Annotated in this window: 46 protein-coding genes; 29 read left to right on the plus strand and 17 right to left on the minus strand. The window is 67.8% G+C overall.

Translation table 11 applies throughout. The features are described 5' to 3' along the window. The first annotated feature begins 115 nt into the window (after window positions 1-115). The 10 genes from ML01_RS21225 (at window position 116) to ML01_RS21270 (ending at window position 8,437) form a co-directional block, all read left to right on the plus strand. Complete coding sequence (locus ML01_RS21225; RefSeq protein WP_082674511.1) at window positions 116-493, plus strand: urease subunit beta; 378 nt, start codon at window positions 116-118, stop codon at window positions 491-493. After that, a complete protein-coding gene (gene ureC, locus ML01_RS21230) occupies window positions 490-2,208 on the plus strand; it encodes an urease subunit alpha (RefSeq protein ID WP_058557396.1) in 1,719 nt (572 codons plus the stop codon). Before ML01_RS21225 ends, ureC begins: the two co-directional genes overlap by 4 nt. Before the next feature lie 325 nt (window positions 2,209-2,533). Then, window positions 2,534-3,928 (plus strand): AAA family ATPase, encoded by a 1,395-nt coding sequence (locus ML01_RS27750; RefSeq protein ID WP_162268074.1) that lies wholly within the window; start codon window positions 2,534-2,536, stop codon window positions 3,926-3,928. Beyond that, entirely contained in the window at window positions 3,928-4,557 is a 630-nt protein-coding gene (locus tag ML01_RS21240) for a retron system putative HNH endonuclease (protein ID WP_058557398.1), read from the plus strand. Before ML01_RS27750 ends, ML01_RS21240 begins: the two co-directional genes overlap by 1 nt. Further along, complete coding sequence (locus ML01_RS21245) at window positions 4,557-5,000, plus strand: nucleotidyltransferase domain-containing protein (RefSeq protein WP_371258231.1); 444 nt, start codon at window positions 4,557-4,559, stop codon at window positions 4,998-5,000. Before ML01_RS21240 ends, ML01_RS21245 begins: the two co-directional genes overlap by 1 nt. Then, a complete protein-coding gene (ureE, locus tag ML01_RS21250) occupies window positions 4,997-5,500 on the plus strand; it encodes an urease accessory protein UreE (protein WP_058557400.1) in 504 nt (167 codons plus the stop codon). Before ML01_RS21245 ends, ureE begins: the two co-directional genes overlap by 4 nt. Continuing rightward, window positions 5,433-6,182, plus strand: a complete 750-nt coding sequence (locus ML01_RS21255) for an urease accessory protein UreF (RefSeq protein ID WP_082674513.1) — start codon at window positions 5,433-5,435, stop codon at window positions 6,180-6,182. Before ureE ends, ML01_RS21255 begins: the two co-directional genes overlap by 68 nt. A gap of 50 nt (window positions 6,183-6,232) precedes the next feature. After that, on the plus strand, window positions 6,233-6,862 hold the full coding sequence (ureG, locus tag ML01_RS21260) for an urease accessory protein UreG (protein WP_058557432.1): 630 nt from the start codon (window positions 6,233-6,235) through the stop codon (window positions 6,860-6,862). Then, window positions 6,859-7,197: a membrane protein insertion efficiency factor YidD gene (gene yidD, locus ML01_RS21265; RefSeq protein ID WP_082674514.1), complete on the plus strand. Its 339-nt coding sequence runs from the start codon at window positions 6,859-6,861 to the stop codon at window positions 7,195-7,197. The genes ureG and yidD overlap by 4 nt, the downstream gene beginning before the upstream one ends. A gap of 52 nt (window positions 7,198-7,249) precedes the next feature. Further along, complete coding sequence (locus ML01_RS21270; protein ID WP_082674515.1) at window positions 7,250-8,437, plus strand: AI-2E family transporter; 1,188 nt, start codon at window positions 7,250-7,252, stop codon at window positions 8,435-8,437. On the opposite strand, the gene ML01_RS27755 is transcribed toward ML01_RS21270, so the two are convergent. After that, window positions 8,335-8,814 carry an HIRAN domain-containing protein gene (locus ML01_RS27755; protein ID WP_082674516.1) on the minus strand — a complete coding sequence of 160 codons (480 nt, stop codon included), beginning with the start codon at window positions 8,812-8,814 and terminating at the stop codon, window positions 8,335-8,337. The genes ML01_RS21270 and ML01_RS27755 overlap by 103 nt on opposite strands. A gap of 250 nt (window positions 8,815-9,064) precedes the next feature. On the opposite strand from ML01_RS27755, the gene ML01_RS21280 reads away from it, so the two are divergent. Together ML01_RS21280 and ML01_RS21285 are read left to right on the plus strand one after the other, a co-directional pair. Then, window positions 9,065-10,258, plus strand: coding sequence for an FIST signal transduction protein (locus ML01_RS21280; protein ID WP_216819249.1), 1,194 nt, complete (start codon window positions 9,065-9,067; stop codon window positions 10,256-10,258). Window positions 10,259-10,289: 31 nt separating this feature from the next. After that, window positions 10,290-12,998 (plus strand): ATP-binding protein, encoded by a 2,709-nt coding sequence (locus ML01_RS21285; RefSeq protein WP_058557403.1) that lies wholly within the window; start codon window positions 10,290-10,292, stop codon window positions 12,996-12,998. Between the two features lie 15 nt (window positions 12,999-13,013). Here the strand turns inward: ML01_RS21285 and ML01_RS21290 are convergent, their stop codons facing one another. From ML01_RS21290 to ML01_RS21300, 3 genes are all read right to left on the minus strand, one after another. Then, window positions 13,014-13,301, minus strand: coding sequence for a DUF4124 domain-containing protein (locus ML01_RS21290; protein WP_058557404.1), 288 nt, complete (start codon window positions 13,299-13,301; stop codon window positions 13,014-13,016). A gap of 203 nt (window positions 13,302-13,504) precedes the next feature. Continuing rightward, window positions 13,505-13,684: a hypothetical protein gene (locus tag ML01_RS21295; RefSeq protein WP_058557405.1), complete on the minus strand. Its 180-nt coding sequence runs from the start codon at window positions 13,682-13,684 to the stop codon at window positions 13,505-13,507. A gap of 101 nt (window positions 13,685-13,785) precedes the next feature. Next, on the minus strand, window positions 13,786-15,243 hold the full coding sequence (locus ML01_RS21300; protein WP_058557406.1) for an NAD(P)/FAD-dependent oxidoreductase: 1,458 nt from the start codon (window positions 15,241-15,243) through the stop codon (window positions 13,786-13,788). Between the two features lie 245 nt (window positions 15,244-15,488). Here ML01_RS21300 and ML01_RS21305 point away from each other — a divergent pair, with 245 nt between their 5' ends. Continuing rightward, entirely contained in the window at window positions 15,489-16,055 is a 567-nt protein-coding gene (locus ML01_RS21305; RefSeq protein WP_082674517.1) for a murein L,D-transpeptidase family protein, read from the plus strand. Between the two features lie 68 nt (window positions 16,056-16,123). Here the strand turns inward: ML01_RS21305 and ML01_RS21310 are convergent, their stop codons facing one another. Further along, window positions 16,124-17,413 carry a methyltransferase domain-containing protein gene (locus ML01_RS21310; RefSeq protein WP_082674518.1) on the minus strand — a complete coding sequence of 430 codons (1,290 nt, stop codon included), beginning with the start codon at window positions 17,411-17,413 and terminating at the stop codon, window positions 16,124-16,126. Between the two features lie 238 nt (window positions 17,414-17,651). Here ML01_RS21310 and ML01_RS21315 point away from each other — a divergent pair, with 238 nt between their 5' ends. After that, window positions 17,652-18,071 carry a hypothetical protein gene (locus ML01_RS21315; RefSeq protein WP_058557407.1) on the plus strand — a complete coding sequence of 140 codons (420 nt, stop codon included), beginning with the start codon at window positions 17,652-17,654 and terminating at the stop codon, window positions 18,069-18,071. Window positions 18,072-18,394: 323 nt separating this feature from the next. Here the strand turns inward: ML01_RS21315 and ML01_RS21320 are convergent, their stop codons facing one another. The 3 genes from ML01_RS21320 to ML01_RS21330 form a co-directional block, all read right to left on the minus strand. Continuing rightward, window positions 18,395-19,456, minus strand: a complete 1,062-nt coding sequence (locus ML01_RS21320; RefSeq protein WP_058557408.1) for an agmatine/peptidylarginine deiminase — start codon at window positions 19,454-19,456, stop codon at window positions 18,395-18,397. Between the two features lie 267 nt (window positions 19,457-19,723). Then, a complete protein-coding gene (locus tag ML01_RS21325; protein ID WP_058557409.1) occupies window positions 19,724-20,194 on the minus strand; it encodes a TerB family tellurite resistance protein in 471 nt (156 codons plus the stop codon). A gap of 76 nt (window positions 20,195-20,270) precedes the next feature. Continuing rightward, window positions 20,271-20,876, minus strand: a complete 606-nt coding sequence (locus ML01_RS21330) for a SprT-like domain-containing protein (protein WP_156427895.1) — start codon at window positions 20,874-20,876, stop codon at window positions 20,271-20,273. Between the two features lie 435 nt (window positions 20,877-21,311). Between ML01_RS21330 and rimP the strand changes: the two genes are divergently transcribed. The 5 genes from rimP to truB all read left to right on the plus strand — a co-directional run bounded on the left by rimP (window position 21,312) and on the right by truB (window position 27,470). Beyond that, window positions 21,312-21,770: a ribosome maturation factor RimP gene (rimP, locus tag ML01_RS21335; RefSeq protein ID WP_058557410.1), complete on the plus strand. Its 459-nt coding sequence runs from the start codon at window positions 21,312-21,314 to the stop codon at window positions 21,768-21,770. Between the two features lie 15 nt (window positions 21,771-21,785). Then, the gene (gene nusA, locus ML01_RS21340; RefSeq protein ID WP_058557411.1) at window positions 21,786-23,288 is read left to right on the plus strand and encodes a transcription termination factor NusA; all 1,503 of its coding nucleotides are present in this window, start codon (window positions 21,786-21,788) and stop codon (window positions 23,286-23,288) included. Between the two features lie 16 nt (window positions 23,289-23,304). Further along, window positions 23,305-26,067: a translation initiation factor IF-2 gene (gene infB / locus ML01_RS21345; RefSeq protein WP_058557412.1), complete on the plus strand. Its 2,763-nt coding sequence runs from the start codon at window positions 23,305-23,307 to the stop codon at window positions 26,065-26,067. A 13-nt stretch (window positions 26,068-26,080) separates the two neighbouring features. Then, on the plus strand, window positions 26,081-26,473 hold the full coding sequence (gene rbfA, locus ML01_RS21350) for a 30S ribosome-binding factor RbfA (RefSeq protein WP_058557413.1): 393 nt from the start codon (window positions 26,081-26,083) through the stop codon (window positions 26,471-26,473). 82 nt (window positions 26,474-26,555) lie between these two features. Beyond that, window positions 26,556-27,470, plus strand: a complete 915-nt coding sequence (truB, locus tag ML01_RS21355; RefSeq protein ID WP_058557414.1) for a tRNA pseudouridine(55) synthase TruB — start codon at window positions 26,556-26,558, stop codon at window positions 27,468-27,470. Here truB and ML01_RS21360 read toward each other — a convergent pair. After that, complete coding sequence (locus tag ML01_RS21360; RefSeq protein WP_058557415.1) at window positions 27,463-27,672, minus strand: hypothetical protein; 210 nt, start codon at window positions 27,670-27,672, stop codon at window positions 27,463-27,465. The genes truB and ML01_RS21360 overlap by 8 nt on opposite strands. 14 nt (window positions 27,673-27,686) lie before the next feature. Between ML01_RS21360 and rpsO the strand changes: the two genes are divergently transcribed. From rpsO to ML01_RS21395, 7 genes are all read left to right on the plus strand, one after another. Continuing rightward, window positions 27,687-27,956: a 30S ribosomal protein S15 gene (gene rpsO, locus ML01_RS21365; protein WP_058557416.1), complete on the plus strand. Its 270-nt coding sequence runs from the start codon at window positions 27,687-27,689 to the stop codon at window positions 27,954-27,956. Between the two features lie 166 nt (window positions 27,957-28,122). Then, window positions 28,123-30,231 (plus strand): polyribonucleotide nucleotidyltransferase, encoded by a 2,109-nt coding sequence (gene pnp / locus ML01_RS21370; protein ID WP_058557417.1) that lies wholly within the window; start codon window positions 28,123-28,125, stop codon window positions 30,229-30,231. Between the two features lie 539 nt (window positions 30,232-30,770). Beyond that, window positions 30,771-31,046, plus strand: a complete 276-nt coding sequence (locus ML01_RS21375; protein WP_058557418.1) for a hypothetical protein — start codon at window positions 30,771-30,773, stop codon at window positions 31,044-31,046. A gap of 48 nt (window positions 31,047-31,094) precedes the next feature. Then, on the plus strand, window positions 31,095-32,522 hold the full coding sequence (locus ML01_RS21380; protein WP_156427896.1) for a hypothetical protein: 1,428 nt from the start codon (window positions 31,095-31,097) through the stop codon (window positions 32,520-32,522). Between the two features lie 249 nt (window positions 32,523-32,771). Further along, window positions 32,772-33,707 carry a 50S ribosomal protein L3 N(5)-glutamine methyltransferase gene (gene prmB / locus ML01_RS21385; protein ID WP_058557420.1) on the plus strand — a complete coding sequence of 312 codons (936 nt, stop codon included), beginning with the start codon at window positions 32,772-32,774 and terminating at the stop codon, window positions 33,705-33,707. A 157-nt stretch (window positions 33,708-33,864) separates the two neighbouring features. Further along, the gene (gene hemN, locus ML01_RS21390; protein WP_082674520.1) at window positions 33,865-35,322 is read left to right on the plus strand and encodes an oxygen-independent coproporphyrinogen III oxidase; all 1,458 of its coding nucleotides are present in this window, start codon (window positions 33,865-33,867) and stop codon (window positions 35,320-35,322) included. A 16-nt stretch (window positions 35,323-35,338) separates the two neighbouring features. Then, window positions 35,339-36,931, plus strand: a complete 1,593-nt coding sequence (locus ML01_RS21395; RefSeq protein WP_254045346.1) for a long-chain fatty acid--CoA ligase — start codon at window positions 35,339-35,341, stop codon at window positions 36,929-36,931. 373 nt (window positions 36,932-37,304) lie between these two features. On the opposite strand, the gene ML01_RS21400 is transcribed toward ML01_RS21395, so the two are convergent. From ML01_RS21400 to ML01_RS21420, 5 genes are all read right to left on the minus strand, one after another. Then, entirely contained in the window at window positions 37,305-37,511 is a 207-nt protein-coding gene (locus ML01_RS21400; RefSeq protein WP_058557438.1) for a Trm112 family protein, read from the minus strand. Between the two features lie 845 nt (window positions 37,512-38,356). Continuing rightward, window positions 38,357-38,668 (minus strand): RNA-binding protein, encoded by a 312-nt coding sequence (locus tag ML01_RS21405; RefSeq protein ID WP_058557421.1) that lies wholly within the window; start codon window positions 38,666-38,668, stop codon window positions 38,357-38,359. Between the two features lie 563 nt (window positions 38,669-39,231). Continuing rightward, the gene (zapE, locus tag ML01_RS21410) at window positions 39,232-40,344 is read right to left on the minus strand and encodes a cell division protein ZapE (RefSeq protein WP_058557422.1); all 1,113 of its coding nucleotides are present in this window, start codon (window positions 40,342-40,344) and stop codon (window positions 39,232-39,234) included. A gap of 16 nt (window positions 40,345-40,360) precedes the next feature. After that, window positions 40,361-40,795, minus strand: a complete 435-nt coding sequence (locus ML01_RS21415; RefSeq protein ID WP_058557423.1) for a hypothetical protein — start codon at window positions 40,793-40,795, stop codon at window positions 40,361-40,363. 11 nt (window positions 40,796-40,806) lie between these two features. Next, window positions 40,807-44,331: an acyl-[ACP]--phospholipid O-acyltransferase gene (locus ML01_RS21420; protein WP_058557424.1), complete on the minus strand. Its 3,525-nt coding sequence runs from the start codon at window positions 44,329-44,331 to the stop codon at window positions 40,807-40,809. 135 nt (window positions 44,332-44,466) lie between these two features. Between ML01_RS21420 and ML01_RS21425 the strand changes: the two genes are divergently transcribed. From ML01_RS21425 to ML01_RS21435, 3 genes are all read left to right on the plus strand, one after another. After that, entirely contained in the window at window positions 44,467-44,874 is a 408-nt protein-coding gene (locus ML01_RS21425) for a bacteriohemerythrin (protein ID WP_082674519.1), read from the plus strand. Between the two features lie 76 nt (window positions 44,875-44,950). Further along, window positions 44,951-45,391 (plus strand): DUF805 domain-containing protein, encoded by a 441-nt coding sequence (locus ML01_RS21430; RefSeq protein WP_058557426.1) that lies wholly within the window; start codon window positions 44,951-44,953, stop codon window positions 45,389-45,391. Window positions 45,392-45,865: 474 nt separating this feature from the next. Further along, entirely contained in the window at window positions 45,866-49,282 is a 3,417-nt protein-coding gene (locus tag ML01_RS21435; protein WP_058557427.1) for a DUF2126 domain-containing protein, read from the plus strand. A gap of 197 nt (window positions 49,283-49,479) precedes the next feature. On the opposite strand, the gene ML01_RS21440 is transcribed toward ML01_RS21435, so the two are convergent. The 3 genes from ML01_RS21440 to ML01_RS29750 all read right to left on the minus strand — a co-directional run. Further along, window positions 49,480-49,875, minus strand: a complete 396-nt coding sequence (locus tag ML01_RS21440) for a DUF2887 domain-containing protein (RefSeq protein ID WP_058557428.1) — start codon at window positions 49,873-49,875, stop codon at window positions 49,480-49,482. 33 nt (window positions 49,876-49,908) lie between these two features. After that, entirely contained in the window at window positions 49,909-50,802 is an 894-nt protein-coding gene (locus ML01_RS21445; protein ID WP_058557429.1) for a DUF2887 domain-containing protein, read from the minus strand. 597 nt (window positions 50,803-51,399) lie between these two features. Continuing rightward, a partial coding sequence (locus tag ML01_RS29750; protein ID WP_254045347.1) for a DUF6399 domain-containing protein occupies window positions 51,400-51,815 on the minus strand: 416 nt, incomplete at its 5' end.

Consider the following 51,815-nt stretch of genomic DNA (forward strand, 5'->3'; position numbering starts at 1 on the left):
CTCATACTGGTGCACTAGGAGCTAGGGGCTGGGGGCTAGGCGGGCGCGATGTCGCCCGGCGTCGTGTCTCCAGCACCTAGCCCCTAGCATCTAGCACCTGACCCAAGGATCAGACATGATTCCAGGCGAAGTCCTCACCGCCCCCGGCGACATCGAGCTCAACGTCGGCCGTCCGGTGCTCACCGTCGAGGTGGCGAACACCGGCGACCGGCCCATCCAGGTGGGCTCGCACTATCACTTCTACGAAACCAACAACGCGCTCGGGTTCGACCGCGAGGCCACGCGCGGCTATCGGCTGGACATCCCGGCCGGCACCGCGGTGCGCTTCGAGCCCGGGCAGACGCGCACCGTGGATCTGGTGCCCTATGCCGGGGAGCGCCGCGTGTTCGGCTTTCAGGGCAAGATCATGGGGCCGCTGGACGCCGCCGCGGGCGCCGACCCGGCGGGCGGCGACGGCAACGTCGGCGACAGCAACGGGGGCGACACGCCATGAGCAAGATCAGCCGCGACGCCTATGCGTCCATGTACGGCCCGACCACGGGCGATCGGGTCCGGCTCGGCGACTCCGAGCTGATCATCCAGGTCGAGCGCGACCACACGGTTTATGGCGACGAGGTCAAGTTCGGCGGCGGCAAGGTCATCCGCGACGGCATGGGCCAGTGCCAGCGCCAGACCGACGAGGTGGTGGATACGGTTATCACCAACGCCTTGATCCTGGACCACTGGGGCATCGTCAAGGCCGACATCGGCATCAAGAACGGGCGCATCAAGGGCGTCGGCAAGGCCGGTAACCCGGACACGCAGGCCGGCGTCGACATCCTGGTCGGCCCCGGCACCGAGGTCATCGCCGGCGAGGGCATGATCGTCACGCCAGGCGGCATCGATGCGCACATCCACTTCATCTGCCCGCAGCAGGTGGAAGAGGCGCTCATGTCCGGTATCACGACGATGCTCGGCGGCGGCACCGGCCCCGCCACCGGCACCAACGCGACCACCTGCACCCCCGGCCCTTGGAACATCCAGCGCATGCTCCAGGCCGCCGAGTACCTGCCGATGAACTTGGGCTTTATGGGCAAGGGCAACGGCAGCTTGCCGAACCCGCTGGAGGAGCAGATCCGCGCCGGCGCCATGGGCCTCAAGCTGCACGAGGACTGGGGCACCACGCCCGCCGCCATCGACTGCTGCCTGGGCGTCGCCGAGAAAATGGACGTGCAGGTGGCCATCCACACCGACACGCTGAACGAGTCCGGCTTCGTCGAGGACACCATCGCCGCCTTCAAGGGCCGCTGCGTCCACACCTATCACACCGAGGGCGCCGGCGGCGGCCATGCGCCGGACATCATCAAGGCGGCGGGGTTGCCGAACGTGCTGCCGTCGTCCACCAATCCGACGCGCCCCTACACGGTCAACACCGTCGATGAGCATCTCGACATGCTCATGGTCTGCCATCACCTGTCGCCGTCCATCCCGGAAGATGTCGCCTTTGCCGAGTCGCGCATCCGCAAGGAAACCATCGCCGCCGAGGACATCCTGCACGACCTCGGCGCCTTCAGCATGATCGCCTCCGACAGCCAGGCCATGGGCCGCGTCGGCGAGGTCATTACCCGCACCTGGCAGACCGCGCACAAGATGAAGGTGCAGTTCGGCAGCCTGTCCTCGCCCGACGGGTCGGGCGACCCGGCCGAGCACGACAACGCCCGGGCCAAGCGCTACATCGCCAAGTACACGATCAACCCGGCCATCACGCACGGCATCGCGCACGAGGTGGGCAGCATCGAGGTCGGCAAGCTCGCCGACCTGGTGCTGTGGCGCCCGGCCTTCTTCGGCGCCAAGCCGAGCCTCATCGTCAAGGGCGGGCTCATCGCCGGTGCGCTGATGGGGGACCCGAACGCCTCCATCCCGACGCCGCAGCCGGTGCACTACCGGCCGATGTTCGGCGCCGTGGGCCGGGCCGTCGGCGACACCTGCATGACCTTCGTCTCCGCCTGGGCCATGCAGGACGCCGTCGCGCAGAAGCTGGACCTGAAACGTCTCATCGGCATCACCCGCGACGTGCGCCACGTCACCAAGGCGGACATGATCCACAACGCCTGGCAGCCCAACATTGAGGTGGACCCGCAGACCTACGAGGTGCGCGCCGACGGCCGGCTGCTGACCTGCGAGCCGGCCAAGGTGCTGCCGATGGCGCAGCGGTATTTTCTGTTTTGAGGGGCTAGGGGCTAGGGGCTAGGGGCTAGTGCAGCCGCGCAGATGTTCCGAGGCCGTCTCCGATCGTTGTCGTTGTCGTAATCGTCTGGCGCAGATCTCGACCACGATGACGACAACGACAACGAGAGCAACCGGTCTCGGGACTTCCGCAGCGAAGCACTACGGGCGAGGGGCTAGGGGCGAGGCATGCAGACGCCGAGCCGCGTCTGAGCCAATAGGGTGCCGAGTTGGAGACCGCTGGGCCGGCGAGTTTGTCGCGACTTGCGACGCGTTGGGTTTGCCTTGAGCCTTTTTGCGCTCTGATCAAGTCTGGAGGTGGCGACCCGTGCGCATCGAGCGATTGATCCTGGATCAGGTCGGCTGTTTCGATCATCTCGACATCAGCTTCCCCGAGGGGCGCGACCCGGATAAGGCCGACATCCATCTGCTGGTCGGCGCCAACGGCACGGGCAAGAGCACCATCTTGATGGCGATGGCGCAGTTCTTTTCCGCGGTGCCAACCGGGATTCAGGAACGCTTTAGCCATGTCCAAGGGTGCTTACGGCTCGGGTACTCTGCGTGTGGCTATAATCGTATGGCCGCCATCGCTCCTAGTTCAGGAGCTGAGGAATTGCTTGGCGCGACTGATGATCTGTACATGGTTGGTGAGTGGCGGGGAGAATTCGCCTTCTGCTTCTTCGAGATGGAAACGCCCGCTGAAGCTGCTGTGAAAGCGCAGACGACGGTTCTTAAAGACTATCGGAACAAGACCGAGCGCTACCTTACTTACCTTCCAACTGATCCAGCACGGGAACTCAGCTTCGCAGCCTTCGCTTATAACGGTAGGCGATCGATCGACGCGCGGGACTTTACAGGCATCGTCGATGAGAACAGAAATCTGCTGCTGAACGCGTGTGTCGCCGGTTCGGATGGCGAGGGTGCTGCTGGCGGTAGGTTATTGGTCCACTGGGTCGCGAATACGCTTGCGAAAGCAGCCTTCGCGCTTCAGCAAGGTGATGAAGCAAGATCATCGCAATATAGCAATTCGGTTGAGCGCGTTGAGCGGGCCATTGGAAGCATCACCGGTTGGGACTTTCAGTTCGTACTTACGTACGAGCCTCTAGGTGTGCGGGCGTCGATCGGTGGAGTTGGGATACACGTGCATCTATTGCCGGATGGGTTTAAGTCTCTGATCAGTTGGATCGGCGATTTGCTCATGCGTCTGGATCGTCTCCCCTGGGTGGATGCCCGGCCGGTTACGGAAAGGGAGATCATTCTTTTTCTTGATGAAATAGAAGTTCATCTGCATCCTGCTTGGCAACGAAGGATACTACCTATAGTTCAGACTCTATTCCCCAACGCACAGGTTTTCGTGTCGACACACTCCCCGTTCGTCATCGCCTCTGCCGACGACGCTTGGATCTATCCGCTGTACCTCGACGAGAAAGGCAAGGGCCATGTCGGCGAGATCCTCCCGAGCATGCTCGGCAACAGCTATGCAACCGTTCTCCGGGACGTGCTCGGGATCGAGGAGGAGTTCGCGCCGCAGGTGCAGGAACCGCTGAAGGAGTTCTACCGGCTGCGCGATGATGCGCTGAAAGGGGACGCGGATGCCTTTGCGCGGCTCAAGGCAAAGGAGCGGGAGCTCGCGGCCTTCGGCGAGGAAGTGCTGGCGGTCGTGCGGCCCGAGATGCGACAAGTCGAGCGTCGGCTGAGCCGGCAGGTGGCGGAGCCGGACTGATGATGCCGTGCGAGAGGCCGGCGTGCCCGGATTGGCTGGCGGAGCACTGCGCGGATTGGGGCGCAGAGTATGCGGCAAGCCTGGCCGAGAACCCGAAGTATGAGTTTGCATGGAAGAAGTGGCAGGGCGAGCGCGTAAACATTCGGTTGCTACCATTGTTGTCGGGAATGACGGAAGGTCACTGTGCCTACTGCGACTGGTTCCCGATGGACACGGGAACTGATCCGACCATCGACCATTTCCGGCCGAAGAAGCGTTATCCCAGGGAAGCCTATGTTTGGGAGAACCTCTATCTTTGCTGCCGCCACTGTCAGGAGAAGGACAACGACGGCTTCGACGAGGCGCTGCTGCGTCCAGATGAGCTGGGATACCAGTACGAACGGTTTTTCATCTACAACCATGCCGACGGAACCTTATCGCCGAACCCCGCAGCCGAAGATAACGACCGGGAACGCGCGCGAGTCTCGATTCAATTGCTGAAGCTCAACTTCCGGGGCCGCCCGGCGGCCAGAAAGCGCGAGCTGCAACGATTTCGTGATCTGGATCGCGACGCGCGCCGAGAGTGGATTCCGCTTTCGCCGTTTCGGTATTTGTTGTGGGAGGAATTGGTGCTGACGGAGGAGATGTGATGAGGCAGCGCTCTATGCGGCACTACGCTTCGGTGTCGCCCGACGCCGTGTCCGAAGCGTTGACAGAAGCATTGCAGGGCGACGCGGCGGACTTGGTCTGTGCCTACCTGTTCGGCAGCGTGGCTCGCGGTGAGGACCGACCGGGCAGCGATGTGGATGTCGCCGTGCTGCTCCGCGATGATCCGCCGCGCACCTTGGCGGGCCTGCATCTGGACCTCGCGGACCGGCTCACCGCTGCGCTCGGCGGCCGCAAGGTGGACTTGGTGGTGCTGAACCGAGCGCCCGCCGACCTCGTGCATCGGGTGCTGCGCGACGGTGTGCTGCTGCTGGAGCTGGACCGCTCCGCGCGCATCCGCTTCGAGGTGCGCGCTCGCAATGAGTACTTCGATCTGCTGCCCTATCTCAGGGAGTATCGCCGGGGGCGCGAAGGGGCCGGGGCATGACTGACGCCGACTTGCCCCTGCTGACCCTGCGCCTGCCGGCTACCGCCGAAGCAGCCGCCACCGCCGCGCTTACGCTCGATCAGCGCCAGCGCTCGCGCCAACGCATCCGGCTCGACGACGGCCGCGAGGCGGGTGTGCTGCTGCCGCGGGGCGAGGTGCTGCGGCATGGGGACGTGCTCGGCAGCGAGGATGGGCTTAGGGTGCGCATCACGGCAGCGCCGGAGTCCTTGTCCTGCGCCGAGACTGGCGATCCGCTGCTGCTGGCCCGTGCGTGCTATCACCTCGGCAACCGCCATGTGGCTTTGCAGGTCGAGTCCGGCCGGCTGTGCTGGCTGCATGATCATGTGCTCGACGCCATGGTGCGTGGGCTCGGGCTCAATGTGACCGCGATGACGGCGCCCTTCGAGCCGGAGGCGGGGGCCTACGCCGGGCATGGGCACGACGGCCACGGCGCGCAGCACGGCCACCACGGCGCGGATCATGGTCACGGAAACCATTGATACGTCCGGCGCGGACGGGCTGGCGCTGGTGCGGCTGCTGCAGTTGGTGAGCCCGTCGCTGCCCGTGGGCGGCTTCACCTACTCCGGGGGCATCGAGTGGGCCGTGGAGGCGGGCTGGCTCGCGGACGCGGGCGCCGCGGAGGGCTGGCTGCTTGATCAGCTCGATGCGGGCGTCGCGCGCGTGGACCTGCCCATCGCGGCGCGGCTGATCGCGGCCGTCGGAGCCGACGACCGCGAGGCGCTGTCGGCCTGGATCGACCTGTTGCTCGCCTGCCGCGAGAGCTTGGAGCTGCGTGCCGAGGAGCAGCAGCGGGGCAGGGCGCTTGCCGATCTGCTCGTGGCCTGGGAGCTGCCAGGCGCTCCGGCCTGGCGTCCGCTGCTGGCCCGGAGCCAGACCGCCGGCTTTGCCTTCGCGGCCGTGCGCTGGTGCATTCCGACGGCCGATGCGCTCACCGGACTCGCCTTCGGCTGGGCGGAGAACCTGACGCTCGCGGCGGTCAAGCTGGTGCCGCTGGGCCAGACCGACGGCCAGCGCATGCTGGCGCGCATCGCCGCGCGCATCCCGACCGTGGTGGACCTGGCGCTCGCGCTGCGCGACGATCAGCTCGGCGCTTCGAGCCCGGCGCTCGCCATCGCGAGCGCCCGGCACGAGCGCCAGTACACGCGCCTGTTCCGATCCTGAGCCGGCCTTTGCGGCCGCCCCACTCCACAGCCCGGCGAGCGATGCCCGACATGAATCCGAACAACCCCCTGCGCGTCGGCGTCGGCGGCCCCGTCGGCTCCGGCAAGACGGCGCTGCTCGACGCGCTGTGCAAGCGCCTGCGCGAGCGCTACGAGATCGCCGTCGTCACCAACGACATCTACACCCGCGAGGACGCGGAGTTTCTGATCCGCTCCGAGGCGCTGCCGGCCGAGCGCATCGTCGGCGTCGAGACCGGCGGCTGCCCGCACACGGCCATCCGGGAGGATGCGTCCATGAACCTGGCCGCGGTGGAGGATCTGCAGGCACGCTTTCCGAGCCTGGACCTCATCTTCATCGAGAGCGGCGGCGACAACCTGGCCGCGACCTTCAGTCCGGAGCTGGCGGACCTGACGATTTACGTCATCGACGTGGCCGAGGGTGAGAAGATCCCGCGCAAGGGCGGCCCCGGCATCACCCGTTCGGACTTGCTGGTGATCAACAAGATCGATCTCGCGCCCTATGTTGGCGCGTCGCTGGAGGTCATGGCGCGGGATGCACAACGCATGCGCGGCGAGCGGCCCTTCGTGCTCACGAACCTGCGCTCGGGCGAGGGGCTTGACGGCATCGTCGCGCTCATCGAGCGGGAAGGCCTGCTTGCGGGCTGCGGCGTCGCGCCATGACCGAGCATGACCGGACGCGGCAGGCCCGGTTGCGCCGGATCGCCATCGCGCCGGCGGTGCTGCTGATCAAGGTCTACAAGCTCGTGATCTCGCCCATCATCGGCCCGCGCTGCCGGTTTCTGCCCACCTGCTCCGACTACGCGCTGGAGGCCCTGGCGCGGCACGGCCTGCGGCGCGGCGGCTGGCTCGCGGTGCGGCGTATCGGGCGTTGTCACCCCTGGGGCGATTCGGGCTACGACCCGGTGCCGCCGGCGCGCGGCGCCGCGCAGTGCCCCGCTGGTACGGATGCCGCTGAGCCGCCGGAGCGCGATGACTCCCACCGCGAGCACGGCTGAGTCAGCCGGCTGGCACGACGACTCAGACCCCACCGCGCTGGAGCGCCGCCGCATGAGCGAATGCCGTCCCGACACCGCGCCCGGCTCGGCCGCGGGCGCCCCCGAGCCGATCCCTGCGGCGCCACCTGGCCGCGATGCGCGCTCGCCGGTGGAGATCGCCGTGGAGGCGGCCATCCGCATCGGCGTCATCGCCGCGCTGCTGCTGGTGTGCTACCGCATTGTCGAGCCCTTTCTTCCGCCCATTGCCTGGGGCGTCATCATCGCCGTGGCGAGCTGGCCCGGCTATCAGTGGCTGGTGGGCCGGGTCGGTGGCAGGCGCGTGGTTGCATCCGTGCTTTTCTGCGTGATCGCACTGCTGCTGCTCCTGGTGCCGGTGGCGCTGCTGAGCGAAACCCTGGTGCAGGGCGCGCAGTGGCTCACCCACGGCGTGGAGGAGGGCGATTTCCGCATCCCGCCGCCGCCGGACCTGAGCAGTGTGCCGCTGGTGGGCGACGATGTGGAGGCGTTTTGGCAGGAGGCGTCGACGAACCTGACCGAGGTGCTGCGGAAGTTCCAGCCGCAGCTACAGCTCCTTGGTAGCTGGCTCCTGCACTTCGCCGCCAGCGCGGGCGTGGGGCTGGTGCACTTCGTGCTCGCCATCGTCATCGCCGCGGTGCTGCTCGCGAACAGCGGCACCGGGCGGCGCCTGGCCGATGCGATCAGTTGGCGGCTCGCCGGTGCCCGCGGCATCCGCTTCGCGCGCCTGGCGGAGGCGGTGGTGCGCAGCGTCTCCCGCGGCATCCTGGGTGTGGCGCTAGTCCAAGCGCTGCTGGCCGGCTTAGGGATGCTCGCGGCCGGGGTCCCGGCGGCGGGGCTGTGGGCGCTCGTGGTGCTGATCCTGGCGACCGTCCAGGTCGGCGCCTTCCCGGTGATGCTGCCGGCGATGATCTACCTGTTCTACACCGCCGATTTGACGACGGCGGTGCTGTTTGCGGCCTGGACCCTGTTCGTCGGCTCCATCGACAACGTGCTGAAACCCATCCTGCTAGGCCGCGGCGTGTCGGTGCCGATGGCCGTGATCTTCGTCGGCGCCATCGGCGGCTTCATCGGTTCCGGCATCATCGGCCTCTTCGTCGGTGCCGTGGTGCTGGCGCTGGGCTATGAGCTATTCCGTGCCTGGCTCGAAGAATCCGTGCCGCCGGTGCCGGGTGCCGATATGCCGGCCGCGGTCGAGCATGACGGCCGGCGCGATCCGCCTTGAGGTTGCGGCGGGCAGTCCTCCAGCAGCACCTCGATGCCGATGCGCCGGTTGTAATCCGCCCTCGGGTCGAGGCGCGCGATGCGGGCGCTCAGGCTCCGGCTGCGGTCCAGGAGCCGCGCGGCGACGAGATTCTCGCCGCGAGGCAGGTAGCCGAGCTTGCGCCCGCGCCAGAGCAACGCGACGGCGTTCGGGTCGTGCGGGTTGTCCGCCTCGCGGGCCAGGCAGAGGCGCGCGCGGCGGGATAGGGCGTCCCATAGGCTCGGCGCCTCATGATGCCGAAAGCCCGCGAGACTGGTCTGCTGCAAGCGGATCTGGCGGGGCGGCGGCGCCAGGGTGAGCTGCACGGCGCCTGTCAGGGTCGGATGCTCGCGATGCATGAGTCGTCTCCTCCGCTCGGTCGGTTGGCCGGGGTTCGGCCTTGCGCTGAGGATGCGCGCGCCGGTGGCTCAGATCTTGAGCCTCTGGAGGAAGTGGCTAGGGGCTAGGGGCTAGGGGCTAGGGGCTCGGCTGCGCGCGAGTGTGCTCGGAAACCTGCGCGGGTTCGCGAAAACCACTGGCACAGACTGCGGCGCGACGCGGCGGGGGCTACAATCCGGCCATAACCGAAAAACCAGAGAGGACGCCCCGATGCTTGAGTTCCGGTCCGCGAGCACCCGCATGGTCAATTCCCGCCGTGCGATGGCGGAGTGCCTCGATGCCGCGCTCGGCGAGGACGACCAGGACTGCGATCTGATCGTCATCCACGCATCGATGGGGCACGACTTCCAGCAGCTCATCGACGAGGCCCGGGTGCGGGTGCCGGGCGCGCGGATCGTCGGCAGCTCGTGCTGCGGTGTCGTGGGCAAGGAAGGCGTCAGCGAGTCGATGAAGGACGTCGCCATCATGGCCGTGCGCGGCCCGGAGCTCGCGGTTGCACGGGTGGACGGCATCTACGGACACAACGCCGAGGCCAAAGCCCGCGCGCTGGCCGAGGCGCTGAAGGCGCAGGATGCGCGCATCAACATGATCTATTTCCTCGCCTCGGGCATCGACATCGACAACGACGCCTGCATCCGCGGCATCGAGTCGGTGCTCGGGCCGGAGGTGACCATCTTCGGCGCCACCAGTGCGGACAACATGAAGGGCGTCGCCAGCTTCCAGATGGTGGACGATACCGTCTACGAGCACGCTGCCTACGCGGTGGGCTTCTCCGACCCGACGCTCGATGTCGTGACGCAGGCGACCCACGGCTTCGTCGCGGTCGGTGATCCGCTCAGCGTGACCCGCGCCGAGGGCAACCGCATCATCGAGCTGGACGGGCGCCCGGCCTGGGAGGCCTATACCGAGCGGCTGCAGTTGCCGGTGACCGCAACCTGCGGCGATACCATCCCCGTGGGCGCGCTCGCGGAGCGGCTGTCGGCGGAGCAGGCGGCGGAGTACGGCAACGACCATATCCTGCGCGTCGTCACCAAGCGCGATGCGGACGGCACCATGCATTATGCGACGGGCATCGCAGCGGGCACGGAGCTCTGGCTCACGGTGCGCGACGAGGCGCGCATCTTCAACGACATGGACCGGATGATGGGGCAGATGGTGGCGCGCGCCGGTGGGCGGGATCTCGTGGCGGTCTTCCATGCCGACTGCCTCGCGCGTGGGCGATTTCTGTTCAACCGGGTCATGAAGGAGGAGCTCGTCTCGCGCATGCAGTACCCGCTGTCGAAGGACGGCGAGCCGCCGCCCTGGATCGGCATGTACGGGTTCGGCGAGTTTGCACGGCTCGGCGGCAAGAACACGTATCACAACTACACGACTGCGCTGTACGCCATCTATCGAGACCGCTGAGCCCGGGCCGCTCAGCCCCGCGGGGCTGGACGTGCCCGCGGTTGGGGGAGGACTCACGCTGTCCATCGTCGCCGGCAAGCTGGAGCAGGACGCCGAAATCGAGCGTCTCAAGGCCGCCAACGCGGAGCTGCAACGTCATGTCGCGCGGCTGTCGGTGGTGCATCAGCAGCTCATCGACACGCGCGACCGGCTCGATCGGGAGCTGGCGCGCTTCGGCGGCATTCACGACTACAACACCTTTGCGCTCGGCCTGCGCGATGCCACGGCTTTTGCCGAGGCTACAGCCGAGGCCATCGTCGATCTGTTTGAGCTGGAGTTCGGCGTCGTCTGGCCCGTTGCCGAGGGGATACTCTGTGCGCTGCCGTCGGCGGTGGCGGAGATCGGTGCCGACCGCCTGCCTGCCGCCGCGCTGATGCGACTGTTCACGGCCGCGGGCCTTCCTGCCGAGAGCGGCAAGGACCGCAGGAACACGGCCGTCCTCTGGCAGCAGTCCGATCAGCCATTGCTCGCGGAGCTCGGGCTGCGCATGCTCGTGGCCTGCCCCTGCTGCGGTGCCGCCGGGCAGTGCTTCGCGTGGGTCATCGGCGGGGTCACCCAGGACGGTGCCGAGTTCTACACCGGCATCGACCGGGAGCAGATCGAGTCCTTTACGGTGTTCGCCCAGCAAGTGGGTGCGTTGCTGCAAAACCGCACGGATCAGTCCACCATCGAGGTGCACATGGAGGCGCTGCGGGTGAGTGAAGAGCGCCTGAGCCTTGCGCTGGACGGCAGCAACGTCGGCCTCTGGGACTGGAACATCGCCACCGACGAGGTGTTCTTCTCCGATCGCTGGAAGGCGCAGCTCGGCTACGCGCCGCAGGAGATTGCCCACGTCCTCAGCGAGTGGGCCACACGGATGCACCCCGAGGACAGGCAGCGTTCCGATGAGCGCATCCGCGACTACCTGGACGGCCGCACCGCCGAGTTCGAGAACCTCCATCGGCTGCGGCGCAAGGACGGCCACTACGTCTGGATCCTCGCCCGTGGCCGGGCGCTGCGGGACGCCGGGGGGCGCGCCTACCGCATGGTGGGTACGCACGTGGACGTGAGCGACCAGAAGTCCATTGCGGACAAGTTCCGGGCGATCTTCAAGTACTCCAGCGACGGCTATTTGCTGGTGGATGGCCGCTGTCGCATCGTCGACTCGAATCCGGTGAGCCGGCGCTGGTTTGGCCTCGACGGCGAGCAAGCGGCTGCGGATGAGTTGTTCGCGCTGTCACCCGACGCTCAGCCGGATGGTCGTCCGTCGGCGGGCACCGCGCGGATGCTCATCGAGAAGGCCTTCGGCGAGGGTTTCGTGCGCTTCGAGTGGTGCTTCCGCAACCTCAGGGGCCGCATTTTTCCCACCGAGGTGACGCTGGTCCGGTTCAACCTGGACGAGCGACTGTTGCTGTTTGCGAGCATCCATGACCTCACGGAACAGAAACGCACCGAGGAGGCGCTGCGGCGCTCGGAGATCGAGCAGCGCAAGGCGCGCGAGCAGGCGGAAGCAGCCAATCAGGCGAAGAGCGCCTTCCTCGCGACGACGAGTCACGAGATTCGTACCCCGATGAATGGCGTTCTGGGCATGCTGCAATTGCTGGAGGACAGCGCCCTCGACGCGCGGCAGCGGCGTTGGCTCGATATGGCCCACCAGTCCGCGCGCTCGCTGCTGGCCATCATCGACGACATACTGGACTTGTCGAAGGTCGAGGCGGGCCGCATGGAGCTGCAACCGGCGCCGTTCGACCCCGGGCGCAGCATCAGCGGTGCCGTGGCCCTGTTTCGGGAGCGTGCGGAGCAGAAGGGCCTGTCCCTTGAGGTCGTGTTCGAGGACATGGTGCCGGATCTGATGATCGGCGATGCGGGGCGGTTGTTGCAGATCCTGAACAACCTCGTCGGCAACGCCATCAAGTTCACCGAGCGCGGCGGCGTGCGGGTCAGCGTGTCGGCGCACCGCGACAGGATCGGCCACTGCGTGCTCGGCATTCGGGTGCGCGACAGCGGCATCGGCATCGACCCAGTGGCACAGCAGCGGCTGTTCACCCCGTTCATGCAGGCCGACGCGGGCACGACGCGCCGCTACGGCGGCACCGGCTTGGGGCTCGCGATCTCCAGGCGGCTTGCTGAGATGATGGGGGGGCGCATCGACCTGAGCAGCACGCCGGGAGTGGGCACGGAGCTCAGCATCGAGATTCCCTTCGCCGTGGCGATGGAAAGCGATGCCGAGCGCGCACCGCGCGCGGAGGACGCGCCGGCCAATGCGCTGTCCGGCCCCACTCGTCATCGCGACGGCGGCGCGTTGCCTGCGGCGGCGCGCGGCGAGGTGCGCGCCGGCGGCGGACGCCTGCGTGTCCTGCTGGTGGAAGACAATCCCATCAATCAGGCTGTGGCCCGCGCGATGCTGGAGAAGCTTGATGTCGTCGTGGTCACGGCGGTCAACGGCGCCGAAGCAGTCGAGCGGCTCACGCACGATGCCGAGATCGATCTCGTGTTCATGGACGTGCAGATGCCGGTGATGGACGGCTTCGAGGCGACACGCAGGCTGCGGGGGCTGGAGGCGGAGCTAGGGCGTGGGCGCCTGCCCGTGGTTGCGCTCACGGCCAATGCGATGGCCCATGATCGGCAGGCCTGTCTGGAGGCAGGCATGGATGATTTCGTGCCGAAGCCGATCACCAAGGCGGCGCTGAAGGAGGCCATCGAGCGCTGCCTGGGCGGCTGATGCGAGTACGCCGCGTCAGCGCTGTCCCGCGGGTGCGTTTCGCCACTCCCAGGAGCGGCCGGTCCGGTTGCGCTGCTCCCAGTTGTTTAGCACGCGCGTATCGATGCTCTCCCGGCCACTGTAGCTCTGTGCGGACGGGACGTACTCGCGCCCTTGCGGCGTGGTGTCCTCGGGGCAGCCTTGGTCCGAGAAATAGGCGTTGCCGTTGGCGTCACGGCAGACAGCGACCTGTTGTCCGGCGAGCACCGGGGTGACGACCCAAAGCAAGGCCGTCAGCGTGAGGCAGAGCCCATGTCGTCTCATTTGCAACTCTCCAAGCGGGGCGGTGCGGCGGAACCCCAAGGGCAGGGCGTCATCTTGCCCAATCCGTGAACTGCCGCAAGCACGCCGAGGGCAGGGCGCATGGACCAAGTGCGTTCGCCTCGGCCCTCGGCCCTCGGCCCTCGGCCCTCACTCCTTGGCCCTCACTCCTTGGCCCTCACTCCTTGGCCCTCACTCCTTCCCCCTCAGTGCCTCGATCGCATCAGCAGCAGTAGGATCTTGTAGTTGATGATCCAGAAGCGGAGGAACTGCCAGACCAGACTGGTGCGCATCCAGCGGACAAAGGGCGTCGGCACGGGCGGGTAGTAGGCCTGTTGATAAGGCTCTTTGTTCTTGGGCTTCACGGGCAGGGTTTCGGTGGCCATGGCGGAATCTCGGTTGGGAGGCGCTGCAACAAATTCGGTTCCCAGGCGACCGGCCGGCGCTGCGGGTATCGCAGTCGCCGGTGCGGCGCCGGGGCAGGGGCTCAGTCCGGCAGGATCGACCAGCCGGGTCGGAGCTTTGCCTGATACATGAACACGTGATGCAGGATGTACTTCATCCAGTGGCCGGCGAGGCCGATCTCGCCGAAGGTCAGGTTCAGATCGCGGCCGTACTCGGGATAGGTCTCGTAGTCCGGCACCACCGGAAACACGGTCATGGTCGCCGCGGTGCCCTTCAGGATGTCGGAGCCGGTGGAGGCGACGCAGGCGGCGCCCATCTCGGCCATGGACGCGGTGTGGGTCAGCTCTGTGGCCCCGTTCAGCAGATCGCGGATGTTCGCGGCGACCGCCTTGCCGATGGCCGCCGACGGCATGCCCGTGCGCGGCGGCGCCGGGTTAATGGGTGTGCCGTTCGCGCTCGTCATCGGCTTGCTGATCAGGTGCGGCGGCGCAAACGCGATGCCGATGGCGAACATGTTCTTGTATTTGGGGTTCTGGTAGGTGCGCGGCCAGTCGTGCTTGCTCCAGTCCTCGTAGGGCTTCGGCGTGTAGTCGCCGTCCACTTTCATGAAGCCGTTGGGGGCGAAGAGCTCGCCGGTCATGTCGTTGCCGGCGGCATCGAAGGCCTGCATCGGCTGACCGGCGAAGGGCGGGATCAGCATCGCGAAGTCGAACTCGACCTCATGCTCACTGCCGTCGAGCAGCTCGTAGGTGAGCTTGCCCGGCTCGACCTTCTTCACCGCCGCGCGCACGACCCACTCCATGCCGCGCTCCACCATCAAGGATTCCGCGAAGACCTTGCCGTTGGTGATGTAGCCTCCGCGCTTGATGTGTACGCCGCCCATGCCGAAGTCGCCGAGCTCGTACTCGTTGCTGATCCACAGCAGGCGCGCCTTGTCGCGCACGCCGTTCTGCCGCAGCGCGTGGTCGATGTTGTAGATGTACTCGAAGGCAGCGCCCTGGCATGTGCACATGCCGTGACCGGTGCCGACGACGAACGTCTTGGTCTCGCCCTGCTTCATCGCCGCAATGGCCGCCTGGAGCGCTTCGTTGGCGTGCAGCGCGTGCTCCGGCGTGCACACGGACGTGGTGTAGCCGCCGTCGGGCCCGAGGCCGGGCGTGGCGCCGAAGTTGAGCTTCGGGCCGGTGGCGTTGATGAGGTAGTCGTAGGTGATGGCCGCGCTCTCGCCGCTGCGTGCCGGATCGGTGTACTCGATTGTCACGTAGGGCTGCTCGCCCTCGCTGCCGCCCTCCGGATGGATGGACACCGCGCGCGCCTGGTGGAACTTGACGTTGACCTTGCGATAAATCGGCGCGAGCTCGAACGTCACCTGCTTCTCGGTCATCTCGCCGACGCCGACCCAGATGTTGGACGGAATCCAGTTCCACTTCGCGTTCGGCGAGACGACGACGACCTCGTGCTGCTTGCCGACCCACTTGCCGAGGTAGCGGGCGGCGGTGTGGCCGGAAATGCCGGCGCCGAGAATCAGCACTCGTGCCATGGGTAACCTCCCTAGGGTGAATGTATTCGATGTCGGATTCTGCACTACGCTAACGCGGCGCGCTCGGGGTCCACAAAGACGTAGATCAATCGCCTGGGGCATGTGGCGTCGCCGTCGTGGAGCGATGGCGCATCGGCAGGACCGAGTATTTCGGCTGTTCGTCCGCTGCTTCGATCCAGCGTCCAGCCGATAGGTACCATAGCGCAGTCAAGCGGTATCTAGCGGAATCTAACGGTGCTCATTCCATGCTCGCTCTGTTGCGCTACGTCGCCGGCGTCGGCGTCATCCTCTGCCTCAGTAGCTCGGTCGCCGCGATGTCGGTGCTGCCGGGCTCTGCGTCCCAGCGGGCTCAGGAGGCCTTCGAGCCCCGGCGCGGCGCCGCCTTCGCCGACAAGGTGGTGGTGAAGAAAAGCCAGCGCCGGCTGTACCTGATGCGTGACGGGGAGCCGTTTCGGACCTATCGCATCAGCCTCGGCGCCAACCCGCTCGGGCACAAAGAGCGCCAGGGCGACAGCCGCACCCCCGAGGGCCGCTACGTCATCGACTGGCGGAATTCCCGCAGCAAGTTCTACAAGTCCCTGCACATCTCCTACCCGAACTTCGATGACCGCCTGAGTGCGCAGCGCAAGGGTTGGGACCCGGGCGGGGCGATCATGATCCATGGTGAACCGCGTGGCGGGCGCTTTGCGCATCTGCGCGACGTCGTCCGCTACGAGGACTGGACCGAGGGCTGCATCGCCGTGTCCAACATCGCGGTGGACGAGATTTGGCGCTATGTGGCTGATGGAACGCCTATTGAGATAGACCCTTAGGGGAAGGGCCGAGGGGCGAGGGGCGAGGACCTACCCCTAGCCCCTAGCCCCTAGCCCCTAGCCCCTGTCTACAGTCTGATCCGCGGCTCGCCGAGGCGCCGTGCCCAGACCGCGTGGACCGGGTCGGATTGCGCCAGCCGGTGCGCGTACTTGTCGTCCGCGGGCCGCGGCAGGCCGCGCAGGCTCGACGTGTGCAGATCCCGGAAGCATCCGCTCTCGCGGAAGTACTCGAGCACCAACCCGGGGCGCTCGAACTCATGCAGCTCTTCCCAGATGCGGATTGCCTTGGTGGGGAACCAGCGGTTCGAGAAGGTCATGACGGCGATGCCGCCCGGGGACAGCACGCGCGCCAGCTCCCGGAATACCGCGAAGGGCTGGATCAAATACTCCACCGACACGGTGCAGACGATCGCCTCGAAGGCGGCATCGTCGAAGGGTAGCCGCGGGTCGGCATTGAGATCGTGTACGACAGCGTCGTCCAGCGCCGGGTTCTGCGCCATCTCCTGCGCGTTCATGCCGAGGCCGACCACGCGCTCCGCGGCCAACGACGCCGGCAGGTGGGAGTGCCAGCTCGACATGAGGTCCAAGACGCGTGAACGTCGCGGGATCAGCCGCCCGTACAACGCGGAGATTTGCGACAGCGCCATGCTGTCCAGGTGGTCCACGAGACGCAGGCGCGCGTAGAAGCCCGGATCATCGTCGTCCATGCGCTCGATCGCCGCGCTGGTCAAGAACTCCGTGGCGTGGCCCCGCCAGCGTCCCTGCATGCCCGGCCCGTCGTCCGTCAGGAGCGTTCGCACCGGCACGCCCGGGCCGCGGCGGCGCTCGGCCACATCGAGCACCCGGGTGATCCGGCCTGTGACTTGCAATTCTTTGCCCGCCAGCGGGTGATTCAGGTCCGCGAGGAAACGCTCTCCTTGGATGTCGGTGACACGCCACGGCGAGCGGTCGGAGGCGAACAAGTCCTGCGCGTCTTTCAGCACGGATTTCGGATAGAAGCGCCCGCGCCTCGGCTCCACCGGGCCGCGGCCGAGCGAGCGCAGGTTGAACCGGTCCGTGCCCAGCAGCAGAAGCCGCGCCGGGTGATGGTCGGGGATGAGCTGGCCGGGCCGAAAGCGCCACGTGGCACAGTGGCCGACCGGCTGATTCATCAGATCCGACTTCATCCTCTGCGGCAGCTCTGCCAGCGACAGGTCAACATTGGGCAGACACAGGCTGTCGCAGTGGCGTACCTCGTCGCTCTGCCAGCGCAGCTCGAACCTGAGTGCGGCGATGCTGCGCGAGCTGGTGCGCGAGCCTGTTCCGCCGCTGCCGCCCCGGGGCCCGTTCGGCAATGCTCGCTGGTTGTTCTCGGTCATGGATCAGAAACTCAAGGCGCAAACGTCCCTGCTCCCAGCACGGCTGAAGGACAGGCGACGACCGCGCATCGGTGCTTAGGGACAAGGCCTCCCCGGCAAGGCGCCCGCGCGCTTCGGCAACAACTGGTTACAGTTCGGCAACGGACTGTCACGCTTGCAGCGAAGCGCGACATGGAAAGCGCATAAGCATCAGCTAATATACCGGTCACGCACTCACACAGCTTCGGGAGTCTCCAGGATGTTCCAAACCCTGATCGCCGGTGGCCTAGGCCTGCTGCTGAGCTCCGCGGGCCATGTCGCCGCGGACCATGTCGCCGCGGACCATGTCGCCGCGGACCATGTCACCGCAGAGCACCTTGCCGGCGCTGCGGCGCCATCCGCCGTGTCCCGAGCGGTGATCCCCGCCGACGTCTTGCCGACGCCCGCAATGGCCCGGCAGTTCGCCGCCTACCTGGCATGGACGAAGCGTGAGGGGCTGAGCCGGCTTGTGGCCTTCGAGCGTCTGGCGGACCCCGAGATCCACGCCTCCCGTGATCTGGCGGTATCCGCAGGGCTGCCGACGGCGGCGATGACCGAGCAGTTCGAGGCCTATCTGCGCTGGACGCGGGAGCAAAATATCGCGCGATTCCACGCCTTCAACGTCAGCAGCTTCGACTAACACTCGCGTCCCTCCGACGCTCCCGTTCAGCCGCCCCTGCGTCGGGATCGGGATCGGGATCGGGATCGAGGCTGCCCCTAACCTCATCAGGCGCAAGTGACGTCGGTGTGCGGGACATTGTGTCCTGCGATGTCGCTCACCGTCGATCTCGATTTCGTCGATCTCGATTTCGATAGCGATAGCCCAGCGTCGGGTTCCGCCGCGCTGACCAGATCGACGAGCGCACCGGTAGCTCTTGAATCGGATCTTGGCCGGCGTCGGATGGGAGAGCGTTTCAAGCAAAGCTGCGCGTCGAGCAAGCTGCGCGTCAAGCAAGCTGCGCGTCAAGCAAGCTGCGCGCTGCCGACTGGGATCGGCAACCCGGCCGGCACCTGCATCGTGACGCAGTGCAGGCTGCCGCCCTGGCGGATGAGCGGGCGGCAGTCCACCGGCTCGATGCGGCGATCGGGGAATAGGGCGGCGAGCCGCTCGACGGCAAGCGCGTCCGCCGGATCACCGTAAACTGGCAGCAGGACCGCGCCGTTGATGATGAGAAAGTTCGCGTAGCCCGCCGGCAGTGGGGCGCCGGCCGGGTCCCGCATGCGGGTCGGCGATGGCAGCGGCACCAGCCGGTAAGGGGAGCCGTCCGGGCGGCGCAGCGCCTGGAGCTCCGCCACCATCGCGGCCAGCGACTCGGCTTCTGCATCGGTTGCGCCTGCGCGTGGTGCCAGGTGGCAGATCAGATCTGGGGCACAGAAGCGCGCCAGCGTATCGATGTGGCCGTCGGTGTCGTCACCGTCCAACTGGCCGTGGTCGAGCCACAGGCAGCATCGCACGCCGAGCCGGGCGGCGAGCTCCGCCTCGATGCGGGCCACGGACCAGCCCGGGTTGCGTGCCGGGTCCACCAGGGTGCGGCGCACGGCGAGCAGTGTGCCTTCGCCGTCGCTGTCGATGGCGCCCCCTTCGAGCACCAGTGGGCAGGCCTCCAGCGGTGCGTCGCCGAACCAGCCGGCGGTGTGAAGCTGCACCGTGATGCGGTCATCGAGCCCCGCCGGGTGCTTGCCACCCCAGCCGTTGAAGCGGAAATCCACGATGCGCGGCGAGCCGTCCGCCTCCAGCACCGTGAGCGGACCATGATCGCGCGTCCAGGTATCGTCGCTTGGTGCAATGGCGAGGGCGACCCGCGCCGGGGCAATGCCGGCCGCCGCGAGCCGCCGCTTCACGTCCTCGCGATGCCTGTCGCTGCGGCAGATGACGAACAGCAACTGACGGCGCGCGATCAGGGTCGCGAGCCTAACGTAGATGGCTTCCACCTCCGGGAGCTGCGGCGCCCAATCCGTATTCGGGTGTGGCCACGTCAGCAGCACCGCCTGTTGCGGCTCCCATTCGGCGGGCAGGCGTCGCATCGGTCGTCGGTACCTGTTCGGAGCTGTCGCGCTCATGCCGCCCCGGACGCGTTGCCGTGGCGCGACTGCGGGGCGGCGCGGGTGGCGAGCCCGAGCCGGAGAACCCATCCCCACTGCGGTTCCAACGCGCCGAAGACGGAGGCGGCGAGTGACAACGGACTTGCGCTAGCGGGGCTCATGCCGGTGTCTCCGTTGGGGGTGATTGGGCGCCTCTGCGGTCGTCGAGCGGTGCGCTTGTTTGGCGCTGCCGGCGCCGGCAGGCCGTCTTCAGCCGCCGCCCGCCGCCTGCGCCGCCGCCAGCTTGGCCTGGATGAAGACGCTGTGCGGCACGTACAGGAGCTCCGAGACCTTGCGCACTAGGTACTCCTCGTAGCGGCTCAAGCGCTCGTCGGCGAAGGCGACCCGCCACAATGCGGTGACGAGATCTGCCTTCTGCTCCGGCCCGTAGTGCTCGTTGATCAGCGACGTGAACTGGAAATAATCCGTGGACGCGGTGCGCTCGGCCTCCGCGCAGCCGAGCAGGGCCTCGGCCTGCGAGTAGTTCATGCCGAAGCATTCGCGCACCAAGTCCACCACGGTGTCGCGGGAGATGGCCCCGGGGGCCTCGTCATCGATGTGCGTCATCTCCAGCAGCAGCGCCGCGGCGGCGCGGCGGACCGCCTGTTCGGCGGCTTCCGGCGCCCGAGTCTCGGGGCGCGCCAGATGCGTGTTGAAAAAGGTGCGGATGCTGTTGAGCATGGTACTGAATCCTGTCGCTGCGCCACGAACCGTCGGGTCCGCGTTCTTGACCTGCGGTCGTTAAGATGGGGGCGGCTCAGCCGTTTTCGGCGTTGTGCGCGGGTCTCGGGCCGGGGCGCAGCGCCTCGCCGCACGCGCGGCAGAGGTAGGTCGCGCCGCGCAGCGTCCGACGATGGCGGATGCTCGTCAACTCGTGCTCGGCGCAGCGGCAGTGATACGGGTAACGCTGCAGGCGCCGCGCGCTGAGGTCGCTGACATCGAAGTCGTGACAGCGCCGGGGGTCGGCGCCGAGGCCGCGCATCAGTGCCTGCCATTGCGGGCCGTGCGGGCGGATGGCGCGGCCGTAGCGCAGGTAAGCGAGGTAATGGGCAACCTCGTGTGGGACCGTCTGCGCGAGGAACGCTTCCTCGTGTCGCGCCATCAAATCCGCGTTGTAGCGGATCGCGGGCCGTCCCGCGGCATCGATGCGAAACTGCCCAGCCGCTTGGCCGCGCAGATCGAAGCGCAATTGCGGCCCCGGTGCGTGTCGCTGGATGAGCGTGGCGCCGAGCGCGAGCAGCGAGCGCGTGCGCGCAGCGGCGCGCGCCTCGCGGGCAAGGCGTGCAGCCGAGGCCGCCATCTGGGCGGTCGCTTCGGCCCGGGCGGCGATGCCGTGGCCTTTGGGCGCCTGGGGAGCGGACATGGCCAAGGATTAGACGTGAACGGGCGGGCGCTGTCCACCGCCGCGCCGGTGGCCGGCAGCGCTTGCCGCCGGAGGTCGGTCCGCGCCGGGCCTCCTGTCCGAGCTGCCAGGGGAATCCTTGCATCGGGCAATAGCAAACGGTAACATCCGGCGGCTTAGGTAGTGGAGGTGGTAGTCGTGGTCGACGGCCCCTGATCCGTCGGCCGCAGGATTCGGCATCGGGTCCGGGACGGCAGCACGAGCCGGTATCGGCACGCCGCAATACCACCGACAGGATCGCCGCCCGCAGTGGTCTGGGTAGGCGAAGACGACTGGGCCGCTGGCCCATTTTTTGTTTCTGGAGCATTGGCTTGTTGCGTTGTCCGGGCTGAGGTCAAGAAAAGCCGCCCGCTCGCGCAGGTCGCGCTGGAGCCCGGCAGGTGCCGCAACGACAACATGAAGCGTGCCGACCCCAAGCTTGCACAGCTCGTGCGTTCCGTCGTGGAACCGATGGGCTATGAGTGCGTCGGTGTCGAGCATGATGTCGGCGGTGGCAGTGGCGCCGTGCTGCGGGTCTACATCGACCACGCCGACGGCATCGGGCTCGGCGACTGCGAGGCGGTGAGCCACCAGCTCAGTGGCGCCTTGGATGTCGATGACCCCATCGCCGGACAGTACGACCTTGAGGTGTCGTCCCCCGGGCTCGACCGGCCGCTGTTCGAGCTGGAGCATTTCCGCCGCTTCGAAGGCGCCAGGGCGCGCATCCGCCTCGTGGAGAAGCTGGACGGCCGGCGCCGCTTCGACGGCCGGCTCGCCGGCACTGAGGGCGATGCAGTGCTCCTGAGCGTCGACGGCACGCGCGTGGCGCTGCCCTTCGACCGCATCGAGTCCGCGCGGCTCGTGCCCGAATTCTGAGAAATTGGTTGCCCTATGAGTAAAGAGATTCTGCTGGTGGTGGAGGCGGTCTCCAACGAGAAGGACGTGCCCAAGGAGATCATCTTCGAGGCCATGGAGGCGGCGCTGGCCTCGGCCACCCGCAAGAAGCACGGCGGTGACATCGAGGCGCGCGTCGCCATCAACCGTGAGACCGGCGAGTACGAGAGCTTCCGCCGCTGGGAGGTCGTGCCGGACACCGACGGTGAGCCGCTAGAGGCGCCGGAGCGCCAGATCACGCTGTCGGCGGCCAAGGAGTTGGAGCCGCATCTCGACCTCGGCGACTACGTCGAACAAGAGATCGAGTCCGTGCTGTTCGGGCGCATCGCCGCGCAGACCGCCAAGCAGGTCATCGTGCAGAAGGTGCGCGAGGCCGAGCGCGCGAAGGTCGTGGATATGTTCCAGCATCGCGTGGGCGAGCTCATCACCGGCATCGTCAAGAAGGCCGAGCGCGGCACCATCGTGCTCGACCTAGGCGGCAACGCCGAGGCGCTGGTGCCGCGGGACCAAGTCATCCCGCGCGAGAACGTGCGCCCCAACGATCGCCTGCGCGGCATCCTCTACGAGGTGCGCTCGGAGCTGAAAGGGCCGCAGCTCTTCGTCAGCCGCACGTCACCGCAGCTCCTCATCGAGCTCTTCAAGCTGGAGGTGCCGGAGGTGGGCGAGGGCACCATCGAGATCCTCGCCGCCGCCCGCGATCCGGGGCTCCGCGCCAAGATCGCGGTGCGCACGAAGGACCCGCGCATTGACCCCGTCGGCGCCTGCGTCGGCATGCGCGGCTCGCGCGTGCAGGCGGTCTCCAACGAGCTGAACGGCGAGCGTGTGGACATCATCCAGTGGGACGAGAACCCGGCCCAGTTCGTGATCAACGCCATGTCGCCCGCGGACGTCGTGTCCATCGTCATCGACGAGGACGCGCGCAGCATGGACGTCGCCGTGAAGGAGGATAACCTGTCCCAGGCCATCGGCCGCGGCGGCCAGAACGTCCGCCTTGCGAGCCAGCTCACCGGCTGGGAGCTCAACGTTATGAGCGAGGAAGACGCGGCGGCCAAGGGCGAGGAAGAGGCGCGGCGCATCGCGGGTCTCTTTATGGACCAGCTCCAGGTGGACGAGAACGTCGCCTTCGTGCTGGTCGAAGAAGGCTTCACGAGCATCGAAGAGGTCGCCTACGTGCCGGTGCCGGAGCTGAAATCCATCGCCGGGTTCGATGACGAGATCATTGATCTGCTGCGCCAGCGCGCGAAGGATGTACTGCTGACGCGTGCCGTCACCGGCAACGACAGCGACGAGGGCCAGCCGGCCACGGACCTGCTCAGCATGGAGGGTATGGACGACGAGCTCGCCTATGCCCTGGCACGGCGCGGCATCGCGTCCATGGAAGAGCTCGCCGAACAGTCGGTGGACGAGCTGATGGAGATCGAAGGCATGGACGAGGAGCGGGCCGCCCAACTCATCATGACCGCGCGCGAGCCCTGGTTCGCCGAGTCGGAACAGGCCTAAGCTGGCGGAGGTGTCTATGAGCAGCGATGTCACGGTCAAACAACTGGCAACGACAGTCGGTATCCCGGTCGAGCGCCTGTTGGCCCAGCTCAACGAGGCGGGAATCACCGCCAGCGCCGCCGAGGCCACGATCACAGAGCAGGAGAAACTCCAGCTCTTAGGTTATCTGCGCCGCAGCCACGGCAAGAAGGAGCCCGAAGATGCAGGCGCCGCGCGCCGCTCCGCGCCCGCCGCGGCCAGGCCCGAGGCGCGCCGCACCAGTGCGCCGCCGCCGTCGCGCCCGTCCCGCCCCACCCCCGGTGGCCGTCCAGCCCCCACACAGCGCGGGCAGAAGGCCGTCTCCGTGGAGGTGCGCCGCAAGCGCACGCAGCTAAAGCGCGACGATACCAAGCCAGTCGCACCGGCCGCAGCGGCCGAGCCGCCGCCGCAGCGCCGTGAGCCGACCGCCGAGGCGCCGCGCCGCCCGGCACACCGCGAGCCGGTGCAGCAGCGCGGCACGCTCGACGAGCAGCGCCGCCGCTCCGAGCTGGAGGCGCGCCGCGCCGAAGATGATGCCCGCCGCCTTGCCGAGCAGGAGGATCAGGAGCGTCTGCGCGCCGAGGAAGAGGCCCGGCGCCGCGCCGAAGAGGAAGCCCGCAAGCGCCGCCAGGCTGAGGAGCGCGCGCGCCTAGCAGCCGAGGGGGCGGCTGCCGCCAGCGCGGAGCCCGTCGAGGAGGATGAGGAAGATGAGGGCGCCGCGCCCGCGGCGGTGCGTCCCGAGACCGAGGAGGAGGCCGCCGAGCGCCAGCGCAAGCACGCCAAGAAGCACGAGGAGCGCGGCGAGCGTGAGCGCGATGAGCGCGAGAAGGCGACCAAGAAGGCGGCCGGCAAGACGAAGCGCGACGACAGCAGCGTCGAGTTTGACGAGGACGCCGCCGCGCTCGGCGTCATCTCGCGGCCGGCCGTGCGCCGGCGCCGCAAGCCCGGCAAGCCGCAGCTTGCTGACAAGCACCGCTTCCAGCGGCCCACCGCGCCGGTCGTGCGCGAGGTGGAGGTGCCGGAGACCATTTCCGTCTCCGACCTCGCCGGGCGCATGTCCGTGAAGGCGGCCGATCTGGTTAAGGTCCTGTTCAAGCAGGGCGTGATGGTCACCATCAACCAAATGCTGGACCGCGACACGGCCATGCTGCTGGTGGACGATATGGGCCACAAGGCGGTCGAGGCGCAGGACCAGAGCGCCGAGGACAACCTGCTGCAACTGCTGGGCGAGGAGACCGAACAGGCCGAGAGCCTGCCGCGGCCGCCGGTGGTGACCATCATGGGCCACGTCGACCACGGGAAGACGTCGCTGTTGGACTTCATCCGCCGCACGCGGGTTACCGCCGGCGAGGCGGGCGGCATCACGCAGCACATCGGCGCTTACCACGTGAAGACCGAGAAGGGGATCATTTCCTTCCTGGACACCCCGGGGCACGCCGCCTTCTCGGCCATGCGTGCCCGCGGTGCCAAGGTCACGGACATCGTGGTGCTGGTGGTGGCGGCGGACGACGGCGTCATGCCGCAGACCATCGAGGCCATCCAGCACGCGAAGGCCTCGGGCGTGCCCATCGTCGTGGCCTGCAACAAGATGGACAAGCCGGAAGCAAATCCGGATCAGGTCATGCGGGAGCTGACGCAGTATGAGGTCGTCGCCGAGGAATGGGGCGGCGACACGATGCTGGTGAAGGTATCGGCCAAGACCGGCGATGGCATCGATGCGCTGCTCGACGCCGTGCTGCTGCAGGCCGAGGTGCTGGAGCTCAAGGCGCCGAAGGACAGCCCCGCGCACGGCACCATCGTCGAGTCCAGCGTCGAGAAGGGTCGCGGTCCGGTGGCGACCGTGCTGGTTCAGTCCGGCACGCTGCGCCAGGGCGACACCATTGTCAGCGGCTCGGAATACGGGCGGGTGCGTGCGATGTTCGACGAGAAGGGCCAGCCGGTGCAGGAGGCGGGTCCGTCCATTCCCGTGCAGGTGCTCGGCCTATCGGCGGCGCCGAACGCGGGCGACGACGTCATCGCCGTGACCGACGAGCGCAAAGCGCGCGAGGTCGCGGAGCTGCGCGCGGAGCGCAGCCGCCAGTCGCGTATCGACCAGCAGGGTGTGGCGAGCCTGGATCAGCTCTTTTTGCAACTGAAGGCGGGCGAGGCCAAGTCCGTGAACATCATCCTGAAGGCGGACGTGCAGGGCAGTGCCGAGGCCTTGCGCGAGGCGCTGCTCAAGCTCTCGAACGACGAGGTCAAGGTCGTCTTGGTCGCCTCGGGCGTCGGCGGCATCACGGAGTCCGATGCGAACCTGGCGGTGACGTCGAACGCCATTCTGCTCGGCTTCAACGTCCGCGCCGACGCCGCGGCCCGCCGCGTCGTGGACGCCCATGGCCTGGATTTGCGCTACTACTCGATCATCTACGAGCTCATCGACGACGTGAAGCAGGCCATCTCCGGTCTGCTGAGCCCCATCGTCACCGAGGAGATCATCGGGCTGGCGCAGGTGCGCGACGTGTTCCGCTCGTCGAAGTTCGGCGCCATCGCCGGCTGCATGGTCGTGGATGGCGTTATCAAGCGCAACAGCCCGATCCGCGTGCTGCGCGACAATGTCGTCATCTACGAGGGCGCGCTGGAGTCGCTGCGGCGGTTTAAGGACGACGTGGCGGAGGTCAAGGCCGGCACCGAGTGCGGTATCGGCGTCAAGAACTACAACGACGTCCAGCCGGGCGACCAGATCGAGGTCTTCGAGCGCACCGAGCGGGCGCGGGTGCTGTGAAGGTGCAGGATAGATGAGCGACGGCAGCCGCGCCGAGCGCGTCGGTGCCGAGCTGCTGCGGGAGCTCTGGCAGCTCCTGCGCACCGAGGTGAAGGACCCGCGTATCGGCCCCGTGACCCTGCAGGAGGTGCGGGTGAGCCGCGATCTCTCGCACGCGAAGGTGTACTTCACCTGTTTTCCGCTGGACGAGTGCGGCGATGAGCAGGCCAAGGTGCTGAACGGCGCGCTTGCGGGCTTCCTGCGCCGCGAGCTTTCGCGGCGCGTGCGGCTGCGCACGGTGCCTCAGTTGCACTTCGTGCACGATGAATCGGTGCTCGAGGGCGAGCGCCTCGCGGCGCTCATCGAGCGCTCAGCCCCGCCGCCCCTGGACAACGATGAAGACGACGGCCCCGACGAGCCGCGCTGAGACGCATGCCCGAGCTTTGCATGCGCCTCAGCCCCGCAGCGACACGCCGGCTGAAACAACGCCGCGCATCCGGACGCAGAACATGGCGAGACGACGACAGAAAGGCCGTTCCGTGGACGGCATCCTGCTGCTGGACAAGCCCGCCGGGGTCTCGTCCAACCACGCGTTGCAGCAGGTGAAGCACCTGTACCAGGCGGCCAAGGCCGGCCACACCGGGAGTCTGGACCCGCTGGCCACGGGGTTGCTGCCGCTATGCTTGGGCCAGACGACCAAGTTCTCGAGCTTCCTGCTCGACGCGGACAAACGCTATCGCGTCACCGTGACCCTGGGCGTCACCACCGACAGCGCCGACGCCGACGGCAAGGTGCTGCAGACGCGCCCCGTTGAGGGTGTGGACGAGGCCGCCGTGCGTGCCGTGCTGCCGCGCTTTCTCGGCAGCATCGAGCAGCTCCCGCCCATGTTCTCGGCCGTGAAGCACCAGGGCGAGCGGCTCTACAAGCTCGCCCGCGAGGGCAAGGAGGTCGAGCGCACGCCACGTACGGTGCAGATCTTTGCGCTGGACCTCATCGAGTGCGCACCGCCGCTGTTGATGCTGGACGTGCACTGCTCGAAGGGCACCTACGTGCGTACGCTGGCCGAGGAGATCGGCGCGGCGCTTGGCTGCGGTGCGCATGTATCGGGGCTCAGGCGCACGGGCGTCGGCCCGTACGTGGAAGGCGAGACCCGCTTCGTCACCGTGCCCGACGTCGAGCGCGCGGCGGCGGAGGGGTTCGAGGCGATGGACGCGCTGCTGCTGCCGCTCGACAGCGTGCTCGGGCACTGCCCGGCGGTGAAGCTGTCGGCGGACGCCGCCTTCTACCTGCGCCAGGGTCAGCCGGTGCTGGTGCCGCAGGCGCCCACCGAAGGTCTGGTGCGGTTGTACGCGGGGGGCTCGGAGTTCCTCGGCATCGGCGTGATCCTGGACGACGGCCGGGTGCAACCGAAGCGGCTCATCTGACCATCCGGGCGGTCATGGTACCGGCTCGTGTGCGGTTCAATTGCAACGGCGGCGCGGGTACCATGGCGCGCTCGCCAACCTGGTCCCAGGCGGTGCTTTCCGCCAGGGCCACATCGGCGGCGGCGCGTCGCACCCTGGAGTCATTGCCGGGGCCGGCGGCCGGCTCGCCGTTCAACAGATGCGCCTTGCGGCGCGGTTTCATTTGGAGTCAAAGCAATGACAATGACAGCAGAAGACAAGCGCCAGATCGTGGACGAGCACGCCCGCGGCCCCAACGACACCGGCAGCACTGAGGTACAGGTTGCGCTGCTCACCGCGCGCATCAAAGACCTGACCGGCCATTTCACCGAGCACAAGAAGGACCATCACTCCCGCCGTGGGCTGGTGCGTATGGTCAACTCCCGACGCAAGCTCTTGGACTATCTCAAGCGCAAGGATCTCGACCGCTACCGGGCGCTGATCGAGAAGCTCGGATTGCGCCGCTGATCGGTCATCGCGCGTTACTGTCGCCGGGCATCATTGATGCAGGCCGCACAGCGCCGGGCAGCACCCGCGCCGACCTTGATCGGCGCCCCCAAGCCCGGTCATACGCGCATCGATCGGCCGCGCCGCGGCAGAACATTCTGAGGACCCACCCAGAGGACACAACCCAGTGACCCCCATCCGCAAGACCTTCCAATACGGCGACCAGACGGTCACGCTCGAGACCGGTGAGATTGCCCGCCAGGCGGACGGCGCCGTGTTGATCAACGTCGACGACACGGTGGTGCTCTGCACCGTGGTGGTGGACAAGCGCGCGACCGAGCCCAAGGACTTTCTGCCGCTCACCGTCGACTACCAGGAAAAGACCTACGCCGCCGGGCGCATCCCGGGCGGCTTCTTCCGCCGCGAGGGCCGCCCGAGCGAGGGCGAGATCCTGACCTCGCGGCTCATCGACCGGCCCATCCGGCCGCTGTTCGCCGACGGCTTCGGCCGCGAGATCCAGATCATCGCCACGGTCAAGTCCCTGAACCCGGCCGTGAATCCTGATGTGCCCGCGCTGCTCGGCGTGTCCGCCGCGCTTGCCATCTCCGGTGCGCCGTTCAACGGCCCCATCGGCGCCGCCCGCGTCGGTTACAAAAACGGTGAGTACATCCTAAATCCCGCCGTCACGGGCTTGGGCCCCGACAGCGACCTGGACCTCGTCGTCGCCGGCACCGAGGGCGCCGTGCTGATGGTGGAGTCCGAGGCCCGCGCGCTGACCGAAGAGGTCATGCTCGGCGCCGTGCTGTTTGGCCACGAGCAGATGCAGGTGGCCATCCAGGCCATCCGCGAGCTTGCCGCCGAGGTCGGCAAGCCGCCATTGCCCTTCGCGCCGCCGGAGCCGGAGCCGGCGCTCGACGACGCCGTGTCGGCCTTTACCGGGCGCATCACCGAGGCCTACGCCATCAAGGAGAAGATGGACCGCCACGCGGCGCTCGACGCCATCCGCAAGGAGATCTTCGAGCAGCTCGCTGGCGACGGCGAGGACCGCTGGCCGCAGCCGAAGGTCTATGGCGCCGTCGAGAAGCTCGAAAAGACGATCGTCCGCGGTGCCATCATCGACGGCAGGCCGCGCATCGACGGCCGCGACACCAAAACCGTGCGGCCCATCTACATCCGCACCGGCGTCCTGCCGCGCACCCACGGCTCGGCGCTGTTCACCCGCGGCGAGACGCAGGCGCTGGTGATCACCACGCTCGGCACCGAGCGCGACAGCCAGATCATCGACGCGCTGGAGGGCGAGCGCCGCGAGCCCTTCATGCTGCACTACAACTTCCCGCCCTTCTGCGTCGGTGAGCTCGGCCGCGTCGGCAGCCCCAAGCGCCGCGAGATCGGCCACGGCCGCCTCGCCAAGCGCGGCATCCTGGCCGCTATGCCGGCACCGGACGAGTTTCCCTACTCCATCCGCGTGGTGTCGGAGATCACCGAGTCCAACGGCTCCAGCTCCATGGCGTCGGTGTGCGGCACCAGTCTGTCCTTGATGGACGCGGGCGTGCCGGTCAAGGCGCCGGTGGCCGGTGTCGCCATGGGCCTGATCAAGGAGGGTGATCGGTTCGCTGTGCTGACGGACATCATGGGCGATGAGGACCACCTCGGCGACATGGACTTCAAGGTCGCCGGCCCCGCCGACGGCATCAACGCGCTGCAGATGGACATCAAGATCGAGGGCATCACCAAGGAGATTATGGAGACCGCGCTGGAGCAGGCGAAGGCCGGCCGGCTGCATATCCTGGGGGAGATGAACAAGGTCATCTCTGCGCACCGCGTCGAGATGTCCGACTACGCCCCGCGGATCATCGAGCTCAAGATCCATCCGGAGAAGATTCGCGACGTCATCGGCAAGGGCGGCGCGACCATCCGCTCCATCACCGAGGAGACCGGCGCCACCATCGATATCAACGACGACGGCGTGGTCAAGATCTTCTCGGTGCAGCGCAGCGCCGGCGAGGAGGCCAAGAAGCGCATCCGGCTCATCACGGCGGATGTCGAGGTCGGCAAGATCTACGAGGGCAAGGTCGTGCGCCTGATGGACTTCGGCGCCTTCGTCACCATCCTCCCCGGCCGCGATGGCCTGGTGCACATCAGCCAGATCTGCGAGGAGCGCGTGCAGGCGGTGTCCGACAAACTGAAGGAAGGCGATGTCGTCCGCGTCAAGGTGCTCGAGGTCGACAAGCAGGGCCGCATCCGCCTCAGCATGAAGGCCATCGCCGAGGACGAGTCGAGGCAGGCGACGGAGTAGGGCGGCACGGCGGCCCCGCCCGCTGTTGGCTCGCCGACGTCGCTCCGGTCGCAGTGGCGGCGCCAGGGTTGCCGGAGCAAACCCGGCCCTTGCTGGTGCTGGGTTGTGTGACGCTACCCGGGCGGGACGGTCCGCCGGTTGGGCATAGCCCGCTAGGATCGGGTGCAAAGCGCCGCGCTCAGTTCGTGTGGCGCCGAGCATCCTCACCCCGGAGCCGCCCCGGACACCATCGTTTTGCCCGGGCCGGTGTCCCCGAAGCGTTCAGTGTGCTGCCGGATGCCATTTCCCTCCCCGCGCCGCGGTAGCTTTGCGATAATGCGCCGACGCCCATCCGTCCTCCTTGGGCACCAGCGAGATTCGTTGCTCGCCATGTATCCGCATCCAGGGAGTACCGCCCCGGTTTGCGGCGCGCCGCCGGACCAGCGCTTGCGCCTTGATCGAGGGGACGTCGCGGGGCTGCGGCGGATCTGCGACCACAAGGTCCGTCGGCTCGCGCCCCATATCAGCACCGGGCCAAGCAACTGGGATTTACTTGTACTATGGCGCATCTACCGAATTGGCTCTTTGGTGTGGCGGCGCTCCTGGCGCTCGCCACGTTCTTGTTCACTGCTTTCGATCTGGCGCGCCGTCTGCTTGCGCGCTATGCGCTGCGGCTTTGTCAAATGCGCAATTCCCCCGAGGGCGGCTTCATCTGCGATCTGAAGCGACGGCTCCACAGGTTTGCCCAGAAGCCGCTGATGTTCAAGACCATCCTCATGGTGGTGTCGTTCTCGGTGCTCCTCTTCATTTTGATCGAGCATTCGCCGAAACTCTGACCGCCTCCATCTCACCGCGGCCCCGTCGAAGCCAACGAAGGTCCCTTCATGTCTATTGCGATGGCGCAATTCCTGAGGTCGCACGGCCTTGTCCGCAATCCTTTCATCGAAGAGGAGGCGCAGAACGACAAGGTTTTCGAGGATCTAGTGAACGAGTCGGGCTACACCTTCAATCATCAGGCTTGGGACAAGTTTTTCGGTGAGCCGCCCGGCTGCGGGACATCGATGATCTTCGGCGTCAAGGGCAGTGGCAAGTCCGCGCTGCGGCTGGCGCTGGAAAAGAACATCGGGCACTACAACAGCGGCCACGGCGAGCGGATACTGCTGCTCAGTTACGACGACTTCAATGGCTTTCTAGAGGCGTTCAAGCGCAAGCTGGAGCAGGAGCGCAACCGCACGTCGGCGGTGACGCTGAACGACTTCCGGCTCGCTCAGCACCTCGATGCGATACTCGTCTGCGGCATGGAGTCTCTACTATCTGAGCTGAAAACGACCGATCTCCCCCTGGATCATCTGGAGCGCTATCAGCGTCATGACCTGATGATGTTGATGGCTTTCTATGTCAGCGGACCACCGGATCGCTACAACCGCATCATCTCCGCACTGAGTCGGAAACTGCTGCGCCGCGGCATTCTCAGCAGCATGGGCCGCGGCATCAAAGGATTCCTTGGCGCTGTCTTTACGCTCGGGCTGGGACCGATCAGCTCGGCGATGTTCTACCGCGGGGTTGCGCGCTCGGCGGCGCGCGAGATCGTGGTGCGGGACCGCGATGCGCGCGATGTCGAGCGGGCGCTGACCGCCATACCCCGCGGCTATCTCAAGGATCAGGACGTCAAGCGCAAGGGCTGGCGGGATGACGATGACATGCGACGCCTGTTCTTGAGCAAGTTCATCGACTGCGTCTTGGCGTTGGGCTACCGCCAGATCGTGGTCGTCATGGACAAGGTGGACGAGCCGTCGCTGATCAACGGCGACCGCGACAAGATGGAGGCCTTCGTTTGGCCGCTATGGAATAATCGCATTCTGCAGTTGCACCCGCATCTCAGCTTCAAGATGTTGCTGCCGCGTCAGTTGTACGAGTCCGTACGCAAGGCCTCCTCGGAAAAGGCCAATATCGCGCGCTTTGATAAACAGAAGATCATCTATCCGTTCCGTTGGGGCGACAAGCAGCTCTACGACGTCATGTCCGATCGCCTGCGGATCTGCCGCGCCGATCCCAGCGAGCCCTATCCGCTCGATCGGCTGTTCGATGTGTCGATCCAGCGCAGCGAGCTGCTCGGCATACTCGACAAGCTGCGGCAGCCGCGCTTCGTCCTCAATTATCTCTACCGGCTGATTGCCGAGACCTGCGCCCACAGCGATGATACGGGCCAGGGCGCGATCCGTATCCCGCACGAGGTCTTCTACAAGGTCACCGCCGCCATTGGCGAGGATATTCGCCAGTATTATCAGACGCTCGGCGAGAGCCCGGAGTAATCGCGCCGCTGCGGCACACGTCGGCGCATCGGGCCGAGGGCCGAGGGCCGAGGGCCGAGGCGGGCTGCCTTGGCCCTTGGCCCTTCCCCCTTCCGTGCCGCGGAAATGACCCTCGTCAACCCGCCGGTGAGTGTCTGAAGCGGGTGCGATTTTGGTGCTATTCTTCCGGCTCAACTGCGCCGGACACCCGTACCCTATCATCCGCGGGCGACCAGTGCTGCCGCCGACCCCGCGAGCCCTGTCCCGTTCATGCCCGCCGACACCGACGTGCTGGTCACCATCGACGATCTGGTCCGCTGGGGCGCGAGCCGATTCAGCGCGGCGGGTCTGTTCTTCGGCCACGGCACCGACAACGCCCGCGACGAGGCGCATTGGCTCACGGCGCATGCGCTGCACCTGCCGTTCGATCTGGCGGCCGAATACGGCCACTGCCACGTGACGGGCGCCGAGCGCGAGGCGGTGCTGGGGTTGTTCCGGCGCCGCATCCACGAGCGCCGCCCGGCGGCCTATCTCACGGGCAGCACGCGCTTCGCGGGGCTCGAGTTCGCCGTCGACGACGCGGTGATGATCCCGCGCTCGCCGCTGGCGGAGCTCATTGAGCAGGGCTTTGCGCCCTGGGCCGATCCGGCGCGCATCGGGCGTGTGCTCGACCTCTGCACCGGCAGCGGCTGCCTCGGCATCGCCGCCGCCGTGCATCTGCCCGACGTCATCGTGGACTTGGCGGACGTCTCGCCCGCGGCGCTGGCCGTGGCGCGGCGCAATTGCGAGCGCCATGGCCTCCTGGACCGGGTCAGACTCATGGAGTCGGACCTGTTTGCCGGCATCGGCGGCGACGACGACGAGGGCTATGACATCATCGTCTCAAATCCGCCCTACGTCGCTGGGGCCGAGATGGAGACGCTGCCACCCGAATACCGGCACGAGCCGCCACTGGCGCTCGCGGCGGGCGAGACGGGGCTCGATCTCGTGCTGCGCATGCTGCGCGATGCGCCGGATTATCTCGCGGACGACGGCATCCTGGTGGTGGAGGTCGGCAACAGCGCGGGCGCCCTGGCCGCGGCACTGCCCGCAGTGCCCTTCGTGTGGCTCGACTTTGAGCGCGGCGGGGAGGGCGTGTTCCTGCTGGACCACGCCGCGTTGGCCGCTCACCATGACCAGTTTGCGCAAGCGGTGGCCGCGCTGTGAGCCTTCGCCGAGCACCGAGCGAGGGCGCTTGCCGTGTCGTCCGTGAGGACCCGTCCCGCATGGACTCGTTCGATCGTTGCGCGGACGCGGTCCCCTTCCAGACCCTGCTGAAACAAATCAACGAGACCCACCGCCGCGGGCTCGATGGAGGATGATGATGCTTGACGACCCCATATCCAGCGCCGCCGGCAGCCAGGCCATCGGCAGCGAGCCAGCCGCCGACGCCGGGCGCGATCAGCACACCGTCTTCGACCTAGACCTGATCAAGCGCTACGACCAGAGCGGCCCGCGCTACACGTCGTACCCGACCGCGGTGGAGTTCGACCCGGCCTTCGACGCCGCCCGTTATGCCGAGGTCTGCCGCGAGACCAACGCCAGCGGGCGGCCGTTGTCGCTGTATTTCCATATCCCGTTCTGCGACACGGTCTGCTTCTACTGCGCCTGCAACAAGATCGCTACCAAGGACCGCACCTTGGTGGAGCCTTACCTGGAGCGAGTCTATCGGGAGCTCGACATGCAGTCGGCGCTGTTCGATGACGCGCGTATCGTCGAGCAACTGCACTGGGGCGGCGGCACGCCCACCTTCATGAGCCAGGACCAGATGCGCGCGCTGATGGCGCAGACGCGCCGCGCGTTCCGGCTTGCCGACGACGAGCACGGCGAGTACTCCATCGAGATCGACCCGCGCGAGGCGGGTGGCGACACGGTGAAGCTGCTGCGCGAGATCGGCTTCAACCGCATGAGTCTCGGCGTGCAGGACTTCGACCCCAAGGTGCAGAAGGCCGTCAACCGCATCCAGACGGAAGACGAAACCATGGCGGTGCTGGAAGCGGCGCGCGCCGAGGGTTTCCGCTCCATCAGCATCGACCTGATCTACGGCCTGCCGTTACAGACCGCCGAGAGCTTCATGGACACGGTGGAGCGGATCATCGCCGTGGCGCCGGATCGGCTCTCGGTGTTCAACTACGCCCACCTGCCGACCCGCTTCATGCCGCAGCGGCGCATCAACGAGGCGGAGCTGCCGCCGCCGGAGGTCAAGCTTGAGATCCTGGAGGCCACCACGCGGCGTCTCACGGAGGCCGGCTGGCTCTATATCGGCATGGACCACTTCGCACGCCCCGACGACGAGCTCGCCCGCGCCCAGCGCGACGGCACGCTGTACCGCAACTTCCAGGGCTATTCGACGCACGCGGACTGCGACCTCATCGGCCTCGGCGTCACATCCATCGGCAAGGTCGCCAACACCTACGGCCAGAACCGGCGTGAGCTCGATGCCTACTACGCGGACATCGACGCGGGCCGGCTGCCCGTGTTCCGCGGCATCGAGCTGAACCGCGACGACGAGATCCGCCGCGACGTCATCACCCGGCTCATCTGCCATTTCCGGCTCGATTTCGCCGATGTGGAGCGCCGCTGGGACATCGACTTCCACGACTATTTCGGCAAGAGCCTGGCGAAGCTCGACGGCATGGAGCGCGATGGCCTGCTCGGCGTGGACGAGGCCGGCATCGGCGTGGCGCCGAAGGGGCGCTTCCTGATCCGCAACATCTGTATGGCCTTCGACGCCTACCTGGACGCCAAGCAGGGCCCGGTGGGCTTCTCGAAGGTCATCTGACCTGGATCATCACGTCGTGAACAGCGAGTCAGCGCCGCCAGCGACTGCGGCGCCGGGCGTCGATGCAGGCGCGCCCGGTGACCTGATCAGCCTGTTCCGCGCTGCCGCGCGGGGGCATCCGGAGCGCGCGGCGGTCTTTGCCGATGCGCCTATTTGGACCTTCTCCGCGCTCGACATCGCCACCGACGGCGTTGCCGCCGGGCTGGCCGAGCGCGGCGTCGCACCCGGCGAGCGCGTCGCGCTGTACTGCCCGAACGGCGCCGATTTCGTCGTGGCCTATCTCGGTTGCCTCAAGGCGGGCGCCATCGTCGTGCCCGTCAACCTGCTGCTGAACCCGCGCGAGATCGCCTTCATGCTGCGCGACAGCGGCACGCGGGCGATCTTCATCCACGCGGCGCTGGCCGATACCGCGGCGAGCGCGCTGGCGGATGCGCCGGACCTGAGCCTGCGCATCGGCATCGGCTTCGACGACGACGTGCCGCTGGTCGGCTGCCACCTGCACGAGCTGGTGCAACCGGCGCCAGCACCGTCGCTCGCACTCGGTCCGGCCGACGATGCGCTGATCCTCTACACCTCCGGGACCACCGGCCGACCCAAGGGCGCGGTGCTGACCCACGGGAACCTGGCCGCGAACGCGCTCGCCGTCGCCCGCACCCTCGGCGTCAAGCCGGGCGTGGACCGGGTGCTGGTGGTGCTGCCGATGTTCCACGCCTTCGCCGGCACCGTCGGCGTGCTGATGCCGCTCCTGGCCGGTGCTGCCATCGTGCCGGTGCCCCGGTTCGACCCGCAGGCCATCACCCAGGCCATCAAGCTGCACCACGCTACCATCTTTCTGGGCGTGCCGAGCCTGTATGCCGTGCTGCTGCGTCTCGGCGACGACAGGCTGGCCGCCTGGAAGTCCGTCCGGCTTGCGATCTCCGGTGGGGCGGCGATGCCGGTGGCGCTGCTGGAGGCCTTCGAGGCGCGCTTCGGCGTGCCGATCCTGGAGGGCGACGGGCCCACCGAATGCGGCCCGGTGACGGCCGTGAACCCGCCGGATGGGCCGCGCAAGCTGGGCTCCATCGGCCCGCCCATCGCGGGCGTCCAGATGCGCATCGCCGATGCGGACGGCAACACGCTGTCCGACGGCAAGTACGGCGAGGTGTGCGTGAAGAGCCCCGCCGTCATGCGTGGCTACTGGAACCTGCCGGAGGAGACGGCGCAGGCCTTCTTTGATGACTGGTTCCGCACCGGTGATCTCGGCTGGCGCGACGCCGACGGCTACTTCTACCTCGTTGACCGGATCAAGGATCTGGTCATCAGCAACGGCATCAACGTCTATCCGCGCATCATCGAAGAGGTGTTGATCCGCCATCCGAGCGTTGCCGAGGTCGCCGTTGTGGGCGAGCCGCACCGCAGCCATGGCGAGATCCCGGTGGCCTATGTCACCGCGGCCCCTGGGCTGGCCATCGACACCGCCGCGCTTAAGGCCTGGTGCCGCGAGCACCTGGGCAGCCATGAGATCCCGCGGCGCTTCGAGGTGCTGGATGCGCTGCCGAAGAACGCCACGGGCAAGATCCTGAAGCGGGAGCTGCGGCGCGGCGGTGAAGCGGAGCGGGGCGTCGGTTAGGGCTTCTTGCCGTCTTCATCGAAATCGGTATCGACATCGCGCCTCTCATCGCCGTACCTAGACTGCGTGACGGCGCCAAATGCATGCAGATGAGTCAAGTTTCACGACGACAAGGCGCTTGAGGGAAAAAGGGCCGACGGCCAAGGGAGCCCTCCTTCGCCCTCGGCCCTTGGCCCCTGATTCACCTGCGGCGACGACCGGAGAGCGCAAAATGCGCGCCGCGTCCTGGTCGGTCTGAGGCTTCGCCTCGCTAGTGTCATGTCGTGTCGATCCCGGTAGCGATATCGATTTCGATCCCGATTTCGACAGCAATTTTGATGCCCTTGACGTCAGGTCTCGCTGTGCTGACTCGATCCCGGGAGGGTACCGGTGCTCACCGCGGCGATTGCGCCTTGCGGATACGCTCTGCCTCTTCCTCGCTCAGGGTCCGGGCGTCTGCCTCGATCAACGCCGGGATATCGTCGACGATGGGGTAGGCAAGGCGGGCCGCCACCGAGATCAGTTCCTGTGCCTCGCGGTCGTAGACGAGGGGCCCCTTCGTGACGGGGCAAACCAAGATGTCCAGCAGTTTCTTGTTCAGCATCGGGCGGTCTCCGGGGTTGCATGGGCCACATCGTGGTGGGCCAGAGCGCGCAAGTCTAAGGGCTTTTCTGCCGGCAGCCGAGCCCCGTTCGGTGCAAGCAGCGTTCCGCCCGATTGGACGCAAGGTCGGGCAACGTCCCGCTCGGACGAAGGGGCGTGCGGCGGCAGCCCGGAACACCCGACGGCTGAACGACGACACGGCGCTTGAGGGAAAAAGGGCCGAGAACCAGGGGCCAAGGGAGCCCGCCTCGGCCCTCGGCCCTCGGCCCTTGGTTCAATGGTGACGCAGATGGGCACATTTTTCCGCCGCCCGACGGAAAGGGCGTGGACGCGCGACGCGCATTGCGTCGCAATTTGCAAATCTACCCTCCCAAACCCGGACAAGTCGGCATAACTCCCTGATCTTTCATATAGGGGATTTTCTGGTCCGGAATCTGCGTATTGGACAGCGAGGCGGTGATTGCAGCTCCCCGCCTTCAGGACCCTCGATCGAGTGCGAACGCCCCGGCAGCGGACGGCGCAGGAGACGATTCGGCAAGATGCCAAGAAGGGGTTTCCAGCGAGGCTGCAGAGCGTACGAAGGCCGCCAAGAGACGCACTAGGGTAACTCGCTGGACGCTTCGGGGGCTGGCAAGGTTGCATCGCCGCAGCCCCATCTACAGGACGCGGCCCGGCCGTCGGACGGGCCGCTTGGAGACGGCATCCATCGACTGCTGATCCGGACGGGGCGCTGCCGCGGTATGAGAACAGCAACAATTTGGCCGGCATGCAACGCATGCCGGCCTTTTTTTCGGCCGCGCCGGCGGCGTGGCCTAGGGCGCGCCTGCGGCGCGCCGGGTCACATCACCAGCCGCCGCGGCCACCACGGCCGCCGCGGTCGCCACCACCACCACCACCGCTGCCACCACGCTCGCTGCGCGGCTTGGCCTGGTTCACGCGCAGCGGCCGGCCCTTCAACGGTTGGTCGTTCAGCGCCTTGATCGCCGCATCCGCCTCGCTGTTGTCGGGCATTTCGACGAAGCCGAAGCCCTTCGATTCGCCGGTGAACTTGTCGGTGATCAAGTTCGCGCTGTCCACCTGCCCGAAGGCGGCAAAGGCTTCGCGCAGGTCTTCCTGGGTCACGCTGTAGGGCAGGTTGCCAACATAGATATTCATCGAGCTCGTCTCATGAGAAAGCACGCATCGTAGAAAAGGAAACCGCCGCACGGCCGATGCGCAAATCGCGCTGCGGTTCCAGCCGGGATCGTGGTACCGGCACTGGTGGGCGGTGCGAGCGATCGCACTGACCCAGGTGGGCGTCCTGCCGCCGCACGTGCATGCACCCGGAGGTGATGTCGCGCGTGTCGAGCCGGCAGCGACTTGTCGCCACGGCTCGGCCATTGCGTTGATGTGAGGCGCTCATGCCCCGGCCGCGCCACTGTCCGGGAGTTGGCGTTGGCGGGGATTGCGACTCCAAGGGCGAAGCGTCGGCCGGGCATCATTCGATCAAGGTCGAGCCAAAGGACGGACTCAGCAGAGGGCGCCTTGCATCAGTGGGTTGGGAGCATACACTGGTCGCAGAAGCGAAGAAAGACGATTCGATCGGGCGGGGTGGGCGCTGACGGTTCGGGATTTCTCCGCAAGCTTGCGCAGTTTCGATGCTGCCTGCGCGGCGGCAGCGGACCACGCCGGCATCGGCGGGGTGCCGAGGCCGAGGGCGCCGGTGCTGATCAGGCGCCTCAGCCGAGGTGCGGCCGGGCGAGGTATTGCTCTGTCTGCATCTCCACGAGCCGGCTTTTGGTGCGCTCGAAGGCGAAGGCCATGTCCCGCCCACGGTAGAGCGCATCCGGCGCGGCGTCGGCGCTGCAGATGAGCTTGCAGGAGCGGTCGTAGAGGGCATCGATGAGCGTCACCAGGCGATGGACGCGGTCGCTCTGCTCGTCATCCAGTGGCCGCAGGTTGGCCAGCAGTACGGTGTGGAAGCATCGGGCGAGCTCAACATAGTCGTTCTTCGAGCGCGGGATGTTGCAGAGCACGTCGAAGTCTAGCCAGGCGACGCCCGCGTCCCGGGCCACGACGGGGATGGGGCGGTCGTTCACGACGATCGGCTCGCGAGAGCCGGCGCTGCCCGTCGTCAGCGCGGCGAACGCCCGCGCGAGGTCCGTGTCGGCCGCGGCGCCCGCCGGCATGCGGTAGACCGACGCCTGCGCCAATTGCCGCAGCCGATAGTCGGTGGGGCTGTCCAGCTCCAGCACGCGGCAGTGGCGCTCCAGCAGCGCGATGGCGGGCAGGAAGCGCTGGCGCTGCAGGCCGGCGCGGTAGAGCCCGTCCGGGGGCACGTTGGAGGTGGTCACCAGCGTGACGCCGTGCCGAAACAGCGTCTCCAGCAGGCCCGCCATCAGCATCGCGTCGGCGATGTCGTTGACCTGCATCTCGTCCAGGCACAGGACCCGCGCCTCCGCGGCCAGCTTGGCGCCGATGGGCTCCAGCGGGTCGCGCTGGCCGGCGACGCGGCGGAGCTCCGCGTGCAGCTCCTGCATGAAGCGATGAAAGTGCACGCGCCGCTTCGCTGTCAGCGGCAGCGCCGCAAAGAACAGGTCCATGAGCCAGGTCTTGCCGCGCCCGACCCCGCCCCAGAGGTAGAGCCCGGGCACCGGTGTCGCGGCGTCGGCGCGCCCGAGCAGGCGGCGGCCCCAGCGCCGCACCGCGCCGCCGTCGGCAGCCCGGTTCGCGTCGGCGGCGCCGAGCGCCGCGTGCAGCTCGTCCAGCACCGCGACGGCGCGCCGCTGGGCCGGGTCCGGGTCCATGCGTCCGGCATCCAGCGCGGCCCGATAGCCGGCGCCCGGGGTCATGGGTGGGCGTTGGCGGTCATTCCGGCACCGGCACGTCGGGCACGTCCGAGCAGTCGGCGTTCATGCCCTGCACCTGGCGCTCGGCGCGGGCCACGTCGATGAAGAGCCCGATGTCGCGCTCGCGCCGGTACTCGGTCAGCGTCCGCTCCTCGGCGGCCTCCCAGGCCTGCTCGAGCTGCGGGTACAGGGCCTCGGCGCTGACGGTGTCGCCTAGGTCGCGCAGGATCGCGACCTTGAGCGCGAGTCCGCGGTAGATGTTCTCGGCGCTGCCGGTAGCGATGGCGTTGTCCGCAAGCTGCAGCGCCTGCGCGTGCAGGCACTTGCCGAACGCGAGCACGGCCATGCGGTTGCCGGGGCCGAGGGGGTCTTCGCCGCAGCCGCCGGCGAGCAGGGTGGCGGTCAGGGTGGCGGTCAGGGTGGCGGCGGTCAGGAGTCTTCGGGAGTTGCGCATTCGGGTAGGTCTCAGGGATGTGGTCCGGCGACGGCGTCGGCGGGCGTGGCAAGCGCGTCGGCAGCGGGCGTCTCGACGGCGCTCAGCGCCACGCGCTTGGCCGCGGCAAAGTCGGTCTTGCCACTGCCGAGCTTCGGTACCGCGTCGACGCCGATGATGGCGGCAGGCAGCAGGAGCGGGCTCATGCCGGCGTCGATGAGCCGGCCGCGCACGCGCTCGGGGTCGGCGCCCTGTGCGATGAGCAGCACCACGCGCTCGCCCTTCTTTGGGTCCGGCAGTGCGACGGCGCAGAGCTCCAGCTCGGGCTCGCCCAGGGCCTCGCGGGTCGCCGCCTCGACGACGCCCAAGCTGACCATCTCGCCGCCGAGTTTCGCGAAGCGCGAATAGCGATCGACGATGGTGAGGAAGCCGTCCGCGTCCAGGTGGCCTTGGTCGCCGGTCTTGTACCAGCGCTGGCCGTCCAGCTCAACGACGGCCGCCGCGGTGCGCTCGGGGTCGTTGAGGTAGCCCTTCATGACCTGCACGCCGCCGATCAGGATCAGGCCGTCCGTGCCGGTGGGCAGCGGGGCGAGCGTCGCCGGGTCCACGATGCGGAAGCTCGTGCCCGGCAGCGGCATGCCGACACTGCCGGCTCGGCTGCCTGTCTGCACCTTCCAGTTGGCGAGCTCAATGGCGTCCGGCACGTTCACGCTCGCCACCGGCGTGGTTTCGGTGGCGCCGTAGCCCTCGTAGATGCGCTTGCCGAACTTCACCGCAAAGGCGTCGCGCACGTCCGGCGACAGGCGCTCGGCGCCGGCGACGACGAGTCGCAGGCTCTCCAGCATCAGCGGGTGCACCTTGCGGTTCTTGACATACAGACGCAGAAACGTGGACGTGCTGCACAGCACCGTGGCGCGGTAGCGGGCGATGGCCTTGGCGCTGCCGACGGCATCGGTGGGGTCCGGGTGACAGACCATCGGGATGCCCTCCAGCAGCGGCAGCGCGGTGGTCGCCGTGAGACCGAAGGCGTGGAACAGCGGCAGGTTGGACAGCATCAGGTCGTCGGTTTCGGTGTTTAGCACGTCCGCGATCTGCCGCACGTTCGCGAGAATGTTGCGGTGCGTCAGCTCCACGCCCTTCGGCGCACCCTCGCTGCCGGAGGAGAACAGGATCGCGGCGGTGTCCTCCGGGTGCCTGCGGTGGCCGTAGAGCAGCAGCAGGAGCCAGGTCGGCAGCAGCATGCCGGCGGCGAGCGCGCCGAGCCCCTGCGCGCGGCCGATGCCGGCGCGGATGTCCTCCATCCGATGCAGCGTCGCCCCGGCGAGCAGCGCCTCGGCGTCGATGCCGCGCTGGCCGAGCTTGCGCAGAAAGCGCTCTGCCGTGACCACGTGCCGGATGCCGGCGCTCGCGAGCGCGGTCTGCAGGGCGTCGGGACTCGCCGTGTAGTTGAGGTTGACGACGGTCTTGCCGGCGAGCCAGCCGGCCAGGTTCGCGATGACGCCGGCGCTGGAGGCGGGCAGCAGAATGCCGACGTTCTGCTCCGGGCAGCGCCGGGCGATGGCGCGCGCGAACAGCAGCACGGCGGCGATGAGGCGGCGATTGGTGAGTGCGGCGCCGGTGGAGTCCAGCACCATCGGCGCGCCGAGCCGCTGTCGCGCGACGGCGAGCCAGGCCGCGGGCAGCGTCGGCAGCGTGCGCACGTGCTCGGCCCAGGAGCTCACCGACAGCTCGAACACCGCCTGCTTCACGCGCTGCGCGTTGCTGGTGATGGGCAGCGGCGCGCCGAAGGCGACGATGACGTCGCGCACGCGCCCGCGGCGGCTCTCCTTCAGCTTCTCGCTGGCGTTGGAAAACCGGCTGCCCCAGAGCCCGCGCAGATAAAACGGCAGGATGACGCCGTCGGCGCCCGCGGCGGCCAGTTCGAAGCCGCGCTTGAACTCGCCGAGCTGCGCGTTCTTGCTCAGCGTGCCTTCCGGGAACACGCACACCACCTGGCCCTGGTTGATGAGATCGGTCACGGCATTCAGCGCATCGCGGCTGCCGGCGCGGGAGATCGGCACGACGCCGAAGACGTCCAGGAACCACTTGAGCCACCAGCGCTCGTAGATGACCCGCTCCATGACGAAGCGCACCGGACGCGGGCTCGCCATCTGCACCATGGCCCAGTCGATCCAACTGATGTGGTTGCCGAGCATCAGCACGCCGCCCTGTGCCGGCAGGTTGTCGAGGCCGATCACCGACAGCCGGTAGCGCGTCGCCATGACCCGGCCGATGAAGAACCGCATCAGCGATTGCGGCAACTGCAGCACCGTGTAGACGGCGCCGACCAGGGCGACCACGGCCAGCGCCACCATGATCGCGCGGCTGCCCGCGTCCGCCAGCGCCGAGGCGACGGTGACGATGAGGCCGCCGAGCATGATCCAGTTCAGGATGAAGTTCTTCGCGGCCAGCACGCGGCCCAGCTCGCGCTCGCCGGCGTTGAACTGGATCAGCGCATTCAGCGGCACGATGAACATGCCGGCCAGGAGCCCGAGCGCCATGAAGTTGAGCCCGTGCAGCCAGGTCACGCCGATCATGGGCAGCACGAACAGCGTCGCCGCGATGCCGAGCGCGCTGAACGGGATCAGGCCCGTCTCGACGTGGTCGCGGGCGATGCGCCCGGCGATGGCCGCGCCGACGATGATGCCGATGCCGGCAAACGCCATGACGCCCTGAATGACCACGGTGTTGGTCTCGCCCAGGTTGTCCTCGACGAAGGCCGGAAAGGCCGCGAGCAGCACCTGCGAAATGCCCCAGAACACGCCCAGGCCGATGATCGAGAGCCAGATCACCTGGTTGTCCCAGGCCGCGTGCAGGTTGTGCCGGAGATAGCGCCCGCTCAGGTACTGGCCCCAATGGAAGCGCAGGGCCGGGTCGCCCGGGCGCTTGTCCGGCAGCCGGTAGGCCATGGCCACCTCCACCAGCGAGCCGAGCACCAGGAACCAGCCCACCGGGGCGACGCGGCGCAGGATCTCGTCGGGCGCGAGCCCGGTGCCGCCGATCTCGCCGGCGGGGCCGGCGAGCAGCATCTCGAACAGCACCGAAAAGCTCAGGATGCCGGCGAGGATGGCGATGCTGGAGCTCGCCTGCACCCAGGCATTGGCCGGCGTCAGCGCCTCGGTGCCGCACAGCTCCTTGATGTAGCCGAACTTCGACGGCGAGTAGATCGCGCTCTGCAACGCGAGCACGAAGGTCATGACGAAGGCGGGCCAGAACAGCCCGAGGTAGTAGCAGAGCGTGATGCCGAGCGTGATGCCGACGGCGACCCAGGCCGAGAGGCGCATGACGCGATTCTTCGGCCAGCGGTCCGCGAGCCAGCCCGAGGGCGTGAACAGCAGGATGAACGGCAACAGGATCAGCGCGTTGACGAGCGCCGTGAGCCAGATCTGCTCCGGCCCGTCGTAGGCCTTGAACAGGGTGTTCTGGATGATGATCTTGTGCCCGAGATCGACAAAGCTATTCAGGAACACCACCGCGACGAAGGGCAGGAATCCTGGCATCCGGGTCAGCGTGGTCATCGGCGGGCCTCTGCGGGCGCGGTCGGGGATCGGGCTCTGGCGCCCGCATTCTATCCCTTGCGTTGCAACCCGCGGCCGCCCGGTGTAGACAACAGTGGCGGCGGCGCCGATACGGCGGCAGCGGAGGCGAGCACGATGAGCGAAGCACTAGTGTGGCGAGAATCCTATGCCACCGGCGTCGGGTTGCTGGACGACCAGCATCGCGAGCTGGTGCGACTGATCAACCGGCTACTCGACCCGGGCGATGACATCGCCGTGGGCGCGCGGCTCGATACGCTGCTCGCGCATCTGCGTCGGCACTTCGAGACCGAGAATGTGTTCCTGCGGGCCATCGACTATCCGCTCGCGGAGGAGCACATCCGCGAGCACACGATGCAACTGGCCGAGCTCATCGATCTGCGCCGGACCGTCGCCCGTGCGGCGCAGGGCTTGAGCGCCGACGACCGCGCCGCGATCCGCCACTGGTTCTTCAACCACGTGGTCGCGGAGGACCGGCGCTTCGGCGCCTACTATCGCCGCGTCATCTGCGGCGCGGCAGAATGACATGACCCATACTCGTGCTGCCGGTGCGTGACGACGCCCGGTGCGCTGCACCCGCCGATCACGGAGATTCCAGCCTATGTTCAACGCACTCTGGGGCGACATCCTGCGCGGCCGCTTGCAGCAGTTGCCGTTTCTCGGCTGGTACCTCGTGCTGGTCCTGATCGCGATGGTGCTCGCCTTCGGCATCGGTGCCGGCATCGGTGCCGCCGGGCGCATGGCGGGCGGGGAGCCGCTGTCCGACGAGCTGGCGCCGGTCGGCAGCCTGGGCGAGATCGGCGTGCTTGCGGTGTCCGCGCTGTTCGCGCTGCTGCTGCTCGGGCAGCTCAACATCATGGCGAAGCGCCTGCGCGACACGGGGTTGTCGTCGGCGTGGCTCATCGTTCTGGGCTGGCTGGTGCTCGCCGGGCTGCTCGCCCCCGCGGGCGGCGGCTTGCTGAGCGGCCTGCTCAGCCTCGTCATGCTCGCGGTGCTGCTGCTGGTGCCGAGCGACGCCTTCCGCCCCCCGGCACGCCGGTAATCGCCGCCCTGGGTACGCCGACTTCAGTCGGCCCCTCCCGGGTACGCCGACTTCAGTCGGCCCCTCCCGGGTACGCCGACTTCAGTCGGCCCCTCCCGGGTACGCCGACTTCAGTCGGCCCCTCCCGGGTGCGCCGACTTCAGTCGGCCCCTCCCGGGTGCGCCGACTTCAGTCGGCCGCATCCGACGCGGGCTCAATGCCCGCGTCGGATGCTCGGAAGCACCGCCCTACCAGCCGAAGCAACGCTCACGTTTCCAAATAATCCACGCAAACCCAACCCGCCCCAAAACGACGCAACCGTCCGCCGTCGCCACGGGCAACGCACCGCCGTTGGTGCAGCGTCGGCGGCTGCGGCAGGCCGCACCGCCGTACTCGGTACGAAAGGCACTTTTCTTGCTGCACCGCAGCGCGCTGGGGCGCTAGAGTACGCGCCTACTCGCCATATCCTCCCTGCTGTCCCGGAGCCAGCACAGCATGTCCATCCTCGTCGCGCTGAACCATAAGACCGAATACCGCTTCGACCGCTCGGTGAACCTCGGGCCGCACACCGTTCGGTTGCGCCCGGCGGCACACTGCCGCACGCCGATCCGCTCCTACTCGCTGCGCATCGAGCCGGAGCAGCACTTCATCAACTGGCAGCAGGACCCGTTCGGCAACTATCTTGCACGACTCGTGTTCCCGGAGCCGGCACGGATGCTGTCCGTGGAAGTGGACGTCATCGCCGAGATGGTGACCATCAACCCGTTCGACTTCTTCATCGACGAGTACGCCTTCAATTGGCCCTTCAAGTACGACCACCAGCTCACCAAGGAGCTCGGGCCCTACCTGGAGGTGAAGGAGAACGGCGCGCTGCTGAAGAAGTGGCTGTCCGGCGTCGATCGGACCTCGCGGGAGACGGTGTACTTCCTCGTCGATCTCAACAAGCGGCTGAACGAGGACATCGGCTACGTCATCCGCATGGAGCCCGGCGTGCAGACCTGCGAGGAGACGCTCAAGCTCGGCCGCGGTAGCTGCCGGGACACGGGCTGGCTCCTGGTGCAGATCCTCAGGCATTTGGGCCTCGCCGCACGCTTCGTCTCCGGCTATCTGGTGCAGCTCACGCCGGACGTGAAGGCGCTCGACGGCCCGAGCGGTCCGGAGCGCGACTTCACCGACCTGCACGCCTGGGCCGAGGTCTACGTGCCCGGCGCCGGCTGGATTGGGCTCGACCCCACCTCCGGCCTGTTCGCCGGCGAGGGCCACATCCCGCTCGCCTGCACGCCGGACCCGATCTCGGCGGCCCCCATCACCGGGGCCACGGACAAGTGCGACGTCACCTTCTACTTCCACAACCGCGTCAAGCGCATCCACGAGGACCCGCGCGTCACCAAGCCCTACACCGATGAGCAGTGGGCGGCCATCGAGGGCTTGGGCCACCAGATCGACGCGGAGCTGACCGAAAACGACGTCCGGCTCACCATGGGCGGCGAGCCCACCTTCGTCTCCATCGACGACATGGAAGGCGCGGAATGGAACATCGCGGCACTCGGGCCGACCAAGAAGCTGCTGGCCGAGGATCTGCTGCTGCGCCTGCGGCGCCGCTTCGCGCCCGGCGGCATGCTGCACATCGGCCAGGGCAAGTGGTACCCGGGCGAGCAACTGCCGCGCTGGGCGCTGTCGTGCTACTGGCGCAAGGACGGCGAGCCCATCTGGACCGACGAGGCGCTGTTCGGCAACGAGCATGAGAGCGACGGCCTAGAGCCGCCCGACGCCGAGCGCTTCATCCGCACGCTGGCGACCAAGCTCAGCGTCAAGCCGGAGCACGCCGAGCCCGCCCACGAGGACGTGTTCTATTACCTGTGGAAAGAGGCCCGGCTGCCGGTCAACGTGAACCCCCTCGACAGCAAGCTCAAGGACCCCGTCGAGCGCGCCCGCGTCGCACGCATCTTCAGCCAGGGACTCGACCACACCGTCGGCTACGCGCTGCCGCTGCGTTGGGCCGGCCTGCCGACGCGCGAGCAGGGCGGCGGCTGGGTCAGCGGCAAGTGGACGCTGCGCGACGGCAACCTGTTCTTGATCCCCGGCGACTCGCCCATGGGCTTCCGGCTGCCGCTGGACGCGCTGCCCTATGTGCCGGAGGCGGAGCTCGACACCCATCCGGAGCGCGACCCCTTCGAGCCCGTGCCGCCGCTCGCCGCCCGCTACGACGCCAAAGGCGACGAGATCGCGCGCCGCTACGGGCGCATCACCGAGCCCGACCAGCCGCGCGAGCCCTTCCAAGAGCAGGGTCCGCGCCCGGACCAGACCGCCCGGCGCTACGGCCGCGCAGCGCTCGCCGAGGACCATCGCCAGCCGCTCTCGGAGCAGTTGACCCTGCCGGACGACTATCCGCCGCAGCTCGTGCGCACGGCGCTCTGCATCGAGGTGCGCGAGGGGCGGCTCTACTGCTTCATGCCGCCGCTGACGCACATCGAGCACTGGCTCGATCTCGTGCACAGTCTGGAAGACACCGCCGCCGACACGGGCCTCAAGATCATCGTCGAGGGCTACGAGCCGCCGCGGGACCATCGCATCAACAAGCTCGCCGTGACGCCGGACCCCGGCGTCATCGAGGTCAACGTCCACCCGGCCTACAGTTGGGACGAGCTGGTGCGCGACACCGAGATCCTCTACGAAGAGGCCAGGCTCACGCGCCTGGGCACCGAGAAGTTCATGCTCGACGGCCGCCACACCGGCACCGGCGGCGGCAACCACGTCACCCTCGGCGGCCCGACCCCGGCGGACAGCCCGCTGCTGCGCCGCCCCGATCTGGTGCAGAGCCTCATCAGCTTCTGGCAGCACCACCCGAGCCTGTCGTATCTGTTCTCCGGCACCTTCATCGGCCCCACCAGCCAGGCGCCGCGCGTCGATGAGGCCCGCGACGACAGCCTGTATGAGCTCGCCATCGCCTTCCAGCAGATGCCGCAGGGGAGCGTCCCCCAGCCATGGATCGTGGACCGGGTGCTGCGCAACCTCTTGGTGGACGTGACCGGCAACACCCATCGCACCGAGTTCTGCATCGACAAGCTCTACTCGCCCGACTCCGCCAGCGGGCGCCAAGGGCTGGTGGAGTTCCGCGCCTTCGAGATGCCGCCGCACGCGCGCATGAGCCTCGCGCAAATCCTCCTGCTGCGCACCCTCGTCGCCCGCTTCTGGAAGGAACCCTACCGGCGAGCGCCGGTGCGCTGGGGCACCGAGCTGCATGACCGTTTCCTGCTCCCGCACTTCGCCCGGCAGGACTTCCAGGACGTCATCTGCGACCTGCAGCGCGCGGGCTATCCCTTCGATTCCGCCTGGTTCGATCCCTTCTTCGAGTTCCGCTTCCCGCACTACGGCGACATGATCGCCGCCAACGGCGTGCGCATGGAGCTGCGCGGCGCCATCGAGCCCTGGCACGTGCTCGGCGAAGAGGTCACCGCGCAGGGCACCTCGCGCTTCGTCGACAGCTCCGTCGAGCGCATGCAGGTCAAGGTGGACGGCATGCTCGGCGAGCGTCACGCGCTCACCTGCAACGGGCGGCGCGTGCCGCTGCGGCCCACCGGGCGGCGCGGCGAATACGTCGCCGGCATCCGCTTCAAGGCCTGGGCGCCGCCGTCGGGCCTGCACCCCACCATCCCGCGCCACAACCCGCTCACGTTCGACCTGGTGGACCTCTGGAACCGCGCCAGCCTCGGCGGCTGCACCTACTACGTCGATCACCCCGGCGGCCGGGCCGAAGAGCGCTTCCCGGTCAACAGCTACGAGGCCGAGAGCCGGCGCATCGCCCGCTTCCGCGTCCTCGGCCACACCCCCGGCGACATCGACCCGCCGGCGGAAGAGCCGGCCGGAGAGCATCCGTATACGCTGGATTTGCGGTGGACGCCTGGCTGTTAGGAGAGGGGCTAGGTGCTGGGGGCTAGGGGCTAGGGTGCCGCACCCCCAGGCCCGCACGCGGCGGCGGGACCGGGAGCGCCGGCGTCTTTGCCGGCAACTGGGACGGCCGGCGTCTCGCCGGCCGGTCAGTATCTCGGCACGGTTCTCTCGTCTTCGCCCCCGGTTGCGGTTACAGTCCTACCAGGTGGAGGCGACAACTAGCCTGACACAGGGGGCAGGAAGCGGTTCAGATACACCGCCGTGAACGGCGAGTCGCCGCCGGCGATGCCGCGCGGCAGGCCAGGGTCGTCCTTTTCGTGCAGAAAGATCAGGATGCCGCGAACATCGGTGTCCGGGTGCTCCTCGCCGAGCAGGCCGACCTTGGTGAGCAGGTTGTACCAGGCCCGCTGCACCCGCTGGGCCTGAAACTCGACGACATGGGTGGGCGCGTCTCCTGCCTGCGGCTCGAAGACGCCGTCGGCGCGGCGTTCCAGGGCCTTGAATGTGACGGAGTGGAATCGATACGGCCCCCGGAGCCGCAGGCCGCCGGTCAGAACCCGGAACGCCTCGGCGCCGGTGGAGAGCAGCGTGTAGATGGGCTCGTCGGTCTTCATGCCGTCGACTATCCGCCCGGCCGGGGCGCGATCTCAGCCCTGGGGCTGATCCGCCGGGCCGATCAGGCCGACGATACCGTCGGCGTCGAAGATGCCGTCGAGCCAGGCGTCGAGCTGCTCGGTCGAGGCGGCACCGATGCGTTGCTCGGCCCAGTCCGGCACGGCGCCGAAGCGTCGGCGCAGTTGGCGCAGCAGGGCCTTGGCCTTGCCCTGCACCTCGCCTAGGGCTTCGCCTTCGGCTTTGCCCTTTTTCTCGCCCTCGGCTTTGCCTCGACTGAAGATGTCTCGGTACGCGCGGGTCTCTTCCAATGGGGTCAGATGGGTAATCATCTTCAGGATCTCCTCCGCGGTGAGAGCGGTAAAGCGTTCGAACAGCCAGAATTGCAGCACCTCCGCGAGCCGGTCGCGGACCGGCTCGGGGATGGGGGCGGACTGGATCGCCTGCCAGAGCCGGGGCGCTTGGGCCTTGAGCACCTCGTCGCGCTCGATCACCAGCGGCGCCAGGACGGCGACAAAGGGGTTGTCGGGCTCCTGTTCCAGCAGCGCCGGCAGGAAGCGGTTCAGATACACCGCCGTGAACGGCGAGTCGCCGCCGGCGATGCCGCGCGGCAGGCCAGGGTCGTCCTTTTCGTGCAGAAAGATCAGGATGCCGCGGACATCGGTGTCCGGGTGCTCCTCGCCGAGCAGGCCGACCTTGGTGAGCAGGTTGTACCAGGCCCGCTGCACCCGCTGGGCCTGAAACTCGACGACATGGGTGGGCGCGCCTGCGGTCTGCGGCTCGAAGACGCCGTCGGCGCGGCGTTCCAGGGCCTTGAATGTGACGGAGTGGAATCGATACGGCCCCCTCAGCCGCAGGCCGCCGGTCAGAACCCGGAATGCCTCGGCGCCGGTGGAGAGCAGCGTGTAGATGGGCTCGTCGGTCTTCATGCCGTCGATTATCCGCCCAAGGGCGGGTTGGCCGGTAGGGGCGTTTGGCCGGTACGGTGGATAAGCGCAGCGCATCCACCGCTGCGGGCTGATTGATGGGTTTCGCTTTGCTCTACCCATCCTACGGCACTCGGATGATCGCGACGACGCTCCGGCGTCGTCGCGCATCCCCGGGCGCTCCAGCGCCCCGTGGCGACGCCGGGTCGCTCGGTTGCTGCCGCGATCACGCGCCGCTGGAGCGGCGCTCGATGCGTCACGGCGCTGGAGCGCCGTGACGATCAGTGGGCGGCGGTGACGATCAGCGTGGGGCTGATAGGGGTAGGGAAGGCTTGCGCTTCCCCTCCCTCCGAACCGTACGTGCGGTTCTCCCGCATACGGCTCTCCAGTCGGTTGGGTCTTCAACGAGATCGGCTCGCATACGCATGGGCTGTCGTCAGGGAGAACAGCCGGTGGTCCGCGAAGAAGGCATTTGGCCATCGTTGATGATCTTCGTGGGAGTGTCCGTGTCGCCCGTCCAACTTGTGCTGCCGCCTGAGAAGTGCGCGCAAGGGCCTTGATCATAACTCCGTCCACCCCCCGGTCATGCGGCCAGCGGAGTCAGGTAGGGCACCTTTGGCGTCGGCGGTCGGCGGTCGGCGGTCGTCGTCGGCGCGGGCGCGGCGGCAGCGGCATGCGCGCGATGAGCTGCTCGAACAGCGGCGGCGGCGCGCGACCGAAGAAGCGCTCGGCGGCGGTGGTGCCGTCGGGGCGGTGGATGTGGAAGTTGTGCACGGCGGTGAGCGCGGCGAGCTTGCGATCGCTGAGGCGATGACGGCCGTGGTGATGGAGCGAGAGCTGGCCGTTGCGGCCCTCCACCGCGGAGCTGGAGCGCTGAAACAGGTCGGCGCAATCGCCGGCGACCTGCTCGATAGATGCGCGCGTGTCGGTGTCGAGCGCCGGGATCAGTTGTCCGAGGACGGCCGGTTCGATGTCCGGCGCCAAGTTCAGTGCCTCAATGCGCTGCTGCACGGTGG

The organism is Thiohalocapsa sp. ML1 (genome assembly GCF_001469165.1).
In the GTDB taxonomy this organism is placed as follows: Bacteria; Pseudomonadota; Gammaproteobacteria; order Chromatiales; family Chromatiaceae; genus Thiohalocapsa.

Excerpts from the sequence above, each read along its gene's own strand:
- ML01_RS21225 (WP_082674511.1), top strand. The coding sequence starts at position 116 with ATGATTCCAGGCGAAGTCCTCACCGCCCCCGGCGACATCGAGCTCAAC.
- ureC (WP_058557396.1), top strand. The coding sequence starts at position 490 with ATGAGCAAGATCAGCCGCGACGCCTATGCGTCCATGTACGGCCCGACC.
- ML01_RS21240 (WP_058557398.1), top strand. The coding sequence starts at position 3,928 with ATGATGCCGTGCGAGAGGCCGGCGTGCCCGGATTGGCTGGCGGAGCAC.
- ML01_RS21245 (WP_371258231.1), top strand. The coding sequence starts at position 4,557 with ATGAGGCAGCGCTCTATGCGGCACTACGCTTCGGTGTCGCCCGACGCC.
- ureE (WP_058557400.1), top strand. The coding sequence starts at position 4,997 with ATGACTGACGCCGACTTGCCCCTGCTGACCCTGCGCCTGCCGGCTACC.
- ML01_RS21255 (WP_082674513.1), top strand. The coding sequence starts at position 5,433 with ATGGGCACGACGGCCACGGCGCGCAGCACGGCCACCACGGCGCGGATC.
- ureG (WP_058557432.1), top strand. The coding sequence starts at position 6,233 with ATGAATCCGAACAACCCCCTGCGCGTCGGCGTCGGCGGCCCCGTCGGC.
- yidD (WP_082674514.1), top strand. The coding sequence starts at position 6,859 with ATGACCGAGCATGACCGGACGCGGCAGGCCCGGTTGCGCCGGATCGCC.
- ML01_RS21270 (WP_082674515.1), top strand. The coding sequence starts at position 7,250 with ATGAGCGAATGCCGTCCCGACACCGCGCCCGGCTCGGCCGCGGGCGCC.
- ML01_RS27755 (WP_082674516.1), bottom strand. The coding sequence starts at position 8,814 with ATGCATCGCGAGCATCCGACCCTGACAGGCGCCGTGCAGCTCACCCTG.
- ML01_RS21280 (WP_216819249.1), top strand. The coding sequence starts at position 9,065 with ATGCTTGAGTTCCGGTCCGCGAGCACCCGCATGGTCAATTCCCGCCGT.
- ML01_RS21290 (WP_058557404.1), bottom strand. The coding sequence starts at position 13,301 with ATGAGACGACATGGGCTCTGCCTCACGCTGACGGCCTTGCTTTGGGTC.
- ML01_RS21295 (WP_058557405.1), bottom strand. The coding sequence starts at position 13,684 with ATGGCCACCGAAACCCTGCCCGTGAAGCCCAAGAACAAAGAGCCTTAT.
- ML01_RS21300 (WP_058557406.1), bottom strand. The coding sequence starts at position 15,243 with ATGGCACGAGTGCTGATTCTCGGCGCCGGCATTTCCGGCCACACCGCC.
- ML01_RS21305 (WP_082674517.1), top strand. The coding sequence starts at position 15,489 with ATGCTCGCTCTGTTGCGCTACGTCGCCGGCGTCGGCGTCATCCTCTGC.
- ML01_RS21310 (WP_082674518.1), bottom strand. The coding sequence starts at position 17,413 with ATGACCGAGAACAACCAGCGAGCATTGCCGAACGGGCCCCGGGGCGGC.
- ML01_RS21315 (WP_058557407.1), top strand. The coding sequence starts at position 17,652 with ATGTTCCAAACCCTGATCGCCGGTGGCCTAGGCCTGCTGCTGAGCTCC.
- ML01_RS21320 (WP_058557408.1), bottom strand. The coding sequence starts at position 19,456 with ATGCGACGCCTGCCCGCCGAATGGGAGCCGCAACAGGCGGTGCTGCTG.
- ML01_RS21325 (WP_058557409.1), bottom strand. The coding sequence starts at position 20,194 with ATGCTCAACAGCATCCGCACCTTTTTCAACACGCATCTGGCGCGCCCC.
- ML01_RS21330 (WP_156427895.1), bottom strand. The coding sequence starts at position 20,876 with ATGTCCGCTCCCCAGGCGCCCAAAGGCCACGGCATCGCCGCCCGGGCC.
- rimP (WP_058557410.1), top strand. The coding sequence starts at position 21,312 with ATGAAGCGTGCCGACCCCAAGCTTGCACAGCTCGTGCGTTCCGTCGTG.
- nusA (WP_058557411.1), top strand. The coding sequence starts at position 21,786 with ATGAGTAAAGAGATTCTGCTGGTGGTGGAGGCGGTCTCCAACGAGAAG.
- infB (WP_058557412.1), top strand. The coding sequence starts at position 23,305 with ATGAGCAGCGATGTCACGGTCAAACAACTGGCAACGACAGTCGGTATC.
- rbfA (WP_058557413.1), top strand. The coding sequence starts at position 26,081 with ATGAGCGACGGCAGCCGCGCCGAGCGCGTCGGTGCCGAGCTGCTGCGG.
- truB (WP_058557414.1), top strand. The coding sequence starts at position 26,556 with ATGGCGAGACGACGACAGAAAGGCCGTTCCGTGGACGGCATCCTGCTG.
- ML01_RS21360 (WP_058557415.1), bottom strand. The coding sequence starts at position 27,672 with ATGAAACCGCGCCGCAAGGCGCATCTGTTGAACGGCGAGCCGGCCGCC.
- rpsO (WP_058557416.1), top strand. The coding sequence starts at position 27,687 with ATGACAATGACAGCAGAAGACAAGCGCCAGATCGTGGACGAGCACGCC.
- ML01_RS21375 (WP_058557418.1), top strand. The coding sequence starts at position 30,771 with ATGGCGCATCTACCGAATTGGCTCTTTGGTGTGGCGGCGCTCCTGGCG.
- ML01_RS21380 (WP_156427896.1), top strand. The coding sequence starts at position 31,095 with ATGTCTATTGCGATGGCGCAATTCCTGAGGTCGCACGGCCTTGTCCGC.
- prmB (WP_058557420.1), top strand. The coding sequence starts at position 32,772 with ATGCCCGCCGACACCGACGTGCTGGTCACCATCGACGATCTGGTCCGC.
- hemN (WP_082674520.1), top strand. The coding sequence starts at position 33,865 with ATGCTTGACGACCCCATATCCAGCGCCGCCGGCAGCCAGGCCATCGGC.
- ML01_RS21405 (WP_058557421.1), bottom strand. The coding sequence starts at position 38,668 with ATGAATATCTATGTTGGCAACCTGCCCTACAGCGTGACCCAGGAAGAC.
- zapE (WP_058557422.1), bottom strand. The coding sequence starts at position 40,344 with ATGACCCCGGGCGCCGGCTATCGGGCCGCGCTGGATGCCGGACGCATG.
- ML01_RS21415 (WP_058557423.1), bottom strand. The coding sequence starts at position 40,795 with ATGCGCAACTCCCGAAGACTCCTGACCGCCGCCACCCTGACCGCCACC.
- ML01_RS21420 (WP_058557424.1), bottom strand. The coding sequence starts at position 44,331 with ATGACCACGCTGACCCGGATGCCAGGATTCCTGCCCTTCGTCGCGGTG.
- ML01_RS21425 (WP_082674519.1), top strand. The coding sequence starts at position 44,467 with ATGAGCGAAGCACTAGTGTGGCGAGAATCCTATGCCACCGGCGTCGGG.
- ML01_RS21430 (WP_058557426.1), top strand. The coding sequence starts at position 44,951 with ATGTTCAACGCACTCTGGGGCGACATCCTGCGCGGCCGCTTGCAGCAG.
- ML01_RS21435 (WP_058557427.1), top strand. The coding sequence starts at position 45,866 with ATGTCCATCCTCGTCGCGCTGAACCATAAGACCGAATACCGCTTCGAC.
- ML01_RS21440 (WP_058557428.1), bottom strand. The coding sequence starts at position 49,875 with ATGAAGACCGACGAGCCCATCTACACGCTGCTCTCCACCGGCGCCGAG.
- ML01_RS21445 (WP_058557429.1), bottom strand. The coding sequence starts at position 50,802 with ATGAAGACCGACGAGCCCATCTACACGCTGCTCTCCACCGGCGCCGAG.